56 protein-coding genes (2 of these 56 running past the window's edge) are annotated in these 54483 nt (G+C 73.6%); 26 read left to right on the top strand and 30 right to left on the bottom strand.

The genetic code is table 11. The features are described 5' to 3' along the window. A protein-coding gene (locus tag KBX63_RS10700) for a M20/M25/M40 family metallo-hydrolase (protein ID WP_210910840.1) crosses the window boundary here: on the bottom strand, nucleotides 1-533 show its beginning. It extends 796 nt beyond the left edge of the window; the window shows 533 of its 1329 coding nt (coding positions 1-533); it begins with the start codon at nucleotides 531-533; its stop codon lies off the left edge, out of view. A 174-nt stretch (nucleotides 534-707) separates the two neighbouring features. Here KBX63_RS10700 and KBX63_RS10695 point away from each other — a divergent pair, with 174 nt between their 5' ends. The 3 genes from KBX63_RS10695 (at nucleotide 708) to KBX63_RS10685 (ending at nucleotide 2639) form a co-directional block, all read left to right on the top strand. After that, nucleotides 708-1310, top strand: a complete 603-nt coding sequence (locus KBX63_RS10695) for a hemerythrin domain-containing protein (protein WP_210910839.1) — start codon at nucleotides 708-710, stop codon at nucleotides 1308-1310. An 86-nt stretch (nucleotides 1311-1396) separates the two neighbouring features. Further along, nucleotides 1397-2368 (top strand): LysR family transcriptional regulator, encoded by a 972-nt coding sequence (locus tag KBX63_RS10690; protein WP_210910838.1) that lies wholly within the window; start codon nucleotides 1397-1399, stop codon nucleotides 2366-2368. Between the two features lie 28 nt (nucleotides 2369-2396). Beyond that, complete coding sequence (locus KBX63_RS10685; RefSeq protein ID WP_210910837.1) at nucleotides 2397-2639, top strand: hypothetical protein; 243 nt, start codon at nucleotides 2397-2399, stop codon at nucleotides 2637-2639. Nucleotides 2640-2692: 53 nt separating this feature from the next. Here the strand turns inward: KBX63_RS10685 and KBX63_RS10680 are convergent, their stop codons facing one another. Genes KBX63_RS10680 through KBX63_RS10670 form a run of 3 tightly spaced genes read right to left on the bottom strand, consistent with a single transcriptional unit; the run spans nucleotide 2693 to nucleotide 5807 of the window. Further along, nucleotides 2693-3043: a DUF3140 domain-containing protein gene (locus KBX63_RS10680; RefSeq protein WP_210910836.1), complete on the bottom strand. Its 351-nt coding sequence runs from the start codon at nucleotides 3041-3043 to the stop codon at nucleotides 2693-2695. Beyond that, a complete protein-coding gene (locus tag KBX63_RS10675) occupies nucleotides 3043-3255 on the bottom strand; it encodes a hypothetical protein (RefSeq protein WP_210910835.1) in 213 nt (70 codons plus the stop codon). The genes KBX63_RS10680 and KBX63_RS10675 overlap by 1 nt, the downstream gene beginning before the upstream one ends. Then, complete coding sequence (locus KBX63_RS10670) at nucleotides 3252-5807, bottom strand: ATP-dependent Clp protease ATP-binding subunit (RefSeq protein WP_210910834.1); 2556 nt, start codon at nucleotides 5805-5807, stop codon at nucleotides 3252-3254. Before KBX63_RS10670 ends, KBX63_RS10675 begins: the two co-directional genes overlap by 4 nt. A gap of 139 nt (nucleotides 5808-5946) precedes the next feature. Between KBX63_RS10670 and KBX63_RS10665 the strand changes: the two genes are divergently transcribed. The 5 genes from KBX63_RS10665 to KBX63_RS10645 all read left to right on the top strand — a co-directional run bounded on the left by KBX63_RS10665 (nucleotide 5947) and on the right by KBX63_RS10645 (nucleotide 11102). Then, nucleotides 5947-6339, top strand: a complete 393-nt coding sequence (locus tag KBX63_RS10665; RefSeq protein ID WP_210910833.1) for a hypothetical protein — start codon at nucleotides 5947-5949, stop codon at nucleotides 6337-6339. A 152-nt stretch (nucleotides 6340-6491) separates the two neighbouring features. Further along, on the top strand, nucleotides 6492-6752 hold the full coding sequence (locus tag KBX63_RS10660; RefSeq protein ID WP_030504016.1) for a hypothetical protein: 261 nt from the start codon (nucleotides 6492-6494) through the stop codon (nucleotides 6750-6752). A gap of 6 nt (nucleotides 6753-6758) precedes the next feature. Continuing rightward, nucleotides 6759-7772 carry a hypothetical protein gene (locus KBX63_RS10655; protein ID WP_210910832.1) on the top strand — a complete coding sequence of 338 codons (1014 nt, stop codon included), beginning with the start codon at nucleotides 6759-6761 and terminating at the stop codon, nucleotides 7770-7772. Continuing rightward, nucleotides 7765-10440, top strand: a complete 2676-nt coding sequence (locus KBX63_RS10650; RefSeq protein ID WP_210910831.1) for an FtsK/SpoIIIE domain-containing protein — start codon at nucleotides 7765-7767, stop codon at nucleotides 10438-10440. The genes KBX63_RS10655 and KBX63_RS10650 overlap by 8 nt, the downstream gene beginning before the upstream one ends. Next, on the top strand, nucleotides 10437-11102 hold the full coding sequence (locus KBX63_RS10645; RefSeq protein WP_210910830.1) for a hypothetical protein: 666 nt from the start codon (nucleotides 10437-10439) through the stop codon (nucleotides 11100-11102). Before KBX63_RS10650 ends, KBX63_RS10645 begins: the two co-directional genes overlap by 4 nt. A 147-nt stretch (nucleotides 11103-11249) precedes the next feature. On the opposite strand, the gene KBX63_RS10640 is transcribed toward KBX63_RS10645, so the two are convergent. Together KBX63_RS10640 and KBX63_RS10635 are read right to left on the bottom strand one after the other, a co-directional pair. Further along, a complete protein-coding gene (locus KBX63_RS10640; RefSeq protein WP_210910829.1) occupies nucleotides 11250-12524 on the bottom strand; it encodes a cupin domain-containing protein in 1275 nt (424 codons plus the stop codon). A 10-nt stretch (nucleotides 12525-12534) separates the two neighbouring features. Continuing rightward, the gene (locus KBX63_RS10635; protein ID WP_210910828.1) at nucleotides 12535-12840 is read right to left on the bottom strand and encodes a hypothetical protein; all 306 of its coding nucleotides are present in this window, start codon (nucleotides 12838-12840) and stop codon (nucleotides 12535-12537) included. A gap of 157 nt (nucleotides 12841-12997) precedes the next feature. Between KBX63_RS10635 and KBX63_RS10630 the strand changes: the two genes are divergently transcribed. Then, the gene (locus tag KBX63_RS10630; RefSeq protein WP_210910827.1) at nucleotides 12998-13786 is read left to right on the top strand and encodes a DUF72 domain-containing protein; all 789 of its coding nucleotides are present in this window, start codon (nucleotides 12998-13000) and stop codon (nucleotides 13784-13786) included. A 34-nt stretch (nucleotides 13787-13820) separates the two neighbouring features. Here the strand turns inward: KBX63_RS10630 and KBX63_RS10625 are convergent, their stop codons facing one another. The 7 genes from KBX63_RS10625 to KBX63_RS10595 form a co-directional block, all read right to left on the bottom strand. Next, entirely contained in the window at nucleotides 13821-14249 is a 429-nt protein-coding gene (locus tag KBX63_RS10625; protein ID WP_210910826.1) for a DUF2267 domain-containing protein, read from the bottom strand. Further along, nucleotides 14242-14427, bottom strand: coding sequence for a hypothetical protein (locus tag KBX63_RS10620; RefSeq protein WP_121652164.1), 186 nt, complete (start codon nucleotides 14425-14427; stop codon nucleotides 14242-14244). The genes KBX63_RS10625 and KBX63_RS10620 overlap by 8 nt, the downstream gene beginning before the upstream one ends. Before the next feature lie 120 nt (nucleotides 14428-14547). Continuing rightward, nucleotides 14548-15420 carry a DUF72 domain-containing protein gene (locus tag KBX63_RS10615; RefSeq protein WP_210910825.1) on the bottom strand — a complete coding sequence of 291 codons (873 nt, stop codon included), beginning with the start codon at nucleotides 15418-15420 and terminating at the stop codon, nucleotides 14548-14550. Between the two features lie 48 nt (nucleotides 15421-15468). Continuing rightward, entirely contained in the window at nucleotides 15469-15867 is a 399-nt protein-coding gene (locus KBX63_RS10610) for a TraR/DksA C4-type zinc finger protein (RefSeq protein WP_210910824.1), read from the bottom strand. 161 nt (nucleotides 15868-16028) lie between these two features. Beyond that, on the bottom strand, nucleotides 16029-16688 hold the full coding sequence (locus tag KBX63_RS10605) for a uridine kinase (protein ID WP_210910823.1): 660 nt from the start codon (nucleotides 16686-16688) through the stop codon (nucleotides 16029-16031). 41 nt (nucleotides 16689-16729) lie between these two features. Beyond that, nucleotides 16730-17335 (bottom strand): winged helix-turn-helix domain-containing protein, encoded by a 606-nt coding sequence (locus KBX63_RS10600; protein WP_210910822.1) that lies wholly within the window; start codon nucleotides 17333-17335, stop codon nucleotides 16730-16732. Nucleotides 17336-17626: 291 nt separating this feature from the next. Beyond that, nucleotides 17627-18004 (bottom strand): signal peptidase I, encoded by a 378-nt coding sequence (locus KBX63_RS10595; RefSeq protein WP_210910821.1) that lies wholly within the window; start codon nucleotides 18002-18004, stop codon nucleotides 17627-17629. A 105-nt stretch (nucleotides 18005-18109) separates the two neighbouring features. On the opposite strand from KBX63_RS10595, the gene KBX63_RS10590 reads away from it, so the two are divergent. After that, nucleotides 18110-18457 (top strand): ankyrin repeat domain-containing protein, encoded by a 348-nt coding sequence (locus KBX63_RS10590; protein ID WP_247662122.1) that lies wholly within the window; start codon nucleotides 18110-18112, stop codon nucleotides 18455-18457. Between the two features lie 32 nt (nucleotides 18458-18489). Then, a complete protein-coding gene (locus tag KBX63_RS10585) occupies nucleotides 18490-19455 on the top strand; it encodes a DUF3500 domain-containing protein (RefSeq protein ID WP_210910819.1) in 966 nt (321 codons plus the stop codon). An 86-nt stretch (nucleotides 19456-19541) separates the two neighbouring features. On the opposite strand, the gene KBX63_RS10580 is transcribed toward KBX63_RS10585, so the two are convergent. The 7 genes from KBX63_RS10580 to KBX63_RS10550 form a co-directional block, all read right to left on the bottom strand. Further along, nucleotides 19542-20300, bottom strand: a complete 759-nt coding sequence (locus tag KBX63_RS10580; protein ID WP_307871685.1) for a class I SAM-dependent methyltransferase — start codon at nucleotides 20298-20300, stop codon at nucleotides 19542-19544. A 228-nt stretch (nucleotides 20301-20528) separates the two neighbouring features. Next, on the bottom strand, nucleotides 20529-21032 hold the full coding sequence (locus KBX63_RS10575) for a DUF2231 domain-containing protein (RefSeq protein WP_210910817.1): 504 nt from the start codon (nucleotides 21030-21032) through the stop codon (nucleotides 20529-20531). A 268-nt stretch (nucleotides 21033-21300) separates the two neighbouring features. After that, nucleotides 21301-22041 carry a GAF and ANTAR domain-containing protein gene (locus KBX63_RS10570; RefSeq protein WP_210910816.1) on the bottom strand — a complete coding sequence of 247 codons (741 nt, stop codon included), beginning with the start codon at nucleotides 22039-22041 and terminating at the stop codon, nucleotides 21301-21303. A gap of 187 nt (nucleotides 22042-22228) precedes the next feature. After that, nucleotides 22229-24517, bottom strand: a complete 2289-nt coding sequence (gene secA2, locus KBX63_RS10565; RefSeq protein ID WP_210910815.1) for an accessory Sec system translocase SecA2 — start codon at nucleotides 24515-24517, stop codon at nucleotides 22229-22231. 76 nt (nucleotides 24518-24593) lie between these two features. Then, nucleotides 24594-26345 carry an ABC transporter ATP-binding protein gene (locus tag KBX63_RS10560; protein ID WP_210910814.1) on the bottom strand — a complete coding sequence of 584 codons (1752 nt, stop codon included), beginning with the start codon at nucleotides 26343-26345 and terminating at the stop codon, nucleotides 24594-24596. A 52-nt stretch (nucleotides 26346-26397) separates the two neighbouring features. After that, nucleotides 26398-27486, bottom strand: a complete 1089-nt coding sequence (locus KBX63_RS10555) for a zinc-binding dehydrogenase (protein ID WP_210910813.1) — start codon at nucleotides 27484-27486, stop codon at nucleotides 26398-26400. After that, the gene (locus KBX63_RS10550; RefSeq protein ID WP_210910812.1) at nucleotides 27479-28489 is read right to left on the bottom strand and encodes a Gfo/Idh/MocA family protein; all 1011 of its coding nucleotides are present in this window, start codon (nucleotides 28487-28489) and stop codon (nucleotides 27479-27481) included. The genes KBX63_RS10555 and KBX63_RS10550 overlap by 8 nt, the downstream gene beginning before the upstream one ends. A 195-nt stretch (nucleotides 28490-28684) precedes the next feature. Between KBX63_RS10550 and KBX63_RS10545 the strand changes: the two genes are divergently transcribed. The 5 genes from KBX63_RS10545 (at nucleotide 28685) to ctaD (ending at nucleotide 34406) form a co-directional block, all read left to right on the top strand. Beyond that, nucleotides 28685-29701, top strand: a complete 1017-nt coding sequence (locus KBX63_RS10545; RefSeq protein WP_210910952.1) for a glucosyl-3-phosphoglycerate synthase — start codon at nucleotides 28685-28687, stop codon at nucleotides 29699-29701. Nucleotides 29702-29750: 49 nt separating this feature from the next. Further along, a complete protein-coding gene (locus KBX63_RS10540) occupies nucleotides 29751-30908 on the top strand; it encodes a glycosyltransferase (protein ID WP_210910811.1) in 1158 nt (385 codons plus the stop codon). An 86-nt stretch (nucleotides 30909-30994) separates the two neighbouring features. Next, nucleotides 30995-31453, top strand: coding sequence for a DUF4383 domain-containing protein (locus tag KBX63_RS10535; RefSeq protein ID WP_374102205.1), 459 nt, complete (start codon nucleotides 30995-30997; stop codon nucleotides 31451-31453). Between the two features lie 108 nt (nucleotides 31454-31561). Next, nucleotides 31562-32290, top strand: coding sequence for an ATP-binding protein (locus KBX63_RS10530; protein WP_210910810.1), 729 nt, complete (start codon nucleotides 31562-31564; stop codon nucleotides 32288-32290). 124 nt (nucleotides 32291-32414) lie between these two features. Next, a complete protein-coding gene (gene ctaD, locus KBX63_RS10525) occupies nucleotides 32415-34406 on the top strand; it encodes a cytochrome c oxidase subunit I (RefSeq protein WP_210910809.1) in 1992 nt (663 codons plus the stop codon). 72 nt (nucleotides 34407-34478) lie between these two features. Here ctaD and KBX63_RS10520 read toward each other — a convergent pair whose 3' ends face one another. Together KBX63_RS10520 and KBX63_RS10515 are read right to left on the bottom strand one after the other, a co-directional pair. Continuing rightward, entirely contained in the window at nucleotides 34479-35615 is a 1137-nt protein-coding gene (locus KBX63_RS10520) for a SigB/SigF/SigG family RNA polymerase sigma factor (protein WP_210910808.1), read from the bottom strand. A 222-nt stretch (nucleotides 35616-35837) separates the two neighbouring features. Continuing rightward, a complete protein-coding gene (locus tag KBX63_RS10515) occupies nucleotides 35838-37250 on the bottom strand; it encodes a hypothetical protein (RefSeq protein WP_210910807.1) in 1413 nt (470 codons plus the stop codon). 104 nt (nucleotides 37251-37354) lie between these two features. Here KBX63_RS10515 and KBX63_RS10510 point away from each other — a divergent pair, with 104 nt between their 5' ends. Beyond that, nucleotides 37355-37771, top strand: coding sequence for a CDGSH iron-sulfur domain-containing protein (locus KBX63_RS10510; protein WP_307871684.1), 417 nt, complete (start codon nucleotides 37355-37357; stop codon nucleotides 37769-37771). Here KBX63_RS10510 and KBX63_RS10505 read toward each other — a convergent pair. The 3 genes from KBX63_RS10505 to KBX63_RS10495 are packed head-to-tail and all read right to left on the bottom strand — an operon-like array spanning nucleotide 37736 to nucleotide 41743. Beyond that, entirely contained in the window at nucleotides 37736-38821 is a 1086-nt protein-coding gene (locus tag KBX63_RS10505) for an iron-containing redox enzyme family protein (protein ID WP_247662055.1), read from the bottom strand. The two genes, KBX63_RS10510 and KBX63_RS10505, sit on opposite strands and share 36 nt — an antisense overlap. Before the next feature lie 50 nt (nucleotides 38822-38871). Further along, complete coding sequence (locus KBX63_RS10500; RefSeq protein WP_210910949.1) at nucleotides 38872-40626, bottom strand: thiamine pyrophosphate-binding protein; 1755 nt, start codon at nucleotides 40624-40626, stop codon at nucleotides 38872-38874. After that, nucleotides 40619-41743 carry a Vms1/Ankzf1 family peptidyl-tRNA hydrolase gene (locus tag KBX63_RS10495; protein WP_210910806.1) on the bottom strand — a complete coding sequence of 375 codons (1125 nt, stop codon included), beginning with the start codon at nucleotides 41741-41743 and terminating at the stop codon, nucleotides 40619-40621. The genes KBX63_RS10500 and KBX63_RS10495 overlap by 8 nt, the downstream gene beginning before the upstream one ends. A gap of 142 nt (nucleotides 41744-41885) precedes the next feature. Here KBX63_RS10495 and KBX63_RS10490 point away from each other — a divergent pair, with 142 nt between their 5' ends. Together KBX63_RS10490 and KBX63_RS10485 are read left to right on the top strand one after the other, a co-directional pair. Beyond that, nucleotides 41886-42434 carry a hypothetical protein gene (locus tag KBX63_RS10490; RefSeq protein ID WP_210910948.1) on the top strand — a complete coding sequence of 183 codons (549 nt, stop codon included), beginning with the start codon at nucleotides 41886-41888 and terminating at the stop codon, nucleotides 42432-42434. A gap of 50 nt (nucleotides 42435-42484) precedes the next feature. Continuing rightward, complete coding sequence (locus tag KBX63_RS10485; protein WP_210910947.1) at nucleotides 42485-43345, top strand: alpha/beta fold hydrolase; 861 nt, start codon at nucleotides 42485-42487, stop codon at nucleotides 43343-43345. Between the two features lie 41 nt (nucleotides 43346-43386). Here the strand turns inward: KBX63_RS10485 and KBX63_RS10480 are convergent, their stop codons facing one another. After that, a complete protein-coding gene (locus tag KBX63_RS10480; RefSeq protein ID WP_210910946.1) occupies nucleotides 43387-43725 on the bottom strand; it encodes a DUF3817 domain-containing protein in 339 nt (112 codons plus the stop codon). 181 nt (nucleotides 43726-43906) lie between these two features. Between KBX63_RS10480 and KBX63_RS10475 the strand changes: the two genes are divergently transcribed. Continuing rightward, the gene (locus tag KBX63_RS10475) at nucleotides 43907-45385 is read left to right on the top strand and encodes a glutamate--cysteine ligase (RefSeq protein WP_210910805.1); all 1479 of its coding nucleotides are present in this window, start codon (nucleotides 43907-43909) and stop codon (nucleotides 45383-45385) included. A 7-nt stretch (nucleotides 45386-45392) separates the two neighbouring features. On the opposite strand, the gene KBX63_RS10470 is transcribed toward KBX63_RS10475, so the two are convergent. Then, complete coding sequence (locus KBX63_RS10470) at nucleotides 45393-45947, bottom strand: GNAT family protein (protein WP_307871683.1); 555 nt, start codon at nucleotides 45945-45947, stop codon at nucleotides 45393-45395. 77 nt (nucleotides 45948-46024) lie between these two features. Further along, nucleotides 46025-46366, bottom strand: coding sequence for an MmcQ/YjbR family DNA-binding protein (locus KBX63_RS10465; protein WP_210910803.1), 342 nt, complete (start codon nucleotides 46364-46366; stop codon nucleotides 46025-46027). 249 nt (nucleotides 46367-46615) lie between these two features. On the opposite strand from KBX63_RS10465, the gene KBX63_RS10460 reads away from it, so the two are divergent. Both KBX63_RS10460 and KBX63_RS10455 read left to right on the top strand, forming a co-directional pair. Continuing rightward, on the top strand, nucleotides 46616-47656 hold the full coding sequence (locus tag KBX63_RS10460; RefSeq protein WP_307871682.1) for an LD-carboxypeptidase: 1041 nt from the start codon (nucleotides 46616-46618) through the stop codon (nucleotides 47654-47656). A 57-nt stretch (nucleotides 47657-47713) separates the two neighbouring features. Next, nucleotides 47714-49525, top strand: a complete 1812-nt coding sequence (locus KBX63_RS10455) for a hypothetical protein (protein WP_210910802.1) — start codon at nucleotides 47714-47716, stop codon at nucleotides 49523-49525. 52 nt (nucleotides 49526-49577) lie between these two features. On the opposite strand, the gene KBX63_RS10450 is transcribed toward KBX63_RS10455, so the two are convergent. Next, nucleotides 49578-49964 (bottom strand): DUF2267 domain-containing protein, encoded by a 387-nt coding sequence (locus KBX63_RS10450; RefSeq protein WP_210910801.1) that lies wholly within the window; start codon nucleotides 49962-49964, stop codon nucleotides 49578-49580. Nucleotides 49965-50206: 242 nt separating this feature from the next. Between KBX63_RS10450 and KBX63_RS10445 the strand changes: the two genes are divergently transcribed. Then, on the top strand, nucleotides 50207-51436 hold the full coding sequence (locus KBX63_RS10445) for an MFS transporter (protein WP_210910800.1): 1230 nt from the start codon (nucleotides 50207-50209) through the stop codon (nucleotides 51434-51436). On the opposite strand, the gene KBX63_RS10440 is transcribed toward KBX63_RS10445, so the two are convergent. Further along, nucleotides 51431-52378 carry a helix-turn-helix domain-containing protein gene (locus KBX63_RS10440; RefSeq protein WP_210910799.1) on the bottom strand — a complete coding sequence of 316 codons (948 nt, stop codon included), beginning with the start codon at nucleotides 52376-52378 and terminating at the stop codon, nucleotides 51431-51433. The genes KBX63_RS10445 and KBX63_RS10440 overlap by 6 nt on opposite strands. A gap of 98 nt (nucleotides 52379-52476) precedes the next feature. On the opposite strand from KBX63_RS10440, the gene KBX63_RS10435 reads away from it, so the two are divergent. The 3 genes from KBX63_RS10435 to KBX63_RS10425 all read left to right on the top strand — a co-directional run. After that, the gene (locus KBX63_RS10435; RefSeq protein ID WP_210910798.1) at nucleotides 52477-53499 is read left to right on the top strand and encodes a trans-acting enoyl reductase family protein; all 1023 of its coding nucleotides are present in this window, start codon (nucleotides 52477-52479) and stop codon (nucleotides 53497-53499) included. 61 nt (nucleotides 53500-53560) lie between these two features. Further along, entirely contained in the window at nucleotides 53561-54082 is a 522-nt protein-coding gene (locus tag KBX63_RS10430; protein WP_210910797.1) for an RNA polymerase sigma factor, read from the top strand. Further along, nucleotides 54069-54483 carry the beginning of a sialidase family protein gene (locus KBX63_RS10425; RefSeq protein WP_210910796.1) on the top strand. The gene runs 794 nt beyond the window's last position, so only the first 415 of its 1209 coding nucleotides appear in the window; the start codon lies at nucleotides 54069-54071; its stop codon lies off the right edge, out of view. Before KBX63_RS10430 ends, KBX63_RS10425 begins: the two co-directional genes overlap by 14 nt.

The following is a 54483-nucleotide window of genomic DNA, read 5'->3' as shown; positions in this document are numbered from 1 at the left end:
GTGCAGCCGTCGAGGAGCTCCCGGTGCCGCCCGACCAGGAAGTGCGCGCCGTAGTCGCCGCCCGCCTCCTCGTCGGCGGTGTACGCCAGCACGATGTCGCGCGGGGGCCGTACGCCGGTGCGCTGCCAGTGCCGCACCACGGCGAGCACCATCGCGTCGAAGTCCTTCATGTCGATCGCGCCCCGGCCCCACAGGTAGCCGTCGCGCACCTCACCGGAGAACGGGTGCACCGACCACTCGTCGGCGTCGGCGGGCACCACGTCCAGGTGGCCGTGCACCAGCAGGGCGCCCCTGCTCGGGTCGGTGCCGGGGATGCGGGCCACCACGTTCGCCCGGCCCGGCGCGGACTCGTGCAGCACGGACTCCACGCCCACCTCGGCGAGCTTCTCCGCCACGTACTCGGCCGCACGACGCTCACCGACGCTGGTGTCGTTGTCCCCCGTGTTGGTGGTGTCGATACGCAGCAAATCGCGGCAGAGGTCCACGACCTCTGCGGTGGGGTCCGGTCGGGCGGGGGCGGCGTCGCTCGTCATCGCCTCTTCATACCAGCCCGGGCTGGTTGAGGGGCCGGCGCACCGGGCACGGCGAGCCGGGCATTGAGCTCGGCGGATCCGGGTGACGGTTTCGCCGAGCTCGCCGCCGGGTACCGCCGCCCACGACCGCACATCCCCTGCCGGAGCTTCCGCCCGCCAGTCGAGGAGGGCACCATGTCCGCCGTTTCCCTGCCACCGCTGCCGCCCACCCCCGAGGAGGGCTACCGGCCCGGCGGACGCAGCATCGCCGACATCGTGGACGGGGAGCACCAGCAACTGCTGGCGCTGCTGACCCAGTTGACCGGTCCGGACGCCGCGCCGCAGGACGGGCTCGCGGTGCTCACCGCCGCGTTGTCGCGGCACCTGTCCGCGGAGGAGCAGTACCTGCTGCCGGCGGTGCGCGCCGCGCTGCCGGACGCGGCCGAGCGGGTGGACGCCGAGATCAACGCCGACGCCGCGCTGCTGGCCGCCCTCAAGGCGCTCACCGATGAGACGCTGACCGACGTCGTCGAGCGGGTTCGCCGGCACGTGGACGGAGTCGGCGCGCTCGTCGCCGAGCTGCGCGCGGTGGCCACCGAGGAGGAGCTGATCCGGCTGGGCAACCGGCTGGAAATCGCCGAGGAGGCGGCGCCGACGCGACCGCACCCGGGCACCCCGGCCATGCCGCCGTGGAACCGGATCGTCGAGCCGGCGGTGGGCGTGGTGGACAAGGTCCGCGACGCGGTGACCCGCCGGCCGACGTACCTGGCGGACCTGCCGGAGCCACCTCGCGGCTGACAAGCGGCGACACCCACCGAAGCATTCAACCTCACCGATCCGTCCGGGCCCTTCCGTCCGCTGCGGCGTGGTCCTACCGTCACCGTATGAACCTGGAGCTGCGACACCTGCGGGTGGTCTGCGCGATCGCGGAGACGGGGAGCGTGACCAAGGCGGCGTCGGCGCTCGGCCTGGCCCAGCCGGCGCTCACCGCCCAGCTCCAGCGGATCGAGCGGACACTGGGCGGGCCGCTGTTCGACCGGGACCGTCGCGGCGCCCGGCCCACCGCGCTCGGTGAGCTGGTGCTGGCCCGGGCCCGGGTGCTGCTACCGGCGATGAAGGGCCTGCAGGACGAGGCGGCCCGGCTGGCCGGCGCCGGCGAGGTGCCCCGCTGGTACCGGTTCGGCGGGGTGAACAGCCCGATCCTGGGGCGGTTGGTGCACCGGCTGGCCGCCGAGCAGCCACCCGCGCAGATCACCACGTACGCGTCCTGGTCGGTGGACGAGTTGGCGCAGTTGGTGGCCGGTGGCCGGCTGGACTTCGCGCTCACCGGCGTCTGCGGTGACGCCGTCCCGTCGGCCGAGTTCGGGTTGAGCTGGCGGGAGGTGGCCGTCGACCCGGTGCTGGTGCTGCTGCCGGAGACCCATCCCCTCGCCGAGCGCGACGAGGTGCGGCTGGTCGATCTGCGCCACGAGCAGTGGGTGGCCGCGCCGGGCGACGGCTGCTTCGGCGACTGCTTCGCCGCCGCCTGCGCCCGCGCCGGCTTCACCCCCCGCAAGCTGTACGAGACCGACGTGCGGGGCTGCGTGGACCTGGTGGACGCCGGCGAGGCGGTGGCCCTGTGTCAGGCGACGTTCCGCCCGGTGGCCGGGCTGGTCACCCGACGGCTGGCCGGGATACCGCTGCGCTGGAGGCTGCTGCTGGGATGGCACCCGGACTCCCCCGCTGCCCAGGGGGCGGAGGTGGTGCTGGAGACGGCCAAGGCCGCGTACACCGATTCACTGGCCCCGCATCCCGGCTACCTGGCCTGGCTGCTGCGCAATCCCGGTTTCGGCGTCCGGCAGCCCAGCGGAGTCTGATCCACCGTCGGCGGGGTATCTGGCGGACATGACCGACCTCTACCCGCCCACCGGCGACCGGGAACTGCTCCACCAGGCGGCCGCCGCGCACACCGCCGCGATCCGCGAGACGGAGGCGTTCCTGCGCCGGCTGCCGGACGTGCCCGACCCGGCCGACGTCGCCGAGTACGCCAACCTGCTCAGCCGCGAGGAACGGACCCGCGGCGAGCGGGACGCCGCCGCCGACGCGGTCGGGCTGACCATCGGCAGCCTGGAACCCGACCAGGGCTGACCAGGCTCGACGCGACGGTGCCGTCCCTGCCCGGGACGGCACCGTCGAGCCGCTCAGCGTTCGACGAGGGGGTCGTGGCCCAGGTCGAGCAGCGAATGCCGCCACTCGTCGTCGGCGTTGCCGCGCGGCGGCTTGGCGTCCATCAGCTCGCGGATCCGGTCGATCGCGACCCGCATCACCTCGATGTCCTCCGGGGTGAGGTCGACCTTGCGCTTGTTCAGCACCTTGAGGATCTCCCGGCCGGGCTGGGGCAGGTCGAGGGTCGGGTTGGGCCCGAACGACTCCTCCCCGGAGCCCCGGGTCAGCAGCCAGCTGCGCAGCTGCTCCGACGGGACGTTGACCTCCGCGTGGAAGTCCTCCCAGAGCACCTCCACCTCGGGGTCGATCCGACTCTCTCGTACCATCAGGTCTCCTCTCCGGGCGGCGACCCGGACGTCTCCGGGTCGTCCTCGTCGGTCTTCGGATGCAGGCCCTCCGGCGGCACCCGGGTCCTCCTGGGGTTCGCGGTGGGCGGCGCCAGGATCGGGTCGGGATGGTGGTCCTCGTCCCGGGAATCCGCGGGCTCTTCGGGCTCCTGCGGTTCCTCCGGTTCCGGTCGTCGCGCAGCCCCGCTCATCGCGGGTGCGTGGTCGTGGCGGCGGTGTACCCCCGCTCGCCCGCGGTCACGTCGAAGGTGAGCGCGCCCTCGCGCGCGTCCACGGTGACCTTCTGCCCGGGCGAGATCGACGACTCCAGCAGCATCCGGGACAGGTGGTTGTCCACCTCGCGCTGGATCACCCGACGCAGCGGACGGGCGCCGAATTCCGGCTGGTAGCCGTGCTCGGCGAGCCAGTCGATGCCGGCCTCGGTGAACTCCACCTGGATGTCCTGGGCGTGCAACCGGCGGCGGGTCTCCTCCAGCAGCAGCCCGGTGATCTGGCGCAGCTGCTCGGCCTCCAGCCGACGGAAGATGATCACCTCGTCGATCCGGTTGAGGAACTCGGGGCGGAAGTTCTCCTGCAGGCGGCGCATCAGCCGCTCGCGCAGCTCGTCGCTCTCCTGCTCGCTGCCCGGCGCGCCGGTGCCGAACCCGACGCTGCGCTGACTGCCGGTGATCAGCTCGGAGCCGAGGTTGCTCGTCATGATCAGTACGGTGTTCTTGAAGTTCACCGTGCGGCCCTGGCTGTCGGTCAGCCGCCCGTCGTCGAGCACCTGGAGCAGGATGTTGAACACGTCCGGATGGGCCTTCTCGATCTCGTCGAGCAGCACCACCGCGTACGGGCGGCGGCGCACCGCCTCGGTGAGCTGGCCGGCCTCCTCGTAGCCGACGTACCCGGGCGGGGCGCCGACCAGCCGGCTGACCGTGTGTCGTTCCTGGAACTCGCTCATGTCCACCCGGACCATCCGGTCCGCCTCGCCGAACAACGCCTCGGCCAGGGCGCGGGCCAGCTCGGTCTTGCCGACGCCGGTCGGGCCGAGGAACAGGAAGCTGCCCATCGGCCGCTCCGGGTCGGCCAGCCCGGCACGGGAGCGGCGGACCGCCTCGGCGACCGCGGTGACCGCGTCGTCCTGGCCGACCACCTTCTGGTGCAGGTGGCCCTCCAGGCGCAGCAGGCGGTCCCGTTCCTCCTCGGTGAGCTGGGCGACCGGGATGCCGGTGGCGCGGGAGACCACCTCGGCGATCTCCTGCGGACCCACCTCCGGCACCTGTGTGGAGGAGCCGTCGTCGCCGGTCGCGCGGCGTACCTGCTCCTCCAGCTCGGAGATCCGGTCGCGCAACGTGGAGGCCCGCTCATACTGCTCGTCGGCGACGGCCTGTTCCTTGTCCCGGCGTACGTCGTCGAGCTGCTGCTCCAGCTCCCGCACGTCGGAGGCGGGAGTGCGGGTGCGCAGCCGGACCCGGGCGCCGGCCTGGTCGATCAGGTCGATGGCCTTGTCCGGCAGGAACCGGTCGGTGACGTACCGGTCGGACAGCTCGGCGGCGGCGACCAGCGCCTCGTCGGTGAACCGCACCTGGTGGTGGGCCTCGTACCGGTCGCGGAGCCCGCGCAGGATGGCGATGGTGTCGTCGACGCTCGGCTCGGGCACCAGCACCGGCTGGAAGCGCCGGGCCAGCGCGGCGTCCTTCTCGATGCTCTTTCGGTATTCGTCGAGGGTCGTCGCGCCGATCACCCGCAGCTCGCCGCGGGCCAGCGCCGGCTTGAGCATGTTGGACGCGTCCATGCCGCCCTCGCTGCCGGCGCCACCGGCCCCGACCAGGGTGTGGATCTCGTCCATGAAGATGATCAGCTCGTCGCGGTGCGCCCGGATCTCGTCGATCACCTTCTTCAGCCGCTCCTCGAAGTCACCGCGGTAACGGGTGCCGGCGACCAGGCCGGCCAGGTCGAGCTGGACCACCCGCTTGCCGAGCAGGGTCTGCGGCACGTCCCCGTCGCAGATCCGCTCGGCCAGGCCCTCGACGATGGCGGTCTTGCCGACGCCGGCCTCGCCGATCAGGACCGGATTGTTCTTGGTACGCCGGGACAGGATCTCCACGGCCTGCTCGATCTCGTCGGCGCGCCCGATCACCGGGTCGATCTGGTCCGCGCGGGCGAGGTCGGTGAGGTCCTGCCCGTACTGGTCCAGGGTGGGGGTGCCCCGGTCCGGCTTCGGCCCCGTCATCGGCCCGCGCTCGGCGTTGGCGGCCTGCAACGACTCCGGCTGGATCCGGCCGGCGGCCAGCATCCGCCCGGCCGGCGACTCCGGGTTGAGCGGCAGCGCCATCAGGATGTGCTCGGGGCCGATGTAGTTGGCGCCCATCGCCCGGGACAGCTGGTGGGCGTCGAGCAGCGCCCGCTTGGCCGCCGGGGTCAACGACAGGTTGGGTGGGACCTCCCCGCGTGGTGCGCCGTCGCCCCGCCCGCCGAGCGCGTTGAGCAGGGTGTCGGGGTCGGCGCCGGCCCGGCGTACCAGGTCACGCAGGGGTTCGCGTTGCAGCGCCGCCCAGAGCAGATGGTCGGTGTCCAGGTCGTTGCTCTGCCGCTGCGCGGCCCGGCGGGCCGCGTCGGCCAGCATCTCCCGGGCGTCGGCCGTCATCAGCCGGGTGATGTCGACCCGGTGCGCAGGTCGGCGTCCTCCCTCACCCCGGCCGAAGTACCGGGCCAGGAATTCATCCCACGGGTCGGAGCCGAAGTCACCGGGTCCCATCATGTCTCCTCCGCAGTCGGGCGCGGCACGGTCGCCAGGGGCTACCCGGCGCTCGCCCCGACAAACGCCGCACGTAGCGGCGCACCCGGCGTTGCGGGAGTGGCGTCGGGACGGGGCCAGCCGGTGGTGGCAGGCTGACGGCATGGATGAAACCCCGCTGCTGATCGTGGACGGCGCCAACGTGGTGGGCTCCCGCCCGAACGGGTGGTGGCGGGACCGGGCCGGGGCCGCTGCCCGGCTGCGCGACGCGCTGGCGCCGGTAGCCACCACCGGGCTGCCGGCCCGGCTGGCCGCCCCGGTCGAGGTGGTGCTGGTGGTCGAGGGGGCCGCGCGGGACGTGCCCGGCACCGACGCGGTCCGGGTGGTGTCCGCCGCCGGCTCCGGGGACGACGCCGTGGTCGACCTGGTGGAGGGCGCCCCGCGGCGCCGCCGGCTGGTGGTCACCGCCGACCGGGAGCTGCGCGACCGGGTCACGGCCCTGGGCGCCGAGGTGTACGGGCCGCGCTGGCTGCGCGACGCCCCCGCCAACACCTGAGAAGTCCTCGCACTGGGAGTCCCACACAACGGACTCCCGGCACTTCTGGTCAGCAACGGGACGGCCGGGCAGGAACACCGACAGGCCGGATGTTCTCCGGCGGTCGCCGATAGGCTCTAATGGAGACCTCCCCGCCCCCAGGAGGTCCCGCCGTGGCGAGCGTCGCCGAGCTGAAGGCTGCCATCGATGTCGCCCTCCAACAGATCGGGGACGGGCAGACAGCCGTGCAGGCGGCCGGCGAGAAGCTGGCCGAGGCGCAGCAGACCCTGGCCGGCGCGCTGGAGGGCAGCGGGCACGAGACGGTGGAGGCGGCCCAGGCGTCGCTGACACAGGCCAGCCAGGAGCTGGAGGAGTGTCTCGCCGCGACACTGGTCGCGGTGGAGCAGGCGCAGCTCTACGTCGCCACGCTGTAGGCCACCATGTCCATCATCGAGGACGTCGGTGGGCAGGTCCGTGCCGCCAGCGAGGAGTTCCCGGTGGCCCTGCTGGGGCAGGCGCTGGAGAAGTTCGGCCTGGCCGCGGAGCGGCTGCGCTGGGTACGGCAGGAGTCGGCCAACCCGATGGGGGTGCCCGAGCTGTCCGCCGCCACCGAGCATGCCGAGACCGCCGGTTACGCGCTGCGGGTGGCGCAGGAGCAGCTGTCGGCGTACCTGGCCGCGATCGGGTTGACCGCGGACGGCGCGCCGCCGCTTCGTCCACAGCAGCGCGAACCCCGGCACGACGCGCCGCCGGCGGGCGGGCCCGCCACCGTGGCGCCGGAGCCGGCCGAGCAGGTCCGGCTGCGCCGCTGGTGGTCGGCGCGCGTGGCGGAGCTGACCGGCGGACGCGAGGGCGGCGCCGACGAGCCCGACGAACGGCTGGACGACTCCCAGGAGCTGCTGCGCCGGGTGGTACGCGGGGTGCGCGCCGACGACCGGGACCGGCTGCGCAACGAGCTGCGCCGTGCCCCGGCCGACGTCGGCCTGGGGATGGCGGCGCTGGCACCGCCGCTGCTGCGCGAGCTGGCCGGCGAGCTGCTGGGCCACCCGCCCCGCGCAGCCGACCTCGGGCGGCTGCGCGGGGAGCTGGACGGGCGCGTCCGCGACCTGCTGCCCGGGCTGCCGCGGCCGGTGCTGGAGACGCTGCTGACCCGGGTGTGCCGCATGCCGCCGCCGCGCGGTCCCGGCGAGCCGCCGCACGCCGCGGACTCCGCGGTGACGGCCGGTGTGGCGACCGGGCTGCTGCTCGCCCGGCTCGGCCGGGACCTGCCCACCGCCACCGGCCCGCGGGCCGCGACCGTCGGGCAGCCGGTCAGCGAGGGACAACGCCCTGGCGGTACGGGCCCGCAGGTCCGCGATGCCGGCCGGCAGCACGCCGCTGGGCAGCCACCGCGGGCGGGCGGCCCATGGCGGGACGCGCCGGCGCCGCAGCGACGCCGGAGCTCCGATGGCTGACCGGCGCGGCCAGCTGGCCGCCCGGGTCCGGGACACCCTCGCCGAGGCGCTGGGCGCCACCCGTACCCGACTGTCCGCGGCGCAGGCCGAGCTGACCGCCGCGCGGGAGCGGCTGACCCGGGTACGCCGGGCGGCCGCCGCCGTACCGGATCGGGTGGGTGGCCAGCGGGACGGCCGGCTGGCCGAGATCGACACCCGGCACGCCGCCCGGATCGCCGAGCTGGCCCGCCACGCCGCCGACGCCGCACGCCGGGAGGCGCCCGGCTGCGCCGGCTCCGACTGGCCGGGATGGACACCCACTCCCGCGCGCCGGGCCGAGCCGCCGGGCGCGCTGCGGGTCGGCACGGTCCGGATCGACGACGTCGACCCGGTGCCCGCGCTGGTGCCGCTTCTCGACGCCGGGCACGTGCACCTCTCCGGCGACGACCGCGCTGGCTGTGACGCCGTGGTGGCCGCGCTGCTGCTGCGGGCCGTCGGCCGCGCCGACCCGGGCGCGGTACGACTGATCGGGTACGACCCGGAGCACCTCGGCGGCGGCCTGGCGGGGTTCGCACCGCTGGGCACGGCGGGGCTGCTCACCTTCGTCGGCCCCGGTGGGCTGGGCCCCCTGTTGGACGACCTCGTCGAGCAGATCCGCCGGATCAACGAGACCGTGCTGGCCGGCGAGTACGGCTCGCTGCGCGAGCTGGCCGCGGCGACCGGCCGTCGCCCCGAACCGTGGCGGGTGGCGGTGCTGCTCGGCGGCGACGAGCTGAACCGGCACGAGCGCGGGCAGCTCGACCGGGTGGTGCGGGCCGGCGCGGCCTGCGGGGTGCACCTGGTGGTCCGTGGCGTGCCGCTGCCGGAGGACCTGACGGTGACCCGGGTGGTCGCCGAGGCGTCCGGCACCCGGATCGGCGGTCCGTCCGGCCTCCCGGTCCGGCTGGACCCGCCACCACCGGCGTCGCTGGTCACCGAGACCTGCCGGGAGACCGCGGCCCGGGTGAACGCCGGCCCGCCGCCGGCCCCGTTCGCCGACCTGCTGCCCCCGCCGGAGCTGATGTGGCGGGAGGACTCCGCCGCCGGGCTGACCGCCCCGATCGGCGAGGGGCCGCAGGGCCGGCCGGTGCGGCTGACGCTGGCCGACTATCCGCCGCACGCGCTGATCGGGGGACCGTCCGGCACCGGCAAGACCAACCTGATCTTCGCCTGGATCGGCGCGCTGGCGGCCCGCTACTCCCCCGCCGAGCTGGAGTTCTACCTGCTGGACTTCAAGGAGGGGGTGTCCTTCGCGCGGTTCGCGAAGGGCCGGCGCGACCCGAGCTGGCTGCCGCACATGCGGTTGGTGGGGATCAACGTGAACACCGACCGGGAGTTCGGGCTGGCGCTGCTGCGGTTCCTCGCCGAGGAGCTGCGCCGGCGGGCCGACGCGGCCAAGAAGCACGAGGTGACCAAGCTGGCCGAGCTGCGCGCGGTCGACCCGACCGGGCACTGGCCGCGGATCGTCGCGGTGGTCGACGAGTTCCAGATGCTGCTGGCCGGCCGGGACGTGGTCGCCCGGGAGGCGGCGGACCTGCTGGAGGACCTGGCCCGGAGGGGCCGGTCGCAGGGCATCCACCTGGTGCTCGCCTCGCAGGACGTGCGCGGCATCGAGGCGTTGTGGGGTCGCCCGGCGCTGGTCGCCCAGTTCGCCCTGCGCATCGCGCTGCCCAAGGCGTTGCGGATCCTGGCCGAGCGCAACGACGCCGCGCAGTCGCTGCCCCGCTGGCACGCGGTGGTCAACGCCGAGTCCGGCATGGTGGAGGGCAACGAGATCGCGCGGATCCCGTCGGCCAGCGACTGGGAGACGTGGAGCGGCCTGCAGAACCGACTGTGGCGGATGCGCCCGCCCGACGCCGCGCCGGCCCGGCTCTTCGACGGCGACGCGATCCCCCGGCTGACCGAGGCCCCGGATTTCCGGGCGCTCGCCGCGCCGGCGGACGGGACATCGCCGCGCAGCCCGGTGGCCCTGCTCGGCGAGATCATCGACGTGCAGGCCCGTTCGGCGGCGCTGCGGCTGCCGCGTGCCCCCGGGCGCAACCTCGCCGTGCTGGGCACGCGGGTGGACGAGGCGTGCGCGGTACTGGACGCGGCCGCCCGGTCGCTGGCCCGCCAGCACCCGCCGGGCACGGCCCGCTTCTCCATCGCCTGCCTCGACCCCGACGCCGACCCGATGGCCCGTGCCCTCTACGACGACCTGGCCGACGACGCCGCCTGGTACGACGAGGAGACCGTCGGTGAGCTGATGGCCGAGACCGCCGACGGGCTGACCGGTCCCGGCAGCCCGCACTACCTGCTGCTGTTCGCGGTCGACGCGGCGGCCGGGGCGCTGGCCGCGCGGGCGGGCCGCCGGACCGGCATGGAGCAGCTGCGCCGGATCCTGCACGACGGGCCGGAACGGCGGACCCACGTGCTGGCCTGGTGGCGGGGGGTGGCCCGGATGCGCGCCGACCTGGGCGGGCCGGCCGCCCGCACCGACCAGATCGGCGCCTGGGTGGCGCTGGACGCGCACGGCGGCGAGCTGGGCGCCTCGCTCTATCCGGGCACCGGCGGCCCGGACTGGTATCCCCGCCCGTGGCGGGGGCTCTTCTTCGACCGGGCGGTGCACCGCACCGGTCAAGTGATCATCCCCTATGGACCGTCACGATGAATCAACCGGTGGCCAGTGAGACGTACGCGGCCCAGCTGCGGCGGCTGGCGGAGCTGACCGCCCGGGTGCGCGAGCAGCGCGCCGAGGCGCACACCTGGTACGACCGGCAGTGCGCGGCTGCCGACCGGGCCGTCGCCGACGCCGCCGGGCAGGTGCGGCGCGCCGAGGAGGAGCTGGTCGCGGCGCGGGAGGAGCAGGAGCGGGTGGACGCCGAGGTGGCGCACCTGTGGCAGCAGCTGCGGGAGCGGCTCGGCGCCGGCGCCCGCCGCCTCGGTGGCCCGCCCGCCCCGGTCAACGGTGGCGCGACGGACCCGGTGCTGCTGCTCAGCCGGGCCCGCGATCTGCTCGACCGGGCCGGGCAGCCGGGTGAGCTGCCGGGCTCGGTCAACCCGCTGCTGGCGCTCTGCGGGGTGGCCGGCGCGGTGCTGGCGTACGGGCTGGGCGCCGGCGCGCGGGCGCTCGGCGTCGGGTACGGCGGCGACCTCGCGGTCGGGATGCCGGTGCTGGCGCTGGTGGTGACCCTGCTCGGGCCACTGGTCGGCCTGGTGCCGGCGCGGATGTTGGCCGACCGCCGGCACGCGGTGCTCGGGCCCCGGCCGATCACCGTCGTGCTCGGCGCCGGCCTGGTCACCACCGCGCTGCTGCTGGTGCTCGGCCGCTGACCCGGCGGACGCTGACCCAGACCCTCAGGATGGAGGCGGATACCCGGGCGAGGTCGTCAGCGAGCGCTATACCTCAGGGGCATATCTATGACTCACAGGTATACCCCTCACCACAGCCACCACCACCCGGATCGGTGGCCCGGGTGCTCAGGCCGGGACCACGACGGCCTCGCGCAGCAGCCGGCGGGCCAGGGTGAGCCGGTCAGCGTCGTCGGGCAGCCCGGGCAGGTCGCCGACCCGGACGACCGTACCGGTGAGCAGGGCGCGGACGGCGGGCTCACAGTCGGCGGGCAGGGCGATGGTGCGGTCGAACAGCCGCAACGCCACCCTGTCCGGCCCGTGCGGCTCGAGCTGCCAGCGCAGGCCCGGGCGCACGGTGAGCAGGGAGTCGGCGTCCAGTGCGGCCAGCGCGCCGGCCTGGGCGAGCGGCCGGATCGGCGCCGGGCGGGCGGCGGGCCAGGCCCGCTGCCGCAGCCGCGCCGCGACGGCCTCCGGGTCGGCGCGCAGCAGCCACTCCCGCAGCGCCTCCACCGTCTCGGTCAGCTCCGGCTCGATGGCGTCCGGGTCGGCGACGTCGGTGCCGAACGGCAGGCTCGCCCGTAGCCGCTGGTCCTCGGCGGCGAGGGCGAGCAGCTCCTCGACCAGGGCGTAACGGGTCAGCGCGCGGATGCCCACGGTCAGGTGCAGCGAGCTGGCCTCCTGCGCCTGCGCGCTGTGCAGCCAGCCCCGCGGCAGGTAGAGCGCGTCGCCGGGGGCGAGCACCACGTCCAGCGCGGCGGGGCCCTGGGCGGTGGCGCTGACCTCGTCGGCGCGGCCGCCCCAGGGCTGCTTCTCCAGCGGGTCGGGCAGCACCGGCGGATGAATGCGCCAGTGCTTGCGACCGTCGACCTGGAGCACGAAGACGTCGTGGGTGTCGTAGTGGGTGGCGAAGCCCTGGCTGCCCGCGGGGGTGAGGTAGGCGTTGATCTGCAGCGGTTGGCTCAGCGCCAGGCCCAGGTCGCGGGCGAAGTCGATCAGCGGTGGCCAGATCCGGTGCAGGCCCTGTAGCACCAGGGTGGCGCCGGCGGCGTACTGCTCCAGGACCCGCTCGTCGAGCACCTGGTCGCCGATCTCCGCGCCGGCGCCGCCGCCGCCGGTCCAGCGCGCCGCCGGGACGAGCTGTCCGTCCCGGGCGACGCGCAGGAACGGGGTACGCAGACCGCGCCGGCTGAGCAGCTCGTCGGCGTCGGCGGGGCTGAACAGGTCGGTGAAGCCCGACGGGTCGGGCAGCTCGGCGGCGCGGGACAGCAGCGGGGTGTGTCCCCAGTGCGCGGCGGCGAACTTGGCCGGTTCGACCGAGACGCAGCGGGCCAGCGCAGCGGCGGCGTGCACGGACGGAACCGCCGGGCGACCGTGGCCGCCCGGCGGGTCGAGATGCGTCATGGCGCTGCCGTCACCGGGCGCTGCTGTCGGCGCCACCGTCCTGCTGGCCCGGGGTCGCACCGCCGTCGGCGGGGCCCTCCGCGCCACCATCCGCGCCACCGTCCTGCTGGCCGGGCGTCGCACCGCCGTCGGCCGGGCCCTCCGCGCCACCGTCGGCGCCACCGTCCTGCTGGCCCGGGGTCGCACCGCCGTCGGCGGGGCCCTCCGCGCCACCATCCGCGCCACCGTCCTGGCGACCCGGAGTCGCACCACCGTCGGCCGGGCCCTCCAGGCCGCCGCCGCCCGTGGTCTGCATGTCGTCATCGTTGAGTGCCATCGGTGCTCCCTCGGGTGTGCCGCCCCGCCGTGCGCCGGGGTCCGTCGTGCTGCGGGTGGTACCCCACGCGCGATCTTCTCTAACCCACACCGTAGACGCCGAACCGGGGCGACACGGGCGGTTCACCGGGGGCGCAGGTCGGTGCCAGGATGGAGGGGTGATCCTGGTGGGCACCTCCGGCTGGCAGTACCGGGACTGGCGCGGCAGCTTCTATCCGGAGCGGCTGCCGCAGCGGCTCTGGCTGGAGCACTTCGCGGCCGGGTTCGCCACCGTCGAGGTCAACAACGCCTTCTACCGGCTGCCCGAGCGCGACACCTTCGCCGCCTGGCGGGCCCGCACCCCGGCGGATTTCTGCGTGGCGGTCAAGATGAGCCGCTACCTGACCCACATCAAGCGCCTGCGTGACCCGGCGGAGCCGGTGGCCCGGTTCCTCGGGCGGGCGACCGCACTCGGTGACCGGCTCGGCCCGGTGCTGCTGCAAATGCCACCGAACCTGCCGGCGAACGTCGACGCGCTCGACGCGACGCTGCGGCTGTTTCCGGCCGAGGTGCGGGTGGCGGTGGAGCCGCGGCACCCCTCGTGGTGGACCGACGCCACCCGCAGGGTCCTGGAACGCCGGCGGGCGGCGCTGGTCTGGGCGGACCGGCTCGGTCGCCCGGTCGCCCCGCGCTGGCGCACCACCGACTTCGGCTACCTGCGGCTGCACGAGGGGCGGGCCCGCCCCTGGCCCCGGTACGGTCGCACCGCGCTCGCCTCATGGGTGCGCCGGCTGGCCGACGCCTTCGGCACCGGCGAGCCGGCGTACGTCTACTTCAACAATGATCCTGGCGGCGCCGCCATCGTGGACGCCGTCGCGTTCGCCGCGCTGGCCCGGCGGGCCGGTCACCCGGTGACCCGGGTGCCGTCCGCACCGCCGGCCGGCGCGCTGGCCACCCCCGACGGCTGAGCCCGCCCGACGAGCGTCGGGCGGGCTCACAGCGTCAGGGCAGCATCCGGGCCAGGTCCTTGGGCATGGTGTCCTTGACGTCCTGCCACTCGCCCTGGGTGACGTGTCGGCGCAGGGTGTCGAGCACCACCTGCGTCACCCGCTCCGCACCGCCCTCGACGTCGTACGGGAACCCCTGGCGCACCTCGTAGAGGAAGTCGTCCCGGTTGAGCCTGATCGGGACGTCCGAGGGGTTCCAGCCGTCGAAGTAGATCCCCCGGACCAGGATGGGCAGCTGCTGGGCGAACTCCACGCTCTCGTTCACGGGCAGTCGGTCCCGCAGCAGGTGCAGCACCGTACGCAACGCCGCGTACGACTGGTTGCGTTGGTCCTTCGGCCAGCCGTAGGCGTTCTCGATGTCCTTGAGAATGAGGTTCGTCTTGTCCAGCGAGGACTCGTACGCCGAGATCATCGTGTCAGCCATCGGTCGACCCCCGTTCCGCGGTGTCCCACCGTTGGTCGTCGTTGCGCCGCGGCGGCCCGGCCGGGCCGCGTCGGGCTCGTATCGGGCTGCCCTGCGGCGCGCGCCGGGCGTTGTCGGCCGTACCGACCACGTGCAGGACGGCGCCACGCCGTCTATCCGCCACCAGTCGAACCGTCATCCCCGTCACCTCCGTGTCGTCTCCGGCGCCGGCCGCCGTCACGACCGCACGCACCTGTCAGCCTGCCCGTCCGGTGGGTGACCCGGCCCCACCCCGAACGGGTGAGCCGGACGGCGCCGGTCAGCCCGTGCCGAGCAGTCCGGCCAGGGTCTTCGCGTTCGTCTGTGCGTAGTCGCGGTAGCAGTTGTTCATGAGCACGTGCGTCTGCCCGGCCTCGTCGGCCAGCTCACGCAGCTTCGGCGCCCAGTCGGCCAGCTCCCGCTCGGAGTAGTGGTAGCCGAACTTCTCGTGGATGTCCTTGCTGGTCCACTTGTCGCTGTGGCCGTGGAAGCGCACCACGGCGAGGTCCGCGGTCGCGACCAGCACCGGGGGCAACGACGAGCGATGACCCTGCGGCATGTCCACGCAGACGTACGGCAGCCGGTGCTCCCGCAGGAAGGTGAGGGTTTCGTCGGCGTTGGCGCCGTCGAACCAGGAGGCGTGGCGGAACTCGTAGACCGGCCGCAGCGGCGCGCAGCGCTTCGCCACCTCCAGCAGGTACTGCTTGTTGTCCCGCTTGATGGTGAACCAGGGCGGGAACTGGAACAGCAGCGCTCCCAACTTGCCCGCCTCGATCAGCGGGTCGAGCGCGGACAGGAAGCGCGTCCAGACCTCCTCGTACGCCTGCGCGGGCAGGTCGTCGGGGTAGATGGTCTTCTTGTCGGTCTCCGGGCGCAGGTCCTTGTAGAGCGCGCTGACCCGGGTGGGATGACCGGTCAGCAGGCTGAACGCCTTGATGTTGAAGGTGAAGCCGGCCGGGGTGCGCTCGGCCCAGAGCCGCGCGGTCGCCTCGGCGGGCGGCGAGTAGTAGGTGGCGTCCACCTCGACCAGCGGAAACTGCCGGGCGTAGTACGCCAGCCGCTTCTCCGGCGTGTCCGCGGTCTGCGGATACCAGCCCGAGTCCAGCAGCGTGCGGTCGGTCCAGGACGCGGTGCCCACGAGGATGTCACCCATGGGAGTAGTCCATCGTGTCGTGGACCGACCGGCAACCGCTGGAGACTCTCAGGCCGCCCGCCGCTCGCGGGTCTGCTTGCAGGTCACGCAGGTGGTGGCGGACGGGAAGATCTCCAGCCGTTCCACCGGGATCGCCGCCGAGCAGCCTTCGCAATGGCCGTAGGTGCCCTCGGCGAGCCGGCCGAGGGCGTGCTCGTACTGGGTGCGACGGTCGAGGATGGTGCGCAACAGGGACTGCGCGGTGTCGCGCTCGGCCGTCTTGGTGCCGCTGTCGGCCTGGTCGTCACCTGCGGTGTCGCCGACCTCCACCAGCCGCAGCACCTGGCTCTGCAGCACGGCCTGCTCGTACTCCGCGGTCAGCTCGTCGTAACGCGCCTGGAGCGAGAGCCGGATCTCATCGATCTCCGCCTGGGAACGGCCCGTACCGACCGTGTCGTGGACGAGCATCGCTGCCTGCCTTTCCTGGGCCTGGTCAAGGTGAACCGGGAAGCCGGCGGCACCTGGCCCCGGTCACGGTCGCATCTGGCGCGCGGGCGGTCACCCGCGCTCTGTGAGCCGGGCGAGTACCCGCCGGGGCAGTCGATCAAACCGGCGATTTTTCGCGGTCGTCAGGCCTCGGCGCCAGGCTCCACGAGCGCCGGACGGCGGGCGTCGTCGGCCCGCACCACCACGTCGGCGAAGCTGGCCGGAACGACCTCCTCGGCGTACCGGTCGAAGGCCGGCAGGGTCCAGTCCTGGGCCGGTTCGGTACGCCGGCGCAGCGCCGCCGCGGAAAGCTCCAGGTGGACGGTGACGTCGAAGGGCAGGCCGCCGCCGAGCAGGAGCGCGCCGCTGACCAGGACCACACCGCCCGGTGGCAGGTCGACGTAGCGGGCGCGGCTGGCCCGGTCGGCGGCGGCGTCCCAGAGCGAGGGGAGCAGCCGCCCGGTGCCGCCGGGGCCGGCCGGGTCGAGCACCTCCCGGCGCAACCCGGCCTCGTCCACCCAGCCTTCGTAGTAGGCGTCCGGGTTGGTCCGGCCGAGTTCGAAGCGCAGCGACGCGGGGCGGAGGAAGTCGGTGGCGCGGACGTGCAGCACCGGCCGGCCACGGGCGCGCAACGGCTCGACCAGCGCGGCGGCCAGCTCGTCCGGGCCGGCGGCGGGGGCGCCGTCCACCGCCACCCGCAGGCGCGCCGACCCGGCGGCGGTCGCGGCACGGGTCGCGGCGTCGGCCAGCCGGCCGGTCAGCTCGGTGACGAGCAGGTCGGGCGAGATGGGGCGGATGCGCACCGGACCATCCTGCCCCGGGTCGGAGGGGACGGTGACGCCGGTCAGCCGGTGCGGTCGATGGTGACCCGGGCGTCGTCGGCCAGCCGGTAGCCCACGCCGTAGACGGTGGTGACCAGGGGGACGTCGACGCCGACCTTGCCGCGCAGCCGGCGTACGTGCACGTCGACGGTGCGGACGCCGGCGTGCTCGTAGCCCCAGACGGCGTTGAGCAGTTGCAGCCGGGTGAAGACCCGTCGCGGATGCGCGACCAGGTGCAGCAGCAGGTCGAATTCCAGCCGGGTCAGCGGCAGGGGCTCGTCGTCGCGCAGCACCGACCGGGACGAGGCGAGGATGTGCAGGGCGGGGATGGTCGGGCTCAGTGGTCGGGCCGGCGACCGGTTGGCCGGTACCGGGTCGGCGCGGCGTTCGGCCGGGACGGTGCTGGTGATCACGGCCTCGCCGCGTTCCAGCAGCTCGCGGGCCGCCTCGAGCAGCCGGCGTGCGGGCGGTGTCAGCGACTCCTCGCAGGCCAGCGGGATGGACAGCGTCACGGTGAGCACCGGCACGGCGGTGTTCGCCGGGCGGCGCTGGCCGCCCGGCGGTCGACCGGGCACCGCGGGTTGGGACGTATGCCATCCGGCGCGCGACGAGGCGGGGCTGACCGACATGGTCCTCCTTGGCTGGTCCGGGTATCTCCCCACGGCCCGGGACGCCGCTTCATCGATGCTTCCCGGCGCCCGGGCGAGGGTCAAGAGGCGTCTGCGTTGCATGAATGTGACAATTGACGAACACATCGGAGCCGCGTGCTCGCTCTGCGTACGAGGCCAGATGATTACAGCAGAGCCGCCCGGATGACCCGATACGGGGGTCCCCGTCCGGTTCACCGTGGCCCGTTCCGCCGCCCGTAAACCTGAAAGTCGAAGGATGTTCAGGACGCCCAGGACGCGAGCGCGGCCGACTCAGCGCAGGACCGGCGGGTCCACCCGGTAGCCGGGCAGCGACGGCCACCGCACGGTCAGCACCACCGAGGCGCACTCGGCGTACCAGGAGTGGTCCACTCCGCGGGCCCACACCACGTAGTCGCCCGGCGCGGCCAACCGCACCGTCCGATCCGGAAGCTCCACCCGGAACCGTCCCTCGATCAGCACGAGCAGCGTGGTCCGCCGTTCCCCGGTCGCCCACCGCGAGCGGGCCTCCCCGGGCGGGTGCACACCCCACTTCACCTCGACGTCGGAGCTGTGCCGGATCTCCCCCGGCGCCGCGAAGTGCCCGAGCAGCCAGCCCGCGTTGCCGGCGCCGTCAACACCGGCGTTGCCCACGTACACCGTCTCACCCATCGGACCCTCCCCAGCACGCCGGCCGAGCAACCTATCAGGGCCACGCCCTATCCTGGACCGGTGACCGAGGACCTCGACGCCGAGACGCTGGCGTTCGCGCACCGGATGTTCGACCTGGCCCGCGCTGGCACCACCGAGGAGCTGACCGCACAGGTGGACGCCGGCCTGCCGGTGAACCTGACCAACGACAAGGGCGACACGCTGCTGATCCTGGCCGCGTACCACGCCCACCCGGACACGGTCGCCGCCCTGCTGGCCCGCGGCGCGGACCACTCCAGGATCAACGACCGGGGCCAGACGGCGCTGGCCGCCGCGGTCTTCCGCAGCAGCACCGAGGCGGTCCGCGCGCTGCTCGTCGCCGGCGCAGACCCTGCGCACGGTAACCCCTCCGCGGCAGAGACCGCACAGTTCTTCGACCTGCCGGAGATGACGGAGCTGCTGCGGGCCGGCTGACACCGGCCCCGCCGGGCCGGTATACAGGGTCGGTGGAAGATCCCCTGCCCGAGCAGATGCGCGCCGCCGGCACCGCGCTGCTGGCCGCGCTCGACCCGGCGGCCCGCGACCGGGCCGTGCACCCGTTCGACGACGAGGCGGCCCGGCGCTGGCTGGAGTACCGACCCCGGCCCCGCCCCGGCGCCTGCCTGGCCGAGCTGGACATCGCCGGGCGCAAGGCCGCCCACCGGCTGCTGGCCACCGCGCTCAGCCCCTCGGCATACGCGCAGGCGATGGCGATCGTCGCGCTGGAGGAGGTGCTGGACCGGGCCGAGGGCTGGCAGCGGGGGCGGCACAGCGGCGACTACTGGGTCGCGGTGTTCGGCGATCCGGTGCGCGACGACCGCTGGGCGTGGCGGCTGGAGGGCCACCACCTGTCGGTGAGCATGACCGTGGTGGACGATCAGGTCTCCCCCGCCCCGATCTTCTTCGGCGCCAACCCGGCTGCGGTCCGGTACGCCGGCCGGCCGGTCTCCCGGCCGCTCGGCCCCGAGGAGGACCTGGCCCGCGCGCTGCTCGACGCGCTCGGTCCGGCCGAGCGGGCCGCCGCGATCATCGCCGACGAGGCCCCGGCGGACATCATCAGCGCCACCCGAGGGCGGGTCGACGGCCAGTTGGAGCCGCTCGGCGTGCCGGCGAACCGACTGGGGCCCACCGGCCGGGCGCTGCTCGACCAGGTGGTCGCGCTGTACCTGGACCGGCTGTCACCGGAGCTGGCGATCCGGGAGGCACGCCGGCTCGACGGCGGCCAGCTGCACTTCGCCTGGGCCGGTCCGACCCACCCGGGGCAGCGGCACTACTACCGGGTGCAGGGCGACGACCTGCTGATCGAGTACGACAACACCACCGAGGACGGCAACCACGCGCACACGGTGCTCCGCCGCCCGGCAAGCGACTTCGGCGCCGACGTCCTGGCCGCCCACCACCAGACCCACCCGCACCCGCACCGACCCCGGTGATCAGGAGGTTGACGGGCGGCCGAGCGCCGGACGAGCCGGCAACCTCGTGATCGACGAAGCTGGTCGGAGGGGCCGGGACAGGTGGGTCAGGGGCGGGTGGCCTCGATGAGGAAGCGGTGGGCGTGGGCCAGAAAGGGGCCCTCGGTGGTGATGCGGTGGTGCAGGGCGAGCAGCTGCGAGCGGTGGCGGTCCACAGTGAAGCCGGGCACCGTCCAGATCACCTTGCGCAGGAACCAGACCACCGCGCCGATGTCGTGGAACGCCGCCCGCAGCGTGACCCGACGCAGGTCGACGACGTTCAGCCGGGCGGCCCGGGCGGCCGCCACCGCCTGCTCGGGGTGCCGCTGAGCCGGCGGCGGCAGCGGGCCGAGCATCGCCTCGCTCAGCTCCCGCATGGTGCCCGCCCCGATCTGCTGGGACAGGAACGTCCCGCCTGGACGCAGCACCCGGGCGGTCTCCGCCCAGTCGGTGTGGACCGGGTGCCGGCTGACGACCAGGTCGAAGGAGGCGTCGCGGAACGGCAGCGGCGCGGCCTGGGTCACCGCCACGACCGTCGCGCCGACCCGGCGCAGGGTACGCCGGGCGACCTCGATGTTGGGCGGCCACGCCTCGGTGGCCGTCAGCAGCCGTGGTGGCCGGGGGACCTCGGCGAGCACCTCGCCGCCGCCGGTGTCGACGTCCAGCGCCGCGTCGGCGTGCGCCATCCGGTAGGCGACCAACCCGGCGTACCCCCAGGGTGGGCGTTCCTCGGTGGCCCGGCCGGCCAGCCAGTCGAAGCCCCAGCCGTCGACCGGCGCGGCGGCCGCCTCCGCGATCAGATCCTCGACGTCGCGCTCAGTGTCCACGCCGGCCAGCCTCGCCGGACGCCCGTACCGCTGGCAACGCATTTGCCGCCGCACCGTCCGCCCTCCGGCCGGCCGCGTCACGCGCGGAGGCCGGCCCGTCCCATGGTGATCCACTGCGTGCCGCCGACATCGGGGCATCCGTCGGCCGGGACACCGCGACATCGCCGATACCGAGTTGATCACCCAGCGGGGCGGGCGACCCGGATCACACCAGCGGGGCGGGCGGCGTCACGGGCGAGGACGGACGACCTCGGCGGTGGAGCTGGTCACGCCACCGAGCGCGTCGAACGTGCCCGCCTCGGCGCGACGGCGCCGGTCGAACTGGCGCATCAGGCGGGCGCCCAGGTGCACGCCGACCCCGCCCGCGGCCAACGCGACCAGCTCGGTGACGAGTATCGCGGCCGACGCGCCGCGCTGCGGGGCCTGCGCCCGGATCAGGCAGGTGAGCAGGAACAAGCCGGCCATCGCCGCGTTCACCAGGTTGAAGGCGATCGCGGTCCGGCGGGTCCGGTCGCCGGGCACGTCCCACAGGTCGACCATGCCGGCGATCGCGGTCAGCGCGGCGGCGACCAGGGCGGCGACGCCGGTCCAGTAGCCGACCTCGCCCAGGAAGGCCGGACCACCGGCGACGTCGGCGAGGTCGAAGATGGTCGCGCTGGCGAAGAGCCCGAGCGGGAACGTCACCAGCATCGGTTGGATGGGATGCCCCTGCACCTGCAGCCGGCTCTGCATCGGTCCTCCCCCGGGTCGGCGCAGCTCACCAGTACCAGAGTGCTACCCGAGGCCGGTGGCGGCGAAACGACGCGGCCCGACTCGCCGCCGGCCGGGAGAACGGGCACCCGGCTGTGCCGTCGATGCCGTGCGGCGACCGGAAGCCGGCGTGATCGACTCGGGTTCCAGGAAACCGGGGCATCCCCGCGACCCCGACACCCCGACATCAAGGAAACCGAGTCGATCAGCGGCAACACGCAGGGCTGAGGGGCGCGCGAGCCGGCCGGGGTCAGGTGTCGCGTTGCCGGGAGACCGTCCGGACCAGCCGCTCAGCCACCTCGCGCAGCGGGATGGCCAACGAGGACGCGGCGGTACGCAACACCTCCAGCGCCTCGGCCGGCGGGCACCCACGCTGCGTCATGATCACGCCGACGGCCTGCCCCACCACGCCGTCGTGCAGCAGCGAGGCGTCCCGCTCACCGGCGAGCGCGAGCTGGCGGCCCCGGTCCCGGACAGCGGCCAGCAGCAGGCCGGCGTGCTCGGCGAGCAGCATCGCGGTCAACTGGTGCTGCGGGGTGAGCAGATCCGGCGCGGCGGCGTACAGGTTGATCGCCCCGATCACGTGGTCGTCGATGTCCACCGGCGCGGAGATGACACCGCGGACCCCGAGGTCGCGGGCCCGCGCCGTCCAGGCCGGCCAGCGCGACTCCCCGGCCAGGTCCACGGCGAGGACCATCTCCCGGCGCCGGATCGCGCTCATCGCCGGCGAGTCGGGCCCGTGCCGCAGGTCGTCCAGGCCGGCCAGCCGCTCATCGGAGGCGGCCACCCCGGCCGGCTCGCCAGCGCGCAGGGCGGTGAACCCGCACCAGCGCACGCCGGCCACCGCGTCCCGAGCGACCCCGACCAGCGCCAGTAGCGCCTCGTCGAAATCGGTCAGCGTGATCAGGCCGGCGGTCAGCTCGCGCAGCAGCGCGGCGGTCTCCAGCACACCGAGGCTCTGCAGCACCGGCTCCCGCGTGTCCAGGTTCACCGGTCCACAGCCCCCATACGTTCCCGCGCATACCCAGCGAGCATCGTCACCTGTGTCATCGTCTGCTCTCTCCCGACTGGACCGACCAGCCCTACTACCCTCGCAAGGCCGGGTCGAAACGGCGTAAATGGGGTCCCTGCGGCGCGTGGATGCGCGACAGGGACCCCGGAGCCGCTGAACCGACGTGTCAGCGCGCGCCGCTGAGCCGACGCCCGATCGACGCGATCAGCCGGTCGAGCTCGGAGCCGAACGGGTTGTCGTGCACCAGGTAGGTCCACGTCGCGGTCGGGCGGACCAGGGTGCCGTCCTCGGGCTCCCAGTCATCGTCAAATTCGGTCTCGGCGAAGGTGGCGAGGGTGCGGGCCTCGATCTCCGGAACCAGGTCGTTGAACGCCGGCACCGCGGCCCGGTGGAACTCGTCCAGTGGGTCGAGCCGGCCCAGCGCCCGCAGGTGCACGCCCTCGCGGACCTCCGACAGCTCGGCCAGGTGCTCGGCCCAGAGCCGGTCCAGGTGGTAGAGCGCGATCGACCGGCCCGCCCGGGCGAGCAGGTCCTCGTCCATCTCGCCGGCCTTCTCGGGCATCTTGTCGAGCAGCATCAGCGCGGCCACGTCGCTGGTCAGCAGCCGCTCCCGGCGCAGGGCGAGGGCCTCGCGCTGCTGCTCGATCACCACGCTGTAGCGCCACGTGTTGCGGTGGATCTCGTGGTTGACGCCCTCGGCGACCCGCTGGGCGTGCTCCACCGCGTAGTCCACCTGGTCGTCGGTGACCAGGCCGTCCGCGTTCATCCGCGGCGACGCCGGCACCGCGTCGGCGGCGTGCCGGACGACCAGGTCGTCCTCCAGGCTGACGAAGAAGACCGAGCCGCCCGCGTCGCCCTGCCGGCCGGCCCGGCCGCGCAGCTGGTCGTCCACCCGGCGGCTGTCGTGCCGGCCGCTGCCGATCACGTAGAGACCGCCCAGCTCGGCCACCCGCTCCTGGTCGGTCTGGTCGCTGCCGCCGAGGCGGATGTCCACGCCCCGACCGGCCATCTGGGTGGAGACCGTCACCGCGCCGTACGCGCCGGCCTCGGCGATGATCGCCGCTTCCTCGTCGTCGTTCTTGGCGTTCAGCACCACGCAGGGCACCCCGGCCGCGTTCAGCCCGGCGGCCAGCCCCTCGGACTCCTTGACGTCCAGCGTGCCGACCAGCACCGGCCGCCCCGCCTCGTGGCAGCGGCGGATCTCGTCGATCAGCGCCTCGTCCTTTTCCGCCCGGGTGGCGTAGATCCGGTCCGGCTCGTCCTCCCGGACGCACGGGGTGTTCGGCGGGATCACCGCCACCTCGAGGTCGAAGAACTCCCGCAGCTGGTCGCCGACCAGCACCGCGGTGGCGGTCATCCCGCAGACCTTCGGGTAGAGCCCGATGTACGCCTGCACCGCGATGGTGCCCAGCACCTCGCCCTCGGCGGTGGCGTCCAGGCCCTCCTTGGCCTCGACCGCCGCCTGGAGCCCGTCCGGCCAGCGGCGGCGCTGGGCCACCCGGCCGCGCATCTCGTCGATCAGCTCGACCGAGCCGTCCCGGACGATGTAGTCGACGTCACGGTGCAGCAGGGCCTGCGCGTGCAGCGCCACGTTGACCGCGGAGAGCTGCGCGACGTGCTCCTCGTCGTACAGGTCGATGCCGAGCTTGGCCTCGACGGCGGCCAGGCCGGCGGCGGTGAACGCCACGCTGCGACCGTCGTCGGCGACCGTGTAGTGCCGGCCCTTACGCAGCCCGCGCACCAGCGCGGCGGCGGCGTGCACCGGATCCTGTTCGCCCGGCACCGAGCCGGCGAGGACCATCGGCACCCGGGCCTCGTCGATCATGATCGAGTCGGCCTCGTCGACGATCGCGGTGGCAAGCGGCGGCTGCACCCGGTCGGCCACGTCGGTGACCAGTTGGTCGCGCAGGTAGTCGAAGCCCGCCTCGCTGACCGAGACGTACGTGACGTCGCACCCGTACGCGTCGCGCCGCTCCTGCGGGCTGGAGGCCTCGTTGACCCAGCCCACGGTCAGGCCGAGCAGGGTGTAGACCGGCTCCATCCACTGGGCGTCGCGGCGGGCCAGGTAGTCGTTGACGGTGAGCACGTGCACCGGCCCGTTGCCGAGCCGGACGTGCCCGTACGCGGCGATCGTGGCGGTCAGGGTCTTGCCCTCACCGGTGGCCATCTCGGCGACCTTGCCCGACAGCAGCGCCATCGCGCCGAGCAGCTGCACGTCGTACGGCCGCTGGTCGAGGCTGCGGCGGGCGGCCTCCCGGCCGACGGCGCAGATCTCCTCGTAGCCGGTCGCCGCGCCGGCGGCCTCGGTCAACTCGGCGTCGTCCAGCGCGGCGAGGTCATCCTCGCGCGCCTCGATCGCCGGCAGCAGCTTCTCCAGCGGACCGAGATCCACCGTCGAGCCCGGGCGCTGGAGGAACCGCCGGAACTTGCTCTTGAACCGTTGCGACACACCCATGAGCGGCAACGGTACGCGATTCGAGCCGGCTTCCGCGGCCCGGCACTCGCCGGCATGTCGACCGGGATGTCGGCGGTCAGCCGACCAGCAGCTGATGGGTGGCCAGCTCCCGGTAGAGCGGGTCGGTGGCGGTCAGCTCGGCGTGGGTGCCCACGGCCACGACCCGACCGCCGTCGAGGACGACGATCTGGTCGGCGTCGACCACGGTGGCGAGCCGGTGCGCCACGATCAACAGTGTCCGGCGGACGGCCACCGCGTCGATGGCGCGGCGCAGCGCCATCTCGTTGCGCGCGTCGAGGTTGCTGGTCGGTTCGTCCAGCAGCAGCACCGGCGGGCCGGCCAGCAGCGCCCGGGCGATGGCCAGCCGCTGCCGCTCACCCCCGGAGAGCAGCACGCCACCCTCCCCGACCTGGACCTCCAGGCCCTGCGGGGAGCGGTGCGCCAGATGAGCCAGGTTGACCTTGTCGAGGACCTCGTGCAGACGGTCGTCGGTGGCGTCCGGAGTGGTGATCAGGAGGTTCTCCCGCAGCGTGCCGGCCAGCACCGGGGCCTCCTGCTCGACGTAGCCGAGCTGGGCACGCAGCATGTCGCGGGGCAGCTCCCGCACGTCCCTGCCGTCCAGCCGGACGGCGCCGGAGCTCACCTCGTAGAAGCGCTCGACCAGGGCCAGCAGGGTGGACTTTCCGGCGCCGGAGGGGCCCACCAGGGCGGTGCGGGTGCCGGCCGGCACCGCGAAGCTCACCTCGTGCAGCACCGGTTCTCCGCCCGGGTAGCCGAACCCCACCCCGTCGAACTCGATCATCGGGGCGGCACGGCGCGGGGTCGCCGTCGCGCCGCTCTCCACCGGCCGGTCCGCCGCGCCCTCCCCCGGCACCGCCAGGATCTCCTCGATCCGTTGCAGCGCGCCCAGGCCGGTCTGCAACTGGGTGTACGCGCGCAACACCTGGGCCAGCGGCAGGGCCAGGAAGAACAGGTACATGACGAAGGCGACGAGGTCGCCGACGGTGATCGCGCCGGCGGCCACCCGGGCCCCGCCGATGCCGAGCACCAGCAGGAAGGCGCCCTGCACGGTGACCGAGCCGATCGGCCCGACCACCGCCTGAACGCGGGCCACCCGCAGTCCCGCCGCGTACGCCGCCCGGGCGCTGCCGGTGACGATCTCCGCCTCCCGGGTCTCGGCCCGGCTGGCCCGGATGGTCCGGGCCGCGGAGATGGCCCGCTCCACCGCCGAGGTCATCTCGCCGATCCGCTCCTGGGCGACGCGGGCCAGCGCCCGGACCCGCCGGGCGAAGGTGGCCGCGAAGCCCAGCCCGAGCCCCACCCCGAGCAGGGTGACGCCGAACAGCAGCGGGTCGAGCAGCACCATCGCCGTGCCGGCGCCGAGCACCATCACCGCCCCGGTGACCGTCTCGAAGAGCCCGGAGGTGACCACCGCGCGCAGGAGGGTGGTGTCCGAGCCCACCCGGGAGAGCAGGTCGCCGGTGCGCCGGCGGTCGTACTCGGCGATGGGCAGCCGCAGCAGGTGTGCGGCCAGCCGCCGCCGGGTGCCCAGCACCAGCCCCTCGGCGGTGCGCTGCAGGAGAAAGTCGCGCAGCCCGCCGATCGCCGCGCCGAGCACCACCAGCACCACCAGCACCGCCACCAGCTCGGTCACCGCGTGCCCGGCGCTCACCCGGTCGAGCACCGACCGGGTGAGCAGCGGCTGGGCGAGCGACGCCGCCGCGCCGGCCAGCGACAGGGCGCCCACCACGGCGAGGGTGCCGCGGTGCTCACGCAGGTACGGCAGCAGCGCGGCCAGACCCACCGGCCGGGCGTCAGGGGTGCTCATGGCGGGAACGGTAGCCCGCCCCGTCACCCGGAGAGCGCGCTCCGGCGTCGGGTCAGCCGGCCAGCACCACCTGAAGCTCCTGGCGGCGGCGCTCGGCCAGGTCGGTGAGCAGGGTGGGCGCCTCGTCGAACGGCACCACCGCCGAGACCACGTGTTTGCGGATGACGTCCCCGTACGCCCGGAGCAGGTCGACGGTCTCGGCGGAGAGCCGCTCCCGGTCCCAGGTGGGCGCGAGCCCGCGCGGCACCCGACCGATCTGCGCGCAGCGCAACGACAGCCCGTTGTGGTGAAACTCCTCGCCCAGCCGGACCGCGTCCGCGCCGCCCTGGTAGAAGGCGAGGTCGATCACCGCGCCCTGCGGCCGCAGCAGCCGCAGCGCGAGCTGCAACGCCCACGCCTGCCCCCGGCACTGGAACACCACGTCGGCACCGCGGTCGCCGGCGGTGTGCGCCCAGCGGGTCTTGAGCACCACCGCGGGGTCGTCCGGGCCCGGGTCGAGAGTTTCCAGGCCGAGCGCCTCGGCGACCTGCCGGCGCTGCGGGGTCGGGTCCAGCACCACGACCGAGGCGGCGCCGTGCCGCCGGGCGAACAGCGCGGTCAGCAGCGCCACCACGCCGGCGCCTACCACCGCGACCCGACGGCCGCGCACCCCGTCGCCGAGCGAGCGGACGCCGACGCCGTGCAGGTCGGCGGCGGCGTGCAGCAGACCGTTGGCGCAGATCGGGCCCATGTGCGCGACGTAGACGCCGAGGAGCGGGTCCAGGTCGTCGGGGAGCGGAACGAACCGCTCGGCGACCGGGTCGGCCAGCCAGCCGGAGCGGTGCCCGTAGGCCATCGCGCCCACGACGCCCACCGCCACGGCCGGGGTGTCGCTCTCCACCACCCGACCGACCTGCATGTAGCCCAGCCGGGTCACGGGGTACGGGGTGCTCGCCTCCCCCGGCTGGAACAGCCCCAGGTCGGCGTTCCACGTGACGTGCAGGTACGGGTTGGTGCCCTTGACGTAGCTCAGCTCGGTGCCGGCGGAGACGCCGCTGAACAGCGTCTCGACCCGGAAGGCGCCGGGGCGCAGCGGGGCGGCGTCCTGCTCGACCAGCTCCACCCGGCCGGGGGCGGAGACCACCACGACCTTGTCACGCATCGACGGTCACCCCGCTGCTGAGCACCGCCGGCCCGACGGGTGTGGCGAGCCGCACGGTCTCGCCGGTGCGGGCCGAGTCGGCCACCGCGAGGGCCAGTCGCTGGGTGCCCAGCGCCTCGGCGTACGGGACGCGTACGTCGTCGCCGATGCCGCGCACCGCGTCGATGAAGGCCCGGTCGACCGCCACCCGGGCGGCCTCCGGGTCGGCCGACACGTGTCGTTCACCGTCGGTGTCGCGGATCAGCAGGCCGTCCTCGGTGATCGACAGGGCCAGCCCGTCCGCAAGGATCTCCAGCCCGGCGCGGTGCTTCCAGCCCAGCACGCAGGCCGCGTTGAGCGTGCCGACCGCGCCGCCGGCGAAGCGCAGCGTAGCGGTGGTCACCGAGTCGATGTCGGCGCCGTCCACCGGCGGCGGTGTGCCGTTGCCGTACGCGGTGACCTCGGTGGCCTCGCCGACCAGCACCCGGATCAGGTCCAGCACGTGTGCGGCCTGCTCGACCACCGGGCCGCCGGAGCGGTCCCGACGCGACCACCAGGCCACCGGCGGCACCTTGTCCAGCCAGGAGCCGCTGACCATCCGCACCGGACGGTCGGCGAGCAGCTCACGGGCCTGGTCGAGCACGCTCAGGTAGCGCCAGTGGTGCCCGACGGCGGTACGCAGCCCGCGCCGGGCGATCAGGTCGGCGATCCGCTCGGCGGTGACCAGGTCGACCGCGACGGGCTTCTCCACGAACATCGGCACCCCGGCGTCGATCACCGCCTCCTCGGCCGGGCCGTGCGCGAACGGAGGCACGCAGACGTACACCGCGTCCGGGCCGGCGGCCAGCAGCTCGGCGACATCGGCGCAGGCTCGCCCGCCGTGCTGCGCGACCAGCGCCGACGCCGCCTCCGGCGCCACGTCGGCGACCCCGATCAGCTCGACGTCATCGAACCCGGCGAGCACGCGGGCATGCCGCTGTGCCACTCCGCCGGCGCCGACCAGACCCACCCGGCATCCACGCATTCCACCAGCCCCTTCGAGAAGGTTTCGTCTCCGATCGGAGCAGTCCCCTGCGGTGTGCGCAATCAAACGTTCATCCCCGGGAACGCGGCGGGGTCACCCCCGTGATCAAGCTGTTTCCCTGGAAGCGGTTAGCGCATGGTGGGGACTGGGAACAACCAATCTCGGTTTTTCCGCCCACGATTCGGAGGGGTGCCCGTGCGGGATACGACATCGAGCGTGTCACCGGTGGTGGAGGCGTGGGCCACGTACCGGACCACTTCGGCGGCGGACTGGCCGGCACGCCGGCTGGTGCGTGCCAAGGGAGAGAGCCTGGTCAGCGTGGTGCTGCCGGCCCGTAACGAGGAGGCCACGGTCGGTGCGATCGTGGCGACCATCCGTGAGCACCTGATGGATCGGGTCGCCCTGGTCGACGAGCTGATCGTGGTGGACTCGCGGTCGACCGACCGCACCGCGCAGGTGGCCCGGGCCGCGGGCGCGGAGGTGGTCAGCCAGGACGAGATGACCCGGGGGCTGCCTCGGCTGACCGGCAAGGGCGATGCGCTCTGGGCCGGCCTGGCCGCCGCGGAGGGGGACGTGGTGGCGTTCATCGACGCCGACCTGCGGGAGTTCCGGCCGCACTTCGTGAGCGGGCTGCTCGGCCCGCTGCTGACCGACCCGTCAGTCGAATTCGTGAAGGGCTTCTACCACCGGCCGCTGGTGGGCACCGCGAGCGTGGAGCAGGACGGCGGCGGCCGGGTGACCGAGTTGATGGCGCGACCGCTGCTCAACCTCTTCTGGCCCGAGCTGGCCGGCTTCGTGCAGCCGCTGGCCGGCGAGTACGCCGGCCGGCGCGAGGTGCTGGCCCAGGTGCCGTTCGTCTCCGGGTACGGAGTGGAGACGGCGATGCTGATCGATCTGCTCGACCTGGTCGGTCTGGACGCGTTGGCACAGGTCGACCTCGGTGAACGCAAGCACCGGCACCAGGACACGGCGGCGCTGGGCCGGATGTCGGCGCAGATCATGCTGACCGCCTGGTCCCGGTTGCAGCGGCGTGGCTGGGCGAGCCCCGGCACGTCACCGGAGGCGCTGCTGACCCAGTTCCGCCGCGGCGGCTCCGACACGCTGCCGAACCTCGACCGCGAGATCGTGGTCAGCGACGTGTCCATCGAAGAGCGCCCGCCGCTGGCCGAGCTGCGCCACCGGGTGGCCCGCCGACGGGTGGCCGCGGCGTGAGGGCCCGGGCGCTGACTCCGGGCGCCGTCCAAGGAAAGGGCCGGGTTCGATGAGCCTCACCGTGCTGATGAACGCCGGCCCGTGGCTGTCCGTGCCGCCGCCGGGCTACGGCGGCATCGAGAACGTGATCGCCACGCTGGTGCCGGAGCTGCGGCGACTCGGCGTACGGGTGGTGCTCGCCTCGGTGGAGAGCAGCACCCTGCCGGTGGACGAGAGGGTGTCGGTCTTTCCCGACGGGCAGTTCGCCGCGCTTCAGCGGCCGTACAACCAGGTGTGCGGAATCGCGCAGGCGCACCTGGCCGGGGTGGTGCGCGAGCTGCACGCCCGCGACGACATCGACCTGGTGCACGACCACGTGGAGGCGGTCGGGCTGGCCACCCTCGCCGCGATGGGACCGACCGGCCCGCCAACCCTGCACACCCTGCACTGGGACCTGGCCAAGCACCCCGCGCTCTACGGCAGCCTGGACGGCGGCGAGCGGGTCCGCGTCAACGGTGTGTCGGCGTCCCAGCTGGCCCGAGCCCCGCAGGCGCTGCGGGAGCACTCGGTGGGGCACGTGCACCTGTCCACCCCGCTCGCCGTGGACGCCGACCGGCGGTCCCGCCCGGAGAAGGGCGAGCACCTGCTCATCCTCGGCCGGATCAACCCGGGCAAGGGGCAGGACGTGGGCGCCCGGCTCGCTCATCGGGTCGGTTTCCCGCTGGTGCTGGCCGGACCCGTCGGCCCCTATCACCGCCCGGCCGAGCTGGCTGCGGCCGGCGAAGAGGCCCGGCAGAACCCGGACGTGCGGTTCTTCCTCGACGAGGTGGCGCCCCACGTCGACGGTGACCTGGTCCGCTGGGTCGGCACCGTGGCCGGCCAGGAGCGTGACGACCTGCTCGCCAGTGCCCGCGCGTCGCTGTTCCCGCTGCGCTGGGAGGAGCCGGGCGGCACGGCGGTGGTCGAGTCGCTCGCCCTGGGTACGCCGGTGGTGGCGACGGCCCGGGGGTGCCTGCCGGAGCTGATCGAGCACGGCCGCACCGGGCTGCTCACCGCCGACGAGGAGGAGCTGGGTGAGCTGGTGCTGGCGGCCGACCTGCTCGACGCCGACGAGTGCCGTCGGGTGGCCGCGCAGCGGTTCACCCCGGCGGTGATGGCTCAGCGCTACGTCGAGCTGTATCAGCGGGTCCGTCAGCTGGCCAGCGCGCCGCGGCTGCAACCGGTCTGACCGTCCGTCGCCGCCGAAGGGGTTTGCCGTCGGCGGCGACGGGTAGCCGGCAGCGCTCACGCCCGCCGCGCAGCGAGGAGTCGGTGATGGTCGGACCGATGGCGCACTCCCGTGCCCGGCCCAATCCGGCCGACGGCAGGCCGCCGGTACGCCGCGCCGCCGGGACGGTGGCGGTGCTCTTCCTGCTGATCGGCGTGCTCGGCTTCGTCCCGGGCATCACCAGCGGTACGTCCGATCTCCGGTTCGCCGGTCACGGCTCGGGCGCGTACCTGTTCGGCGTGTTCCAGGTGTCGGTGCTGCACAACCTGGTGCACCTGCTGTCCGGGGTGGCCGGCCTGGCGCTGGCCCGGACGGTCGGCGGCGCCCGGACGTTCCTCATCGGCGGCGGCGCCGTCTATCTGGTGCTGTGGCTCTACGGTCTCGCGGTTGACCACGACACCGGGGCGAACGTACTGCCGGTCAACGACGCCGACGACTGGCTGCACCTCGGCCTCGGTGTCGGCATGGTCGCGCTGGGCGTGCTGACCGGCCGTGCCCGTCCCTGACCGGCCGCGCCACCCGTGACCTGCCTCGCCCGGCCCGTAGGTCCGGTTTGACCGGGCTGCGCCCCGGGTAGTTCGCAGATCCCGAAACATCAGCGAAGTGAGGGCCCCATGTCCAGCCGGATCACCTGGGAGGTGTGCGACACCGCACCGGTGGCGGTCGTCCGGCTCTGCGGTCCCCTGGACCTGGGCACCATGCGGTCGGTACACCGCGTCCTCGACCAGGCTCTGGCCGCTCAACCAGACGCGCTGGTCGTCGACCTCGCCGCGGTCACCGTCCGGGACCGGCTGGCGTTGTCCGTCTTCGCCGCGACGGCCCGCCGGGCCGCGGAGTGGCCCGCCGTGCCGGTGGTGCTCTGCGCCCCACCGCCGGCCGCCGCCCGTTGGCTGGCCGAGTCGACCGCGTGCCGGGTGGTCCCGGTGTCGCCGGACTGCGCGGAGGCGACCCGGGTTGCCGGCGCCGCCGCCGCCCCCCGGCTACAGGCCCGGCTGGAGCCGGTGGCCGAGGCCTGCCGGCGCGCTCGGGAACTGGTCGTCGACGCGTGCACGCGGTGGAACCTTCCCGACGCCGCCGGCCCGGCCGCACTGGTGCTCAGTGAACTCGTCGGCAACGTGGTCCGGCACGCCGGCACGCCGATGCAGGTGACGGTGACCCTGCGTCGGCCGTACCTGCACCTGGCCGTGGTGGACGGCAGCCGGGCGGCTGCCCGGCCGGCGCGGGCGGACCTGCGCGCCGAGGGTGGGCGCGGGCTGCTGCTGGTCCGGGAGCTGGCTCAGCGGTGGGGCAGCGTGCCGGCCGGCCAGGGCAAGGCGGTCTGGGCGATCATGCCGGCAACCTAACGTCCAGGCGGTTCCGCCGCCCTCTGGCGATCTGACTGAAATTACCGCTCTGCCCTGGTTTTATGGTCAGAGGGTCGGGTAGGCACACCCGTCCTTTTCTGTCACAACGGCGGGGTGAGCAGCCATGCCCAAGCGGGTAACCACGGAACCCAGTCGCGATCGAGGCCCGGCGATCCTGGCGCCGGCCCGCTTCGGGGGCTTCCCCGGACCGCTGCGGACGCCGATCCCCGGCAACTCTCTGATCAAGTTCCTCGCCACCACCGACCACAAGCAGATCGGCCTGCTGTACCTGCTGACCTCCTTCGGGTTCTTCCTGCTGGCCGGGCTGCAGGCGATGGTGATGCGGGGCGAGCTGGCCAGGCCGGGGCTGCAGTTTCTCTCCTCGGAGCAGTACAACCAGTTGTTCACCTCGCACGGCGCGGTGATGCTGCTGCTGTTCGCCACGCCCGCGGGGTTCGGGTTCGCCAACTTCATCGTGCCGATCCAGATCGGCGCGCCGGACGTGTCGTTCCCCCGCCTCAACGCGCTGGCGTACTGGCTGTACCTGTTCGGCGGGCTGATGGTGGTCGGCGGGCTCCTGACGCCCGGCGGCTCGGCCGACTTCGGCTGGACCGCGTACAGCCCGTTGACCAGCGCCGAGCACTCCCCCGGCGTCGGCGCGAACATGTGGGTCGTCGGCCTGGTCATCTCCGGCCTGGGCACCATCCTTGGCGCGGTCAACCTCATCACCACGATCCTGACCCTGCGCGCGCCCGGGTTGACCATGTTCCGGATGCCGATCTTCACGTGGAACATGCTGTTCACCAGCCTGCTGGTGATCCTGGTCTTCCCGCTGCTGGCCGCCGCGCTGCTGGCGCTGTCGGCTGACCGGCTGCTGAACGCGCACGTGTTCGATCCGGCCACCGGCGGCCCGATGCTCTGGCAGCACCTGTTCTGGTTCTTCGGCCACCCCGAGGTCTACATCATCGCGCTGCCGTTCTTCGGCATCATCAGCGAGGTCATCCCGGTCTTCGCCCGCAAGCCGCTCTTCGGCTACACCGGCATCGTGCTGGCCACCGCCGGGATCACCTTCCTGTCGATGACGGTCTGGGCGCACCACATGTTCGCCACCGGCCAGGTGCTGTTGCCGTTCTTCAGCATCCTGAGCTACCTGATCGCGGTGCCCACGGGGGTGAAGTTCTTCAACTGGATCGGCACCATGTGGAAGGGGCAGCTCACCTTCGAGACGCCGATGCTGTTCTCGATTGGCTTCCTGGTGACCTTCCTGCTCGGCGGGCTCACCGGGGTGCTGCTGGCGAGCCCGCCGGCGGACTTCCACACCCACGACAGCTACTTCGTGGTGGCGCACTTCCACTACGTGGTCTTCGGCACGGTGGTCTTCGCCCTGTTCGCCGGCTACTACTTCTGGTGGCCGAAGATGACCGGACGGCTGCTCGACGACCGGCTCGGCAAGGCGCACTTCTGGACCATGTTCATCGGCTTCCACGGCACCTTCCTGGTGCACCACTGGCTGGGCAGCGAGGGGATGCCCCGCCGGTACGCCGACTACCTGCCGACCGACGGCTTCACCACGCTGAACACGATCTCCAGCATCTTCGCCTTCATCCTCGGCCTGTCCACGCTGTTCTTCATGTACAACGCCTGGAAGTCCTGGCGGTACGGGGCGATGGTGACGGTGGACGACCCGTGGGGCTTCGGCAACTCCCTCGAATGGGCCACCACCTGCCCGCCGCCGCTGCGTAACTTCGACCGGATGCCGCGGATCCGCTCCGAGCGCCCCGCGTTCGACCTGAAGTACGGCCCGCTCGTCGCGGACCTGGGCCGGGACCTGCCACAGCGCACGACCAAGCCGCCGCAACACTTCACCGAGGAGCTGCGTGTGGAGCGCCACGTGCCGGAATCGCCCGCCGCCGAGGGCGCGCACGGCGCCCGGGACGCGACCGAGTTCCAGCCGGCACCGCTGTCCGGTGCCCGGCCCGTGGAGGTGCCGGAGCCCGAGGGCGTCCGCCGGCCGAGCTTCGAGGAGAGTGACGCGCCCGAGGACAGCAAGGAGGCGCCGAAGCCGCACGAGCGCTGGCGGCACCCGCACAGCGACCGGGACCCCGAGGAACGCTGACCAGGAGTACGCGTCGACGAGGGCCGACACCCACGGGTGTCGGCCCTCGTGGCGTACGGAGCCCGGTTGCGCTCAGTCCCGCGCGGGTGCCAGTCCGGCGGCGGTGAGCGAGCGGCGTACCGCGGGTTGGACCCGGGTCAGCCGCAGCGGCACCCCGGTCCGGACGGCCGCGTCCCGCCCGGCCATCAGCGCGGCGATCCCGCCGGCGTCGAAGCCGCCCGCGCCGACCAGGTCGACGACCACCTCGCTCGGCTGGCCGGTGACCGCCTCCAGCATCGCCCGGCGCAGCTGGTCCGCGCCGTCCCGGTCGACCTCGCCGCCGACCTCGACGACCACCCGGTCGCCGTTCTGCTTCACCGAGATCCGGGTCTTGCCCGGGTCCGGCTCGGCGGCGCCGTTCTGCCACGGCGGCGGCGCGTCGGCGAGCATCGCCTGCCGCAGCCAGGTCAGCGCCCGCGACAGCAGCCGGGAGACGTGCATCTGCGAGATACCGAACCGTGCGGCGATCTCCGCCTGGGTCTGGTTGCCGTAGAAGCGCATGGCCAGGATCCGCCGCTCCCGCCAGGGCAGGCGATGCAGCAGTCCGCTCACGGTCACCCGGTCGTCGACCGATTCCAGCGCGTTGTCCGATTCGCCGACCAGGTCACCGAACTCCGCGGAGCTCTCCCCGCCCACCGGAGCGTTGAGCGAGGCGGGGCTGTAACCGGCCGCCGACTCCAGCGCGGCGAGAATCTCCTCCTCCGGGGTCTCCAGCCGCTTGGACAGCTCGGCGACGGTGGGCGCCCGGGACAGCTCACTGGTCAGCGCGGCGGTGGCCTGGCCGACCTCCAGGATCAGGTCGCGTAGCCGGCGGGGCACGTGCACGCCCCAGGTACGGTCCCGGAAGTGCCGCTTGATCTCGCCCACGATGGTGATGGCGGCGTACGCGGTGAACGAGCCCCGTTCCGGGTCATACCGGTCGACGGCGTTGACCAGCCCCAGGCGGGCCACCTGCTCCAGGTCCTCCAGCGGTTCCCCGCGCCCCCGGTAGCGGCGGGCCAGGCGGCCGGCGAACGGCAGCGCGAAGCGGACCAGGTCGTCCCGTGCCTCCTGCCGCCGCTCCGGCGGCAGGCCCTCGATTCGGGCCGCGTACGCCAGCGCTGCCGCATCGAGGTCCTCCAGACCCCGATCGGTGGGTGGTGGTGTGGTCGTGCTCGTCTGTCCGAACATCCGCGCCTCCCTCAGGAAGGTCCCCCGCCCGGATCGGGAAACCGGTCGTGCGCGTGGTCGAGCCACGCACCGGGCCGGAAAAGTGGGTCAGTGACTGGGATGCCAGCGGGCGACAACGCCTCTGCGCAGCGCAATCAGGTCGTCGCAGTCAGCGATGTTCCCGCTCCGTAGGTACTCAATCACGGGACCCCGGGTTCGCGAGGATGTTTCGGCGTGCTCGCCTCAGGAGACCAGCAACCCCTGGTGGCCGCCGCTGTCCCGGAGTACGGAGAGCGCCTCGGCGGCCCCCAGCGGGGGCGGCGTGGGCAGGTCGTACGGCTGGGCGCGGAGCACCTCGGTGGCCCGGCGGGTGGGCACCGAGGTGACCGGGTAGCCCCGGGCGGCGGTCCGGTCCAACGCCCGACGGCGCCGGCCGAACCCGGCCACGGCCAGCCACTGCGGCAGCCCGGCCAGGGCGGGCGAGCGCACCCCGGGCGGCTCGGGCAGCACGTCCACCGAGCTGAACGTCTCGCTGCCGGCCAGCCACCACTCGGCCTCGTCGACACAGCGCCGGGTGGCGTTCTCGCACCAGTATGGCACCAGCCCCGCGCGCACCACCTGCCACGGATCGAGCAGGCGGCCGCACTCCACCACCAACCGGTCACCCGTCTTGCCGGCACCGCGCAGCCAGTGCCGGTACAGGTCGGCCACCCCCGCGCTCAGCGCGGCCGGCCGAGGCACCAGCACCCGGTGCAGCGGATGCCCCCGACGGGCCGCCCAGTCCCGCGCAGCCAGCTCGAAGCCCGAGTCCACGCCGTGCTCGGCGCTGCCCGAGGGGACGGACATCTCCGGCGGCTCCCACCGGGCGGCGTCCCCGCCGACGGAGCGCAGCACCTGCCGCAGCGCGTGGCTGTCCGGATGGAAGTCCACCGGATCCAGTCCGCTGGCCGGGCAGCCGACCTGGAAGCTGTGCCCCGGGCCGCGCTCCAGCACCGGCCAGGTTCGCACGTCGGGGACCAGCAGCACCGGGGCCCCGGTGGTCAGCCGGTCCGCGAGGAACTGCGTGTAGGCCGCGGGCAGCGTCCGCCAGCGGGTGGCCAGCGACACTGTCACCCCGGTCAGCGGGCCACGGCTGGCAGGACAGTGCACCTGGCGAAGGTGCACGTCGGGGTTTCCAACGAGCAGTCGGGCGGCGAGCGCCTCGCCGTGCTCCAGCGCCGCCCCCGGGCGGTCCACCGCGCCGCCGGTCCAGTGCACCGACATGTCGAAGCCGGCCGGCAGCCACGGCACCCCGAGTGCCACCGCGAGGTGGGCCGCCGCGCCGTGCGGTGAGCCGATCAGCACTCCGGGGTAGCGCTGGCGGGGGTACTGGTCGACGAACCAGCGGGCGACCCGCGCCGCGTCCACCTCGTCGACCTGGGCCATGGTGATCGCGACCCGGCCGGCGGCCCGGCTGACCGCGGCGCGACGGACCGGCTCCGGGGCGCCGGGGAACCGCGACACCGGCCCGGCGTGCCCGAGGTCGGCGCAGTCCACGCCACGCAGTGCCCGGGCGGTGGCGGCGACCAGCACCCGGGCGGGACTGCCCACGGCCACGACCCGGTCACCGGACAGACCGGCACCGTCAGCCGTGAGCCCCTTGTGCACCTTGTGCACCGGCCCCACCTTGCCTCGTTCGCTCACCACGCGGCCCGGCTTCCCGTCCCGATGGGGTTCAAACGGGGCATCACCCACCCGGCGGCACCAATCCGCTGGTCGGCGTGGGTCCACGGTCATCACCGGCGTTCGACGACGATCCGCCGTGCCCGGCGGCAGCGGGTCGGGTGGGCCCGAACGGGCCGGCCACGCCCCGGCACGGCGGCTCGGGTTTCGCCGGGGCCGGGGCGGGCACTTCCGGGCTCATGCGCACCGAGGACACGAGCGAGCCCGCTGCCGCCACGATCACCCCGTACCGGGACGGACCGCTGCTGGTCCGCGGTGACTTCGCCCTGGTCACCCCGGACGGCGAGCGGATCGACACCCGCCGGGGCACGGTGGCGCTGTGCCGGTGCGGCAGGTCGGCGCTCAAGCCGTTCTGCGACGGCACGCACAAGATGGTCGACTTCCGCGCGGGCACCGCCCGGGAGGGGTGGCCGCCGCGGTCAGGCGACGCCGGCCAGCGGTCCCGCAGCAGCTGACACGGTTGCGGGCAGCGAGACGGTCAGCGCGGTGCGCGCCCGCAGCGAACTGCGGCCGGCGGCCCAGCTGCCCAGCAGATGGACGGCGAACAGCCGGTCCACCGCGAGTGCGGCCGCCGCACCGAAGAGCACGTCGCCGGCCAGCGCCGGCTCGACGCGGACCAGACCGCCGCACAGGTCGTGCACGGCGATCTGCTCGTGCACCGCGTCGGCCTCGACGTGCTCGTCGTAGAAGCGGGTGGCCACCTCGTCCAGGCCGAGCCGACGCAGCCCGTTGCCGTACCGGCGATTCGGCACCGAAGAGGTCATCTCGAAGGCGGCCAGGTGACCGAGCAGCGCGCCGCGCAGACGTCGGTGCAGCCCGAACAGCGACATCACGTTGTTGGTCGCCAGCGTCACCGCGGGTACCGCGTCGAGATAGGCGCCGTAGCCGGTGTCCAGGCCCAGCCGGTCGAGCGTGCGCCGGAACAGCTCGGCGTGCATCCGGTCCAGCCGGCCGTTGCCGTACTCGTCGGTCTGAATCTCCACCAGGGCGGCCTTGGCCGGGCCGCCGAGGCGGGGCAGCGCCCAGCTGTGCGGGTCCGCCTCCCGCAGGTGGTAGACCGAGCGGTGGGCGACGAACTCGCGGAACTGGGCGAGGTCGGCACGCCGCTGGAGGGTGGCCGCCAGCGGAGGCCCGTCGTCGGCCGCGACCAGCTCGGCCAGGCCTGACGCCACCCCGCCGGGCGGCAGCGGCGGCGGGGCGCCCAGCCGGCGCAGCGCCGCCTCGAAGGGCCGCTCGGCACGAGCCCGCAGGGCCAGCAGCGTCGGCTGCCACTCCCAGCCCTCATCCACCCCGCGCCAGCCCCGGTAGTGCAGCTCGTAGCAGAGGAACAGGGTCAGCTGGAGATCCTCGTCGGCCAGCGGGTCCGCCGGGTCGAGGTCGGCGCCCAGGCCCGCCGGCAGGTCGTGCGGCGGACGCCGCAGGGCCCCGGCCACCGCCGCGGAGAGTGGACCGCGCGGCTGCGGTAGGGGCGCGGGACCGTAACGACGGTCGGCGGGCTCCAGCATGTGACCTCCAGCGTCCTCGGGCCGACTACTGATGCCCCGGCGGGCTACGCCTAAACGAGGCCCTCCGCCTTCACGGTGAGCTCCACCTGCTCGCGCACCCGCCGTGCGGCCTCCCCGTTGGCGTACAGGCCTCGCAGGTCGGCGAAGGCCGGCTCCGGCGGCGCGAAAGGCACCGCGGCGTCGACCACCGCCTCCAGCACACACGGGCGGTCCGCGGCGAGCGCCTCGTCCCAGGCCGCACCGACCAGGTCGGGGCGGTCCACCCGGACGCCGTGCAGCCCGAGCAGCCGGGCCCAGCCGGCGTACGGCACGTCCGGGCGGCGCTGCGTCGGGTCGGGCGACGTCTGCCGCCCGCCGCCCATGCCGGACTGATCGCGGTTGTTGAGCACCAGCACCACCAGCCGCGGATCCCGCCACTCCTGCCAGAGGTGCGCGACGGTGATCAGCTCGGCGAGCCCGTTGAGCTGCATGGCCCCGGCGCCGACCAGCGCGACCACCGGCCGGTCGGGGGCGGCCAGCTTGGCGGCCACCGCGTACGGCAGGGCGCAGCCCATCGAACCGAGGGTGCCGCACAGCTGCGCGTTCACCCCGGGTGGCAGGACGAGGTGCCGGGCGTACCAGTAGAGGACCGAGCCGACGTCCACCGCGACCGCGCCGACGGGCGGCAACCGGGTGGACAGCTCCTGGAGCACGAGCTGCGGGTTGACCGGTTCGGCCGGCGCGGCGGCCCGGTCGGCCGCGGCCGAGCGCCACCGGTCCACCGAGCGCTCCACCGTGACGCGCCACTGCCCGTTGGGCCGGTGGGGCACCCGGGCCAGCAGCGCCCGCAGCGTCTCGGCGGCGTCACCGACGAGCGGCACGTCGGCCGGGTACCGGGTGCCGATCCGCCGCCCGTCGATGTCGATCTGCACGGTGCGGGCCTGACCGGGCATCGGGAAGTAGTCGGTCCACGGATCGTTGGTGCCCACCATCAGCAGCGTGTCGCAGCCGCCCATCAGCTCGGCCGCGGCCGAGGTGCCGACCTCGCCGAGCACGCCGGCGTGGAAGGGCAGCCGCTCGTCGAGCACCGGCTTGCCCAGCAGCGAGGTGGCCACGCCGGCGCCGAGCCGGTCGGCCAGATCAATGATCTCCTCGGCCGCGCCCCGGCCACCCTGGCCCACCAGGATCGCCGTGCGCTGACCGCTGCCGAGCAGCTGCGCGGCGGCGTCGAGGTCCATCTCGTGCGGCAACACCCGGGCCAGCGGCACGCCCGGGGTCGCCGAGATCACGCCGACGGACTGCGGCTGCAGGTCGGGCACCACGGCCTCCTGCAACTGCCGGGGCAGCACCACGCAGGTCGGGCTGCGGGTCGCCACCGCCGTACGGAACGCCTGGTCCAGCAGCGCGGGTACGTCCTCGGGTCTGCGGCCGTACTGCACGAACTGGTTGCACACGTCGCCGAAGAGCCGGCTGAGCCCGATCTGCTGGTGCGCGCCGCCGAGCGGCCCGGAGATGTCCTCGCCGATGATCGCCACCACCGGCGTGCTGTCCAACTTCGCGTCGTAGAGGCCGTTGAGCAGCTGCACCGCGCTGGGCCCCTGGGTGGCCAGGCAGATCCCGATGCCGCCGGTGAACTTGGCGTGCCCGGTGGCCATGAACGAGGCGGTCTCCTCGTGCCGGGCCGGGACGAACGCCGGGTCGCCGCCCGTGCGGTCCAGCGCCTCGACCAGCGGGGCGATCGCCGCGCCCGGGTAGCCGAAGGCGCGCGGCACCCGCCAGGCCAGGAGCCGCTCCACCAACAGGTCGGCCACGCTGCGCTCAGCCATTGCCGCGCCCGGGCGTGCTGGCATCGACGTACCGCAGCACCGCGCCGACGCCGTCGGTGAGCTCGGGCGCCTCGTCCGCACCCAGTACGGTCAGCGCCGCGTCGGTGCCGACCAGCGCCCGGACCAGCGCCGCGTCGGCGCGGACCCGTTGCGGGTCGCGCACCGACATCGCCGCCAGCTGACCAGCGTCGACGGCGATCTCGGTCGGCTCGGGGCCGACCCACAGCTCGCCGTTGGCCGACGGATCGTCGACGATCAGCATGGTGTCCACCTGGTTGCGTTGCAGGGCCCTCACGACCGCGTCGAGCCCGGCGCCGACGTCCTCCTGCACGCCGAACCGGTCCAGCGCGGCGGTGATCCGCTGGTCCGCGACCTCCGCGATGGTCTGCACGGTGAGGTCGTCCAGCAACGTCTGGTCGGCGCCGCCGGCCCGTGACCCGGCGTCGGTGCGCACCACCGCGTCCTGCCACCGCTCCGGCATCTGTGCGGCGATCATCCCGGTGGCCCGAACGTCGCCGGCGACCACCACCACGTCGGCGCCGACCTTCTCGGCCAGCTCCACGGTCGCGGCGGTGACGTCGCCGGCATTGTGGTGCCACGCCTCCATGGCGGCCCGCTGGTAGCGCGACTGCGACCAGCCGCCGGGCTGTACCCGGCGCAGCTGGAATTCCTCCCGCCCGACGATGTGGGCACGCCGGGGCACGCCGCCCGCGCTGACGGCCACCGCGTCGGCGCCGGTCCGGTCGGCCAGCACCCGCACCCACGCCACCTGCTCGCCGCGCTGGGCGAGCAGCGGCATCACGTGCGGCAGTGGCGCGTAACTGGCCAGGTCGCGCAGTGGTGGCGCGGAGAGGTACTCGGAGAGCACCACCTGGCCTCGGGTGGCGAACACCGCGAGGCCGTAGTCCCCGACCATCGGGTCGTGGCCACGGATCACCCGGTCCAGCGCGGCGACGGTCGCCTCGTCCGCGCCCTGGTCGTTCAGTTGACGCGCCAGGGCACGCCAGCGCAGGGCCAGCGCCGGGTGGGCGTCCTCCGTGTCGGCGGAGGCGTCCAGGTACACCGAGCACCACGGCCCGGGTCGGTCGTAGAGCGGGCGCAGGAAGGACAGCTGCATGCTCGACCCCTTTCCAGCTCGGCCCCCCGCTTACCCGGGTCGCCCGGGATGTCACCTCGCGGCCGTGAGCCCGTGACCAGGTTTCATTCACGTCGTTCAACCGGGGACGTCGATACGATGCGTGAAAGGAAGCGGACTCTCGGTGGTGGAGATGGACAGCGGACTCGATACCCGACGGATCGTTCACCCGACGGAGCGGATCGTCACCGGGCGGTTGGTCCGCCTGCTCGACGGCTACACGCGCGAGGTGCGCATCGGCCAGCCGGTACTGGTCGCGGTGCTCGCCGCAGCCGCGTTCGCCCGGCTTCCCGCCCTGCTGCTGCGCTCGCTCTTCCCGGCCGGGAGCGGCGGCACCCGGCGGCGCTGGAAGGAGCTGAAGCAGGGCCCGGAGTACCTGGTCACCCCGGTGCGGCTGCGCAACACCGCCGGCCAGCTCTGCGAGGTTGAGCTGCACGGCCACCTGCCGCAGAGCGCCCTGCACCCGGCCGACCACGTGCAGCTCACCCTGCGCCCGCAACGCGACCCGGAGCTGCCGCCGCGGATCGAGCGGATCGTCAATCTCACCACCGGGCAGCTGCTCACCCCGCGTACCGCGACGCTCTGGTCGCATCTCGGCCCGCCGCTGCTGTTGCAGGCGGTCCTGGGCGCGCTGCTGCTCGCCGGCGTCGCGGTCTGGTCCGCGCTGACCTGACCGGCCGGGTCCGGGTTTCCGGGCCTGGCAGGGTGGGCACCGGCACCGGCATGTTTCCCGGATTCACCCTTGATGAGATCGACGTCGGCCCGGTACGCCTGCGGGTGCGCCACGGCGGGTCCGGCTCGCCGGTGGTGCTGCTGCACGGCCACCCCCGCACCCACGCGACCTGGCACCGGGTGGCACCGCTGCTCGCCGAGCGGCACACGGTGATCTGCCCCGACCTGCGCGGGTACGGCGGGTCGACGAAGCCGGCGGAGACCGCCGACCACTCCGCGTACGCCAAGCGGGCGATGGCCCGCGACGTGGTCGCGCTGCTCGACGCGCTCGGCCACGAGCGGGCCGCGGTGGTCGGCCACGACCGGGGCGCGTACGCGGCGATGCGCACCGCGCTGGACCACCCGGATCGGGTCAGCCGCCTCGGTGTGCTCGACGGGGTGCCGATCGGTGCCGCGCTGGCCGCCTGCGACGCCCGGTTCGCCGCCCGCTGGTGGCACTGGTTCTTCCTCGGCCAGACCGACAAGCCGGCGGAACGGGTGATCAACGCGGATCCGGACGCCTGGTACGGCGGCTCCCCCGCCGACATGGGCGAGGAGGCGTACGCGGACTACTCCCGGGCGATCCACGACCCGGCAACGGTGCACGCGATGTGCGAGGACTACCGGGCGGGCCTCGGCCCGGACCAGACGGCCGACGAAGCGGACCGGGCCGCCGGGCGGAAGATCGGCTGCCCGGTGCTGTTCGTCTCGGCCGAACGCGACGACATGGTGGAGCTGCACGGTGATCCGACGGCGATCTGGCGGGAGTGGGCCGACGACGTGCGGGCGACGTCGATCGACTCGGGCCATCACATGGCCGAGGAGGCGCCGGAGGCGCTGGCCGCCGTACTCGCCGACTTCCTGGCCGACTGACCGGTCAGCGCGGCCCGGGCCGGATCAGTGCGACGTGCCGCTCAGCCGACCGGGGCGGGCTCGCGGGCCGGTCGGCGGGCGGTGTCGAGCATGCCCCGACGGCGGGCCCACCGCTCGTAGGCCAGGGTGGCGAACGGCGGCACCGCGCAGGCCAGCGCCACGACCGTGGCCAGCAGGCTCCACCGGTGCAGCCGGGCCACCGCCAGCACCAGGAGGACGTAGGCGATGAACAGGCCGCCGTGGATCGGGCCGAAGATCTTGACGCCCAGCTCGTTCTCCGGCGGTCCGTACTTGACCACCATGCCGACGAGCAGGGCCAACCACGAGCACGCCTCGGCGATCGCCGCCGCGACGAAGAGCCGGGTCACCTTCTCACGCATTCCCACGCCACCACCTCTCGGACGGCAATGCTAGCGGTGCGGGCCGGCCGCACCGGAGCGGACCACGCGGGCGCGACAGGGATCACCACGCTCGCAGCTGGGTAGGAAGGGACTCTCGGGTCTTCCCCGCCCGCCCGACACGTGCGAGGTTAGGGGGACCAGCGGTGACAGGGTGGTGACCATGGGCGAGGATGTCGGCGTACGGACCTTCAGCCGGGAGGACCGCGCCCGCTACCGGGACAAGGTCCGCCGGTGCCTGGACGTCTTCGCCGAGATGCTGCGCGAGTCGCGGTTCGACATCGACCGGCCGCTGACGGGGCTGGAGATCGAGCTGAACCTGGTCGACCAGGAGTCGATGCCGGCGATGCGCAACGCCGACGTGCTGGCGGCGATCGCCGACCCGAGCTTCCAGACCGAACTGGGCCAGTTCAACATCGAGATCAACGTGGCGCCCCGCCGGCTGACCGGCACCGGCACCGCCGAGTTCGAGGAGCACGTGCGGGCCAGCCTCAACGCCGCCGAGGAGAAGGCCCGCGCGATCGGCGCCCACATGGTCATGATCGGCATCCTGCCGACGCTGCGCCCGGAGCACCTGACCGCCGAGACGCTCTCGCACAACCCCCGCTACGCGCTGCTCAACGAGCAGATCTTCGCCGCCCGGGGCGAGGACCTGCCGATCGCCATCAGCGGTGTGGAACGGTTGGCGGTCACCGCCGACACGATCACCCCGGAGGCGGCCTGCACCAGCACGCAGTTCCACCTCCAGGTCAGTCCGGCGCAGTTCGCCGACTACTGGAACGCCGCGCAGGCGATCGCCGGCATCCAGGTCGCCCTCGGCGCGAACGCGCCGCTGTTCTTCGGCCGTGAGCTGTGGCGGGAGACCCGCATCCCGCTGTTCCAGCAGGCCACCGACACCCGCTCGGAGGAGATCAAGGCACAGGGCGTACGGCCCCGGGTCTGGTTCGGCGAACGCTGGATCACCAACGTGTTCGACCTGTTCGAGGAGAACGTGCGCTACTTCCCGGCGCTGCTGCCGGTCTGCGACCCGGAGGACCCAGCGCAGGCGCTGGCCGCCGGTGAGGTGCCCAACCTCGCCGAGCTGCGGCTGCACAACGGCACCGTCTACCGGTGGAACCGGCCCGTGTACGACGTGTCGCGCGGCCGGCCGCACCTGCGGGTGGAGAACCGGGTGCTGCCCGCCGGGCCCACCGTGCTGGACACCATCGCCAACGGCGCCTTCTACTTCGGCCTGGTCCGGGCTCTGGCCGAGTCGGACCGGCCGCTCTGGTCGCAGATGTCGTTCAGCGCCGCCGAGGAAAACTTCACCAGCTGCGCGCGGTACGGCATCGACGCGCAGGTCTACTGGCCCGGCCTCGGCTACCTGCCGGTCACCGAGCTGGTGCTGCGCCGGCTGCTGCCGTTGGCGCACCACGGCCTGGACCGGTGGGGGCTGGATCCGGGCGAGCGCGACCGGTTGCTCGGCATCATCGAGCAGCGCTGCCTGACCGGCCGCAACGGCGCGACGTGGCAGGTGGAGACGCTGCACCGGCTGGAGTCAGCCGACCACCTGGACCGGCCGGCGGCGCTGCGCGAGGTGGTCCGGCACTACGTGACGCTGATGCACAGCAACCGGCCGGTGCACGAGTGGCCCATCCCCTGAGCCGGCGTCACTCCCCCGGGCGGTCCCAGGGTGACGGGTCGTCGCGCAGCCGGCTGTAGAGGTACCCGTCGCGCCACCGCCCGGCCCGAAACTCGCAGGCCCGCACGACGCCTTCGAGCTGGAAGCCGGCCTTCTCCAGCGACCGCTGCTCGGCGACGTTCTCCGGGTGGGTGCCGGCCTGGATGCGCTGCGCCGGGGTGTGCTGGAACAGGTAGTCGCAGAGCAGCGCCTGGGCCCGCCAGCCGATGCCGCGCCCGCGCCACGCCGGCAGCAGCGCGATCCCGATCTCCCAGTACGACGCCATGCCGCTGTAGCGCCCGGCGAGGTAGCTGACGAAGCCGGCGGCGGCCTGGTCCGGCTCGACCTGCACGATGAGCCGCCCGTCGTCGGCGCCCAGCCAGTTGTCGGCGGCGAACCGCCGCGCCGGTGCACCCGGGTCGCGGAAGCCGGACCAGTCCAGCCCGATCAGCCCCGGCTCGGTGCAGAACCGCCGGAACATCTCCAGGTCGGTCTCGGCGACCGGCCGCAGTCGTACCGTGGGTTCCCCGCGGTCGTGCGCCACGCCAGACGCTGACTCCCGCTCGTTCTCCATCAAGCCTTTCCCCTCCTGGGTGGCGCAGGACGTCGTGGTCGGTGCCGTCAGCGGTTGTCATGCAGGGCGACCAGGCGCTTCGGCGCCCGGTTGCGCCAGGCGTGCTCGATCAGCTCCTGCATGCGCTCCTCGGTGACCTTGGCCAGGTCGACGCGGAGGCCGACGAAGATCCGGCCGTTCCGCCACACCTCCTCATAGATGTCCGGCTGATCCGCGGCCGCCGTTGTGGCCTCCGTCTGCCCGACACACACGATCGCGTGCGCGTCGCCCTTCTCCAGGTGCGCGAGGAGCTTGTCCGCGACGCGGAAGCCGGGCAGCCGGAAGTGTGGTTTCTCCACGACCTCCGGCAGCGCCATCGCGTAGCCACGGATGTCAGCCAGCCTGATCATGGCCACTCCTTTGTCGTCTCAGTGGTCGCACCCGTGCCGGTGCCAGGCTACGGCCGGCGTTGCCGCAGGCGCTGGACCCGCCCATACCCGGGTCGTCTGTCGCCTCTGCTCGATCCCCGGTGGAGCGTCCCTTGTGGACCCCCTCGGTCATTGATGCGTGTCGTAGGCTGTGGTGGCGCCGACATCGATGACGATGAAGGGATTCCTGTGGCTGCTTCCGAAACAGACCGCACCCCGACCCAGAGGCCCGTGAGCACGACCCTGTCCCGACGGCACATGCTGGGAGTCGGCGCGGCGGCTGCCGGCGGCGCGTTGCTCGCCGGCACGGCTGAGGCGGCGCAGGCCGCGCCGGCTGGTCCGAAGCGGCAGTTGCGCGCGCCGGTGCTGGCGCCCGGGGACCGGGTCCGGGTCGTGTCGCCCGGTGGCACTCCCAACCCGGACAACATGGCCCGCGGCATCGAGATCCTGCGGAGCTGGGGCCTGGAGGTCGAGCTGGGTGCGCACGTCTTCGCCAGGTACGGCTATCTGGCCGGCACCGACGCGGAGCGGCTGGCTGACCTGAACGCCGCGCTCAACGATCCCGGGGTCCGTGCCGTCTTCGCCGCCCGTGGCGGCTACGGCACCCAGCGGATCGTCGATAGGGTCAACGTGGCCGGGCTCCGTCGCGACCCCAGGGTGGTCGTCGGGTTCAGTGACATCACCAGCATCCACGGCAGGCTCTGGCGCGAGACCGGGCTGGTCACCTTCTACGGCCCGATGGTCAACTGGAGCGACAGCCGCACGGGCCCGGAGTCGGCCGAGTCGCTGCGCCGGGCGGTGATGACGACCGCACCCGTCACCATCGCCCGGGACCCGGCCGAGACGGCCGCCCCCGTGCTGGTTCCGGGCCGGGCGACGGGTCCCCTGCTCGGCGGCTGCCTCACGCTGATCTCCACATCGCTGGGCGCCGCTGACACCCCGAAGTTCGACAACGCCATCCTGTTCTTCGAGGACGTGGACGAGGCGCCGTACAGCATCGACCGGATGCTGACCGAGTTGCGTCGGGTGGGCGTGCTGTCCCGGGTTGCCGGAGTGGTCATCGGCCAGATCACCAACAGCATCGGTGGCCCGAACGAGTGGGACGCGGCGGCGGTCCTGCAGGATCGCCTCTACGACCTGGGCGTTCCGGTCCTGGGCGGGCTTCGACTGGGCCATGGCAATGGCCAGCTCACCATTCCGCTCGGCTCGCGCGCCACGATCGACGCCGTGGCGGGGACTCTGACGGTGGAACCCGGAGTCCGTCCACGCTGACCGGAGCCGCGTGGTGGCGCCGGCCGCTCGGCGTACCTGTCGTTGATGATGGGTGCCATGACGTCAGTGGGCGCCCAGCGGGTGCGGGATGCGAACGACGGAGCGCACAGTCTGGTCGAGCAGCGACTGATCGAGTCCGTCGCCCGCGGCGAGGTGCTGGATCTGGCTGGTGACGGACCGGTCGATGAGGCCGCGATGCGGTCCTGGGGCGACGACCGGACGATCTCGGCTTCGGTCATCCGTGAGCTGGTCCGCGGCCGGCTGGTCGGCGATCCCGACCCGCACGGCCTGCGGCTGCGCGGAGCCCGGATCGCCGGCCGGATCGATCTGGAGAACATCACCAGTGAGCTGGCGCTGGAGCTGCGCGACTGTCTCCTGCCCAGCGGCGTGAACGTTCGCAACGCCCGCCTGTCGGCGGTTGCCCTGACCGGGTGCCGCATCGAGCAGGCGGCCGGTTCGCCGGACGCGGAACTCGACGCCACCCGCTGTGCCGCATCAACGCTCGCGCTCGACAGGAGCAGGGCCAGCGCCGACGCCGTCGCCGGCACCATTCGTCTCGCCGCCGCCCGCGTCGGCACGTTGGACTGCCGCGGGGCTCGGTGGGACAACAGCACCGGGCCAGCCCTGGACGCCGACGGCCTCCAGGTCGACCAGAGCGTGTTCCTCAATGACGGCTTCACCGCCACCAGTCCCAGCGTGCGAGGCACCGTCCGGCTGCTCGGCGCCCACATCGGCGGCCAGCTCAACTGTGGTGGGGCGCGGCTGGAGAACACCGCCGGGCCGGCGCTCAACGCCGACAGCCTCCGGGCCGACCGGGACGTGCTGCTGTCGAACGGCTTCACCGCCATCAGCGCCAGCGAGCAGGGCACCATCCGGCTGCTCGGCGCCCACATCGGCTCGTTGAGCGGCGGCGGTGCGCGGGTGACGAACACCGCCGGCCCGGTCCTCGACGCCGACGGCCTCACGGTCGACCGGGACGTCGCCCTGGACGGTGGTTTCACCGCCACCAGCACCGGCGAGTGGGGCACTATCGGCCTGGCCGGCGCCCACATCGGCGGACTACTGGCCTGCGGTGGGGCGCGACTGGAGAACACGACCGGCCCGGCCCTCGACCTGAACGGTCTCCGGGTCGACCAGGACGTGCACCTGGATGACGGCTTCAGCGCCACCAGCGGCGGTGACGAGGTGGTCGTGCTGGTGCTGGCCGGAACGCGGATCGGTGGCACTCTCCGCCTCGACACCGATCGGGTGACACGCACGGCACCCGGCCCGGGACCGCTGATCGAGCTGGACGGCCTCACCTACGGTGGGCTCCCACGCTCGGCGTCACCGCAGGGGTGGTTGACCCTGCTGCGCGAGCACACGCCCCGCTACAGCGCCCAGCCCTACCAGCACCTCGCCGCCGCCTACCGCGCCGCCGGCCACGACCGCGACGCCCGCACCATCCTCATCGCCCAACGCCGCGACCAGATCCAACGCGCCGGGCTGACCGCCTCCGAACGCGCCTGGGGTCGCCTTCTCGGCATCACCCTCGGCTACGGCTACCAACCCTGGCGGGCACTGCTCCTGCTCCTCGCCACACTGGCGATCGCGGTCACCCTCGGCGTCATCGGCGGCCACCACGGTGGCCTCGCGCAGAAACCGGTGACCGGTGGTGCAGTCAGCGCCTGCGCCACCATCGACCAGATCGGCGTCGGCCTCGACCTCGGCACACCACTGCTCAAGACCGGCGCGCGCGACCGCTGCCAACCCACCGACACCCCGGCCGGCCATACCCTCACCATCGCCGGCTGGGTCCTCCAGCTGCTCGCCTGGAGCTTCGCCACTCTGTTCATCGCCGGTTTCACCAGCGCGGTCCGCAAGACCTGACCCCGCTCCGATCAGATGTGCACGGCGCGCGGGTTGCCGCCGGGGGCGGTGCTCAACCGCGCGGGGTGGGAACCCCGAAGAGATCGGTGATGCCGCCGGGGAGCTGGGCGAACAGGTCGTGACGCTCGTCGTCGTCGAGCGCCTCGGCGACGGTACGCAGCACCGCCTGGGCGTGCTGACGCACCTGGTCCGCGTCCGCGACCTGCTCCCGGTCGCCCACCTTCTTCAGGAACTCGCCGACGTCCCACCGGCGACCCTGTGGGTTACGGGTGACGGACGTGTTCAGCCGCTCGGGTAGCTGTGCCGCCAGGTGGTCGGCCTCCCGTCCGGCGAGCCGTTCGCCGAGCACCGACAAAACGGCCTGTACGGATCGCACGGCCTCATTCTCGCCGAGGCCCGCGCGTCGTCGTACCGTGGCGATCAACTGCTCGTAATCCATGACCCGCTCCTTCCGTCTCCTCGACCGGCCGTCAGGCCTGCCGGCGGACGAACGTGGCGAGTTCCCAGGCTCTCTGGGCGCAAACGAGGTCAGCCGTCGACCCGGACGTCCAGCGCGTCGACGGGCGGGACCGCACATCTCGCAGCCGACGAGGCGGATCAGTCGATCGAGGACGCGGCCGTCGGCGGCGGACGGTCGACCGGGAAACGGTATCGAGGGCGGTGACTGGGTAGCGTCACACAATGCGACTCGCACCGCCACACCGACAGCTGGTCAGGGCCACCTACCTCGCGGCGGTCGTCTTCGGTGCGTTCTGGGGCACCTGGGGCTCGGCCGTGCCGCGTGTGCGCGACGAGGCCGGTCTCGACGACGCGCAACTCGGCACCGCGCTGCTGTTCATCAGCGCTGGCGCCCTGCCCGCGATGCTCCTGACCGGTCGCGCGCTGGACCGGTGGGGGCTACGGTGCACGGCCCCGGTGGTCGTTGCCCTGGGCGGGGCGGGACTCGCGGCGTCGGTCACCGTCGACGGACTCGTCGGCCTGTGCGCCGGGCTCACCGGCGTGGGCCTCGCCAGCGGCGCCGTCGACGTCGCCCTGAACTCGGTCGGCGGGCGCGCCGAGCAAAGCTCCGGCCGGCCGATCATCACCCGGGCCGGCGCGGTGTTCTCCACCATGGTCGTCGTGTCCAGCCTCGGCACCGGCGCGGCGTTCGCGCTCGGGGCACCCACGTGGGTCCCCTTCGCGGCCGTGCTGCTGCTGTCGGCCGTGGCCGGTGCCGCCATCCGCCGGAGCCTGCCCTCCGACACGTCGGGCCCGGAGCCGACCGCGCCGAGCAGCACGAGTGGTGTCCGGATGCCGATCGTGCCGCTGCTCCTCGTGGGTGCGCTCGGCGCGCTCGCGTTCGCCAGCGAAAACGCCCACCAGAGCTGGGGTGCCGTCTTCATGGAGGACGTCCTGGTCACCGGCCCCGGCCTCAGCGCGATCGCACCCGCGGCGTTCGCCGCCGTCGTGGCGGCCACCCGCTTCGCGGTCAGCACGCTGGACCCCGCCCACGCCCGGAAGGTCCTCGTTCTCGGGTCCGTCGTGGCGGCCGGCGGCACGACGGTCCTCGCGCGCGCGCCGTCCGTACCCGTCGCGCTGGCGGGGCTCGTCCTCGCCGCCGCCGGTACCGCGGCCCTGTTCCCCACGCTGCTGAGCATCGTCTCGCGCAACGTAGTCGAGTCCGCACGCGGGCGAGCAACCTCCATCGTGACGGCCGTGTCGTACCTCGGGTTCCTGCTGGGGCCGGTCTACGTGGGACTGTGGGCGTCCGCGACCGGCCTGCGGGGCGCGATGATCGCGGTGGCGGCGCTGTGCCTGGCCCTCGCCGTACTGACCCTTCCGCTGATGGCCCTGAGCCGTTACGCGGTGACGCCCCGGCCCGTGACGTACCGGGGCCACGAGGCGCGCGTCCCGTCGGCCCACTCGTCATGATCCGCCGGCGCTGCGAAAGGTGCGGCGGTAGGCGTCCGGAGGTACGCCGACGGTGCGGTGGAAGTGCCGGCGCAGCGTCGTGGCGGTGCCCATGCCGGCCGCCTCGGCGACGGCGTCGATGCTGTCGTCGGTGTTCTCCAGCAGCTCCTGGGCCCGACGGATCCGCTGTGTCGACAGCCAGTGCAGCGGGGTGGTGCCGGTCGCCGACCTGAAGTGGCGGGCCAGGTTGCGCGAGCTCATGTTCGCCTGGCGAGCCAGGTCCTCGACGGTCAGCGGTTGGTTCAGCCGTTCCAACGCCCAGGGGAACAGGTTGGCGAGGGGATGGTCGTCGCGGGCGGGCACCGGGGTGGTGACGTACTGGGCCTGGCCGCCGGCGCGATGCGGTGGCACGACCAGGCGGCGGGCGACGGCGTTGGCGACCGTCGAGCCGTGGTCGCGGCGGATCAGGTGCAGGCACAGGTCGATCGCGGCGGCTTTGCCGGCGGAGGCGAGCACGGTGCCGTTGTCGACGTAGAGCACGTCCGGGTCGACCGTCACCCGGGGATAGCGGGCGGCCAGCGCCTCGGTGTGGGCCCAGTGCGTGGTCGCGCGCAGCCCGTCCAGCACCCCGGCGGCGGCCAGCACGAACGCGCCGGTGCACAGCGAGACCATCCGGGCGCCCGCCTCGTGGGCCGCGCGGACGGCGTCGAGCAGGTCGGGTGGCACGTCCGCGTCGATGTCCTCCACGGCAGGGATGATCACGGTGTCGGCGCGGGCGAGCCGCTCCAACCCGTCGTCAGGGTCCATCCGGAATCTGCCGACCCGGACCGGGCCCGGGCCGCAGACCACGAGGTCGTACCACGGGTCGGCCAGGCCGGAGGGGTCGCGGACGAAGACCTCGCAGGCCATGGCGAGCTCGAAGTGCAGCATCGCGTCGGTGGCGGCGAGCGCGACAGTGGCCATGTCCGAAATTGTACGGGGCATGGCGTTCCCGACACTGGTCCGGGGCTGGCCAGTGCTGGAGGCTCTGCTCAGTCGATCTTTTCGAGGGGAGAACTGAGATGGGTCAGAACGTTGCGGTCTTCGGTGCGTACGGGCACACCGGGCGGTTCGTGGTGACGGAGTTGCGCGATCGCGGGTTCGTCCCGCTGCTCGTCGGTCGCGACGAGGGCAGGCTCCAGGCGCTGGCGGCGTCGGGGCTCGAATACCGGGTGGCGTCGGTCGACGATCCGGCCTCGCTCGACCAGGCGTTGACGGGCGCGGCCGCGGTCATCAACTGCGCCGGCCCGTTCGCCTCGACCGCTGCCCCCGTGATCGAGGCCGCCCTGCGCACCGGGATCCCGTACGTGGACGTGGCCGCCGAGATCGAGGCCAACGTCGACACGTTCACCCACTTCACCGACCGCGCTCGGGCCGCGGGCGTCGCGGTGGTCCCGGCGATGGCCTTCTTCGGCGGGCTCGGCGATCTGCTGGTGACGACGGCGATGGGCGACTGGACGGCGGCCGATGAGGCGCACGTCGCGTACGGACTGAACAGTTGGCACCCCACGGCCGGGACCCTCGCCGCCGGCGCCGTCTCCCGGGAGCGGCGCGACGGCCACCGTGTCCGCTACACCGGTGGTCGGCTGGACTACTACGTCGACGGGGGCGACCTGCCGAGGACGGAATGGGACTTCCCCGCTCCGACGGGCCGCCGCACCGTCCTCGGCGACTTCACGATGGCCGACGTCGTCACCGTCCCCAGCCACCTGTCCATCCCCGAGGTGCGCACGTACATGACCATCGACGCGGCCAGGGACCTGGCCGCTCCCAGCACACCGGCACCGGCGGCGGTCGACGAACTCGGCCGGTCCGCGCAGACGTTCACCGTCGACGTCATCGTGCGCTCCGGCGACACGCGACGACGCGTCATCGCCAGCGGCCGGGACATCTACGCCATCAGCGCACCCCTCGCCGTCGAAGCGGTCCATCGCATTCTCGGCGGCCGGACGAGGACGAGCGGCGTTGCCTCCGCCGGCGCGATCTTCGACGCGCCCGACTTCCTCCGCGCGCTGTCCGCGCAGATCACGCTCGACATATTCTGACCGGCCACCGGAACCTTCTCCCCCGCCCATTGGTGGGACTGGTGGAAGAAGGGGGGTGGCGGTGTCCGACGGTGATCTGATCTCCGAGCTTTACGCCGGCTGTTTCCGGCGCCTGGTGGTTCAGCTGTACGCGGTGACGGGCGACCTGAACGAGGCGCAGGAGGCGGTCCAGGAGGCGTTCACCAAGGCGTTGGCCACGCCCCGGCGCTTCGCCGAGCTGGAGAACCCGGAGGCGTGGCTGCGCCGGGTCGCGGTGAACGTGGCCCGCAGCCGGTTTCGGCGTCGGCGCGTACTCGATGGACTGTTGCGTCGGATCGGCCCGCCGCCGGCCGTCGCCGACCACTCGCCGGAGCACCTCGCCCTGCTCGCCGCGCTGCGCGGCCTGCCCGAGGGGCAGCGGCAGGCCCTGGCCCTGCACTACCTCGTCGACCTGCCGGTGGACGAGGTCGCCGCCACGCTGGGCGTCTCGGCCGGGACGGTGAAGTCCCGGCTGTCCCGCGGCCGGCACGCCCTGGCGGCGCTGCTCACCGACTCCGACGTCACCGACACCACGGAAACCGGGAGGATCGATGCCCGATCGTGAGTTCTCCGGGTTCGACGTGGAGGCCATCGCCGAGGCCGTCCGGCAGCCGCCCCTGGGCGAGCTGCGGTCCACCGCCCGGTCGCGCCGGCGCCGGTCCGTGGCGATCGTGGCGACCGCCCTGGTCGCGCTGGCCGGCGTGACCGCCGTACCGCTGGTGTCCGGGCCGGACCGGGCGCACCCGGTGGCGCCGCTTGAGCCGTCACCCCGCCCCGACCACTCCAGCGACTTCACGCTGACCGGTCCGGACTCGGGCGTCGACGTACGGCGGGAGGGCTGCGTCCTGCGCTTCGCGTTCACCGACGACCGGGGCCGGAGCTGGTCGGACGGGGACACGGCCCGGTTCCAGGGCACCAGATGCGAGGCCAACCCCACGCCGACGGTGGGCGGCCTCGAGTTCTCCG

It is taken from the genome of Micromonospora sp. U21, from assembly GCF_018070045.1.
Classification (GTDB): domain Bacteria; phylum Actinomycetota; class Actinomycetes; order Mycobacteriales; family Micromonosporaceae; genus Micromonospora.
The sequence above is the reverse complement of the archived record's forward strand: the minus strand, read 5'-3'. Positions and strand labels throughout refer to the sequence as shown.

Bases quoted from the DNA above. Each gene is read 5' to 3' on its own strand.
- KBX63_RS10695 (WP_210910839.1), top strand. From the start codon at position 708: ATGTCCGCCGTTTCCCTGCCACCGCTGCCGCCCACCCCCGAGGAGGGC.
- KBX63_RS10690 (WP_210910838.1), top strand. From the start codon at position 1,397: ATGAACCTGGAGCTGCGACACCTGCGGGTGGTCTGCGCGATCGCGGAG.
- KBX63_RS10685 (WP_210910837.1), top strand. From the start codon at position 2,397: ATGACCGACCTCTACCCGCCCACCGGCGACCGGGAACTGCTCCACCAG.
- KBX63_RS10680 (WP_210910836.1), bottom strand. From the start codon at position 3,043: ATGGTACGAGAGAGTCGGATCGACCCCGAGGTGGAGGTGCTCTGGGAG.
- KBX63_RS10675 (WP_210910835.1), bottom strand. From the start codon at position 3,255: ATGAGCGGGGCTGCGCGACGACCGGAACCGGAGGAACCGCAGGAGCCC.
- KBX63_RS10670 (WP_210910834.1), bottom strand. From the start codon at position 5,807: ATGATGGGACCCGGTGACTTCGGCTCCGACCCGTGGGATGAATTCCTG.
- KBX63_RS10665 (WP_210910833.1), top strand. From the start codon at position 5,947: ATGGATGAAACCCCGCTGCTGATCGTGGACGGCGCCAACGTGGTGGGC.
- KBX63_RS10655 (WP_210910832.1), top strand. From the start codon at position 6,759: ATGTCCATCATCGAGGACGTCGGTGGGCAGGTCCGTGCCGCCAGCGAG.
- KBX63_RS10650 (WP_210910831.1), top strand. From the start codon at position 7,765: ATGGCTGACCGGCGCGGCCAGCTGGCCGCCCGGGTCCGGGACACCCTC.
- KBX63_RS10645 (WP_210910830.1), top strand. From the start codon at position 10,437: ATGAATCAACCGGTGGCCAGTGAGACGTACGCGGCCCAGCTGCGGCGG.
- KBX63_RS10640 (WP_210910829.1), bottom strand. From the start codon at position 12,524: ATGACGCATCTCGACCCGCCGGGCGGCCACGGTCGCCCGGCGGTTCCG.
- KBX63_RS10635 (WP_210910828.1), bottom strand. From the start codon at position 12,840: ATGGCACTCAACGATGACGACATGCAGACCACGGGCGGCGGCGGCCTG.
- KBX63_RS10625 (WP_210910826.1), bottom strand. From the start codon at position 14,249: ATGGCTGACACGATGATCTCGGCGTACGAGTCCTCGCTGGACAAGACG.
- KBX63_RS10620 (WP_121652164.1), bottom strand. From the start codon at position 14,427: ATGACGGTTCGACTGGTGGCGGATAGACGGCGTGGCGCCGTCCTGCAC.
- KBX63_RS10615 (WP_210910825.1), bottom strand. From the start codon at position 15,420: ATGGGTGACATCCTCGTGGGCACCGCGTCCTGGACCGACCGCACGCTG.
- KBX63_RS10610 (WP_210910824.1), bottom strand. From the start codon at position 15,867: ATGCTCGTCCACGACACGGTCGGTACGGGCCGTTCCCAGGCGGAGATC.
- KBX63_RS10600 (WP_210910822.1), bottom strand. From the start codon at position 17,335: ATGTCGGTCAGCCCCGCCTCGTCGCGCGCCGGATGGCATACGTCCCAA.
- KBX63_RS10595 (WP_210910821.1), bottom strand. From the start codon at position 18,004: ATGGGTGAGACGGTGTACGTGGGCAACGCCGGTGTTGACGGCGCCGGC.
- KBX63_RS10590 (WP_247662122.1), top strand. From the start codon at position 18,110: ATGTTCGACCTGGCCCGCGCTGGCACCACCGAGGAGCTGACCGCACAG.
- KBX63_RS10575 (WP_210910817.1), bottom strand. From the start codon at position 21,032: ATGCAGAGCCGGCTGCAGGTGCAGGGGCATCCCATCCAACCGATGCTG.
- secA2 (WP_210910815.1), bottom strand. From the start codon at position 24,517: ATGGGTGTGTCGCAACGGTTCAAGAGCAAGTTCCGGCGGTTCCTCCAG.
- KBX63_RS10560 (WP_210910814.1), bottom strand. From the start codon at position 26,345: ATGAGCACCCCTGACGCCCGGCCGGTGGGTCTGGCCGCGCTGCTGCCG.
- KBX63_RS10555 (WP_210910813.1), bottom strand. From the start codon at position 27,486: ATGCGTGACAAGGTCGTGGTGGTCTCCGCCCCCGGCCGGGTGGAGCTG.
- KBX63_RS10550 (WP_210910812.1), bottom strand. From the start codon at position 28,489: ATGCGTGGATGCCGGGTGGGTCTGGTCGGCGCCGGCGGAGTGGCACAG.
- KBX63_RS10540 (WP_210910811.1), top strand. From the start codon at position 29,751: ATGAGCCTCACCGTGCTGATGAACGCCGGCCCGTGGCTGTCCGTGCCG.
- KBX63_RS10535 (WP_374102205.1), top strand. From the start codon at position 30,995: ATGGTCGGACCGATGGCGCACTCCCGTGCCCGGCCCAATCCGGCCGAC.
- KBX63_RS10530 (WP_210910810.1), top strand. From the start codon at position 31,562: ATGTCCAGCCGGATCACCTGGGAGGTGTGCGACACCGCACCGGTGGCG.
- ctaD (WP_210910809.1), top strand. From the start codon at position 32,415: ATGCCCAAGCGGGTAACCACGGAACCCAGTCGCGATCGAGGCCCGGCG.
- KBX63_RS10520 (WP_210910808.1), bottom strand. From the start codon at position 35,615: ATGTTCGGACAGACGAGCACGACCACACCACCACCCACCGATCGGGGT.
- KBX63_RS10505 (WP_247662055.1), bottom strand. From the start codon at position 38,821: ATGCTGGAGCCCGCCGACCGTCGTTACGGTCCCGCGCCCCTACCGCAG.
- KBX63_RS10500 (WP_210910949.1), bottom strand. From the start codon at position 40,626: ATGGCTGAGCGCAGCGTGGCCGACCTGTTGGTGGAGCGGCTCCTGGCC.
- KBX63_RS10495 (WP_210910806.1), bottom strand. From the start codon at position 41,743: ATGCAGCTGTCCTTCCTGCGCCCGCTCTACGACCGACCCGGGCCGTGG.
- KBX63_RS10485 (WP_210910947.1), top strand. From the start codon at position 42,485: ATGTTTCCCGGATTCACCCTTGATGAGATCGACGTCGGCCCGGTACGC.
- KBX63_RS10480 (WP_210910946.1), bottom strand. From the start codon at position 43,725: ATGCGTGAGAAGGTGACCCGGCTCTTCGTCGCGGCGGCGATCGCCGAG.
- KBX63_RS10475 (WP_210910805.1), top strand. From the start codon at position 43,907: ATGGGCGAGGATGTCGGCGTACGGACCTTCAGCCGGGAGGACCGCGCC.
- KBX63_RS10465 (WP_210910803.1), bottom strand. From the start codon at position 46,366: ATGATCAGGCTGGCTGACATCCGTGGCTACGCGATGGCGCTGCCGGAG.
- KBX63_RS10455 (WP_210910802.1), top strand. From the start codon at position 47,714: ATGACGTCAGTGGGCGCCCAGCGGGTGCGGGATGCGAACGACGGAGCG.
- KBX63_RS10450 (WP_210910801.1), bottom strand. From the start codon at position 49,964: ATGGATTACGAGCAGTTGATCGCCACGGTACGACGACGCGCGGGCCTC.
- KBX63_RS10445 (WP_210910800.1), top strand. From the start codon at position 50,207: ATGCGACTCGCACCGCCACACCGACAGCTGGTCAGGGCCACCTACCTC.
- KBX63_RS10440 (WP_210910799.1), bottom strand. From the start codon at position 52,378: ATGGCCACTGTCGCGCTCGCCGCCACCGACGCGATGCTGCACTTCGAG.
- KBX63_RS10435 (WP_210910798.1), top strand. From the start codon at position 52,477: ATGGGTCAGAACGTTGCGGTCTTCGGTGCGTACGGGCACACCGGGCGG.